Origin of the sequence: Luteimonas changyuni, assembly GCF_039548395.1 — a bacterium.
Taxonomy (GTDB): Bacteria; Pseudomonadota; Gammaproteobacteria; order Xanthomonadales; family Xanthomonadaceae; genus Luteimonas.
In genome coordinates, this window is sequence record NZ_JBCLUZ010000012.1 from 1 (window position 1) to 57,671 (window position 57,671).

46 protein-coding genes, 2 tRNA genes and 1 pseudogene (1 of these 49 running past the window's edge) are annotated in these 57,671 nt (G+C 69.5%); 30 read left to right on the forward strand and 19 right to left on the reverse strand.

Annotated elements, in window-relative coordinates:
• Positions 1-548: 548 nt before the first annotated feature.
• The 5 genes from WCD84_RS06670 to WCD84_RS06690 form a co-directional block, all read right to left on the reverse strand.
• Positions 549-2,081: a catalase gene (locus tag WCD84_RS06670; RefSeq protein WP_343254893.1), complete on the reverse strand. Its 1,533-nt coding sequence runs from the start codon at positions 2,079-2,081 to the stop codon at positions 549-551.
• 108 nt (positions 2,082-2,189) lie between these two features.
• Positions 2,190-2,819 carry a DUF937 domain-containing protein gene (locus WCD84_RS06675; protein WP_343254892.1) on the reverse strand — a complete coding sequence of 210 codons (630 nt, stop codon included), beginning with the start codon at positions 2,817-2,819 and terminating at the stop codon, positions 2,190-2,192.
• A gap of 72 nt (positions 2,820-2,891) precedes the next feature.
• Complete coding sequence (locus tag WCD84_RS06680) at positions 2,892-3,623, reverse strand: MOSC domain-containing protein (RefSeq protein WP_343280844.1); 732 nt, start codon at positions 3,621-3,623, stop codon at positions 2,892-2,894.
• A complete protein-coding gene (gene mutS / locus WCD84_RS06685; protein ID WP_343254890.1) occupies positions 3,620-6,220 on the reverse strand; it encodes a DNA mismatch repair protein MutS in 2,601 nt (866 codons plus the stop codon). The genes WCD84_RS06680 and mutS overlap by 4 nt, the downstream gene beginning before the upstream one ends.
• 66 nt (positions 6,221-6,286) lie before the next feature.
• On the reverse strand, positions 6,287-7,606 hold the full coding sequence (locus WCD84_RS06690) for a GGDEF domain-containing protein (protein ID WP_343280845.1): 1,320 nt from the start codon (positions 7,604-7,606) through the stop codon (positions 6,287-6,289).
• Positions 7,607-7,971: 365 nt separating this feature from the next.
• Between WCD84_RS06690 and WCD84_RS06695 the strand changes: the two genes are divergently transcribed.
• The gene (locus WCD84_RS06695; protein ID WP_343280846.1) at positions 7,972-10,563 is read left to right on the forward strand and encodes a TonB-dependent receptor; all 2,592 of its coding nucleotides are present in this window, start codon (positions 7,972-7,974) and stop codon (positions 10,561-10,563) included.
• 152 nt (positions 10,564-10,715) lie between these two features.
• Positions 10,716-11,210 carry a CinA family protein gene (locus WCD84_RS06700; protein WP_343254887.1) on the forward strand — a complete coding sequence of 165 codons (495 nt, stop codon included), beginning with the start codon at positions 10,716-10,718 and terminating at the stop codon, positions 11,208-11,210.
• A 20-nt stretch (positions 11,211-11,230) separates the two neighbouring features.
• Here the strand turns inward: WCD84_RS06700 and WCD84_RS06705 are convergent, their stop codons facing one another.
• Genes WCD84_RS06705 through WCD84_RS06715 form a run of 3 tightly spaced genes read right to left on the reverse strand, consistent with a single transcriptional unit; the run spans position 11,231 to position 14,273 of the window.
• A complete protein-coding gene (locus WCD84_RS06705; protein ID WP_343254886.1) occupies positions 11,231-11,929 on the reverse strand; it encodes a hypothetical protein in 699 nt (232 codons plus the stop codon).
• 2 nt (positions 11,930-11,931) lie between these two features.
• The gene (locus WCD84_RS06710; protein ID WP_343280847.1) at positions 11,932-13,017 is read right to left on the reverse strand and encodes a hypothetical protein; all 1,086 of its coding nucleotides are present in this window, start codon (positions 13,015-13,017) and stop codon (positions 11,932-11,934) included.
• Positions 13,014-14,273, reverse strand: coding sequence for a GNAT family N-acetyltransferase (locus tag WCD84_RS06715; RefSeq protein ID WP_343280848.1), 1,260 nt, complete (start codon positions 14,271-14,273; stop codon positions 13,014-13,016). Before WCD84_RS06715 ends, WCD84_RS06710 begins: the two co-directional genes overlap by 4 nt.
• Positions 14,274-14,360: 87 nt before the next feature.
• Between WCD84_RS06715 and WCD84_RS06720 the strand changes: the two genes are divergently transcribed.
• The 14 genes and pseudogenes from WCD84_RS06720 to WCD84_RS06785 all read left to right on the forward strand — a co-directional run bounded on the left by WCD84_RS06720 (position 14,361) and on the right by WCD84_RS06785 (position 28,656).
• Positions 14,361-16,043 (forward strand): ABC1 kinase family protein, encoded by a 1,683-nt coding sequence (locus WCD84_RS06720; RefSeq protein ID WP_343280849.1) that lies wholly within the window; start codon positions 14,361-14,363, stop codon positions 16,041-16,043.
• A gap of 33 nt (positions 16,044-16,076) precedes the next feature.
• Complete coding sequence (gene lexA, locus WCD84_RS06725) at positions 16,077-16,823, forward strand: transcriptional repressor LexA (protein WP_343280850.1); 747 nt, start codon at positions 16,077-16,079, stop codon at positions 16,821-16,823.
• A gap of 153 nt (positions 16,824-16,976) precedes the next feature.
• The gene (recA, locus tag WCD84_RS06730; protein ID WP_343254882.1) at positions 16,977-18,077 is read left to right on the forward strand and encodes a recombinase RecA; all 1,101 of its coding nucleotides are present in this window, start codon (positions 16,977-16,979) and stop codon (positions 18,075-18,077) included.
• A 2-nt stretch (positions 18,078-18,079) separates the two neighbouring features.
• Entirely contained in the window at positions 18,080-18,646 is a 567-nt protein-coding gene (locus WCD84_RS06735) for a regulatory protein RecX (RefSeq protein ID WP_343254881.1), read from the forward strand.
• A 149-nt stretch (positions 18,647-18,795) separates the two neighbouring features.
• Positions 18,796-21,501 (forward strand): alanine--tRNA ligase, encoded by a 2,706-nt coding sequence (gene alaS / locus WCD84_RS06740; RefSeq protein WP_343280851.1) that lies wholly within the window; start codon positions 18,796-18,798, stop codon positions 21,499-21,501.
• A gap of 146 nt (positions 21,502-21,647) precedes the next feature.
• Positions 21,648-21,872: a carbon storage regulator CsrA gene (gene csrA / locus WCD84_RS06745; RefSeq protein ID WP_343254879.1), complete on the forward strand. Its 225-nt coding sequence runs from the start codon at positions 21,648-21,650 to the stop codon at positions 21,870-21,872.
• A gap of 76 nt (positions 21,873-21,948) precedes the next feature.
• Positions 21,949-22,041: transfer RNA gene (locus WCD84_RS06750), tRNA-Ser, on the forward strand.
• Positions 22,042-22,105: 64 nt separating this feature from the next.
• Positions 22,106-22,182: transfer RNA gene (locus tag WCD84_RS06755), tRNA-Arg, on the forward strand.
• Positions 22,183-22,680: 498 nt separating this feature from the next.
• Positions 22,681-22,935: an antitoxin gene (locus WCD84_RS06760; RefSeq protein WP_343254878.1), complete on the forward strand. Its 255-nt coding sequence runs from the start codon at positions 22,681-22,683 to the stop codon at positions 22,933-22,935.
• Positions 22,932-23,235: pseudogene (locus WCD84_RS06765) on the forward strand (type II toxin-antitoxin system RelE/ParE family toxin). The gene WCD84_RS06760 and the pseudogene WCD84_RS06765 overlap by 4 nt, the downstream one beginning before the upstream one ends.
• Before the next feature lie 242 nt (positions 23,236-23,477).
• Positions 23,478-25,124 carry a right-handed parallel beta-helix repeat-containing protein gene (locus WCD84_RS06770; RefSeq protein ID WP_343280852.1) on the forward strand — a complete coding sequence of 549 codons (1,647 nt, stop codon included), beginning with the start codon at positions 23,478-23,480 and terminating at the stop codon, positions 25,122-25,124.
• A 226-nt stretch (positions 25,125-25,350) separates the two neighbouring features.
• The gene (locus WCD84_RS06775; protein ID WP_343280853.1) at positions 25,351-26,745 is read left to right on the forward strand and encodes a TIGR03013 family XrtA/PEP-CTERM system glycosyltransferase; all 1,395 of its coding nucleotides are present in this window, start codon (positions 25,351-25,353) and stop codon (positions 26,743-26,745) included.
• A gap of 61 nt (positions 26,746-26,806) precedes the next feature.
• Positions 26,807-27,070, forward strand: a complete 264-nt coding sequence (locus tag WCD84_RS06780) for an acyl carrier protein (RefSeq protein ID WP_343254875.1) — start codon at positions 26,807-26,809, stop codon at positions 27,068-27,070.
• Entirely contained in the window at positions 27,067-28,656 is a 1,590-nt protein-coding gene (locus WCD84_RS06785) for a class I adenylate-forming enzyme family protein (protein WP_343280854.1), read from the forward strand. Before WCD84_RS06780 ends, WCD84_RS06785 begins: the two co-directional genes overlap by 4 nt.
• 36 nt (positions 28,657-28,692) lie before the next feature.
• Here WCD84_RS06785 and WCD84_RS06790 read toward each other — a convergent pair whose 3' ends face one another.
• From WCD84_RS06790 to WCD84_RS06820, 7 genes are read right to left on the reverse strand one after another with little or no spacing between them, the layout of a single operon-like run.
• Positions 28,693-29,793 carry a hypothetical protein gene (locus WCD84_RS06790; protein WP_343254873.1) on the reverse strand — a complete coding sequence of 367 codons (1,101 nt, stop codon included), beginning with the start codon at positions 29,791-29,793 and terminating at the stop codon, positions 28,693-28,695.
• 9 nt (positions 29,794-29,802) lie between these two features.
• Entirely contained in the window at positions 29,803-30,747 is a 945-nt protein-coding gene (locus tag WCD84_RS06795) for a hypothetical protein (protein WP_343254872.1), read from the reverse strand.
• Entirely contained in the window at positions 30,744-32,474 is a 1,731-nt protein-coding gene (locus WCD84_RS06800; protein WP_343280855.1) for an HAD-IIIC family phosphatase, read from the reverse strand. The genes WCD84_RS06795 and WCD84_RS06800 overlap by 4 nt, the downstream gene beginning before the upstream one ends.
• A complete protein-coding gene (locus WCD84_RS06805; protein WP_343254869.1) occupies positions 32,471-32,770 on the reverse strand; it encodes a hypothetical protein in 300 nt (99 codons plus the stop codon). Before WCD84_RS06805 ends, WCD84_RS06800 begins: the two co-directional genes overlap by 4 nt.
• Positions 32,767-34,734, reverse strand: coding sequence for an asparagine synthase (glutamine-hydrolyzing) (asnB, locus tag WCD84_RS06810; protein WP_343280856.1), 1,968 nt, complete (start codon positions 34,732-34,734; stop codon positions 32,767-32,769). The genes WCD84_RS06805 and asnB overlap by 4 nt, the downstream gene beginning before the upstream one ends.
• A 2-nt stretch (positions 34,735-34,736) precedes the next feature.
• Positions 34,737-35,555 (reverse strand): J domain-containing protein, encoded by an 819-nt coding sequence (locus tag WCD84_RS06815; RefSeq protein ID WP_343280857.1) that lies wholly within the window; start codon positions 35,553-35,555, stop codon positions 34,737-34,739.
• Positions 35,552-36,553, reverse strand: coding sequence for a polysaccharide deacetylase family protein (locus WCD84_RS06820; RefSeq protein ID WP_343280858.1), 1,002 nt, complete (start codon positions 36,551-36,553; stop codon positions 35,552-35,554). The genes WCD84_RS06815 and WCD84_RS06820 overlap by 4 nt, the downstream gene beginning before the upstream one ends.
• Positions 36,554-36,650: 97 nt before the next feature.
• Between WCD84_RS06820 and WCD84_RS06825 the strand changes: the two genes are divergently transcribed.
• From WCD84_RS06825 to WCD84_RS06835, 3 genes are read left to right on the forward strand one after another with little or no spacing between them, the layout of a single operon-like run.
• Positions 36,651-39,482, forward strand: coding sequence for a right-handed parallel beta-helix repeat-containing protein (locus WCD84_RS06825; RefSeq protein WP_343280859.1), 2,832 nt, complete (start codon positions 36,651-36,653; stop codon positions 39,480-39,482).
• Positions 39,483-39,522: 40 nt separating this feature from the next.
• Complete coding sequence (locus tag WCD84_RS06830; RefSeq protein ID WP_343280860.1) at positions 39,523-40,602, forward strand: Gfo/Idh/MocA family protein; 1,080 nt, start codon at positions 39,523-39,525, stop codon at positions 40,600-40,602.
• Complete coding sequence (locus WCD84_RS06835) at positions 40,599-41,609, forward strand: NAD-dependent epimerase/dehydratase family protein (protein WP_343277992.1); 1,011 nt, start codon at positions 40,599-40,601, stop codon at positions 41,607-41,609. The genes WCD84_RS06830 and WCD84_RS06835 overlap by 4 nt, the downstream gene beginning before the upstream one ends.
• On the opposite strand, the gene WCD84_RS06840 is transcribed toward WCD84_RS06835, so the two are convergent.
• Positions 41,606-42,772 (reverse strand): glycosyltransferase, encoded by a 1,167-nt coding sequence (locus WCD84_RS06840; RefSeq protein ID WP_343280861.1) that lies wholly within the window; start codon positions 42,770-42,772, stop codon positions 41,606-41,608. The two genes, WCD84_RS06835 and WCD84_RS06840, sit on opposite strands and share 4 nt — an antisense overlap.
• A gap of 245 nt (positions 42,773-43,017) precedes the next feature.
• Between WCD84_RS06840 and WCD84_RS06845 the strand changes: the two genes are divergently transcribed.
• The 11 genes from WCD84_RS06845 (at position 43,018) to WCD84_RS06895 (ending at position 55,503) form a co-directional block, all read left to right on the forward strand.
• Complete coding sequence (locus tag WCD84_RS06845; protein ID WP_343280862.1) at positions 43,018-44,631, forward strand: lipopolysaccharide biosynthesis protein; 1,614 nt, start codon at positions 43,018-43,020, stop codon at positions 44,629-44,631.
• Positions 44,628-45,752, forward strand: coding sequence for a glycosyltransferase family 2 protein (locus tag WCD84_RS06850; protein WP_343254859.1), 1,125 nt, complete (start codon positions 44,628-44,630; stop codon positions 45,750-45,752). The genes WCD84_RS06845 and WCD84_RS06850 overlap by 4 nt, the downstream gene beginning before the upstream one ends.
• A 7-nt stretch (positions 45,753-45,759) precedes the next feature.
• The gene (locus WCD84_RS06855) at positions 45,760-47,142 is read left to right on the forward strand and encodes an O-antigen ligase family protein (RefSeq protein WP_343280863.1); all 1,383 of its coding nucleotides are present in this window, start codon (positions 45,760-45,762) and stop codon (positions 47,140-47,142) included.
• A gap of 2 nt (positions 47,143-47,144) precedes the next feature.
• A complete protein-coding gene (locus WCD84_RS06860) occupies positions 47,145-48,347 on the forward strand; it encodes a glycosyltransferase (protein ID WP_343280888.1) in 1,203 nt (400 codons plus the stop codon).
• 115 nt (positions 48,348-48,462) lie between these two features.
• Entirely contained in the window at positions 48,463-48,720 is a 258-nt protein-coding gene (locus WCD84_RS06865; protein WP_343254857.1) for an acyl carrier protein, read from the forward strand.
• On the forward strand, positions 48,717-50,237 hold the full coding sequence (locus WCD84_RS06870; RefSeq protein ID WP_343280864.1) for a class I adenylate-forming enzyme family protein: 1,521 nt from the start codon (positions 48,717-48,719) through the stop codon (positions 50,235-50,237). Before WCD84_RS06865 ends, WCD84_RS06870 begins: the two co-directional genes overlap by 4 nt.
• Positions 50,234-51,226: an NAD(+) synthase gene (gene nadE, locus WCD84_RS06875; RefSeq protein WP_343278000.1), complete on the forward strand. Its 993-nt coding sequence runs from the start codon at positions 50,234-50,236 to the stop codon at positions 51,224-51,226. Before WCD84_RS06870 ends, nadE begins: the two co-directional genes overlap by 4 nt.
• The gene (locus WCD84_RS06880; protein ID WP_343280865.1) at positions 51,223-51,825 is read left to right on the forward strand and encodes a hypothetical protein; all 603 of its coding nucleotides are present in this window, start codon (positions 51,223-51,225) and stop codon (positions 51,823-51,825) included. The genes nadE and WCD84_RS06880 overlap by 4 nt, the downstream gene beginning before the upstream one ends.
• A 9-nt stretch (positions 51,826-51,834) precedes the next feature.
• Entirely contained in the window at positions 51,835-53,055 is a 1,221-nt protein-coding gene (locus WCD84_RS06885) for a GNAT family N-acetyltransferase (protein ID WP_343280866.1), read from the forward strand.
• Positions 53,056-53,059: 4 nt separating this feature from the next.
• Positions 53,060-54,277 (forward strand): glycosyltransferase family 4 protein, encoded by a 1,218-nt coding sequence (locus WCD84_RS06890; protein WP_343254852.1) that lies wholly within the window; start codon positions 53,060-53,062, stop codon positions 54,275-54,277.
• Entirely contained in the window at positions 54,274-55,503 is a 1,230-nt protein-coding gene (locus WCD84_RS06895) for a pyridoxal-dependent decarboxylase, exosortase A system-associated (protein ID WP_343254850.1), read from the forward strand. The genes WCD84_RS06890 and WCD84_RS06895 overlap by 4 nt, the downstream gene beginning before the upstream one ends.
• 7 nt (positions 55,504-55,510) lie before the next feature.
• On the opposite strand, the gene WCD84_RS06900 is transcribed toward WCD84_RS06895, so the two are convergent.
• The 3 genes in view from WCD84_RS06900 to WCD84_RS06910 are tightly spaced (at most 22 nt apart) and all read right to left on the reverse strand, a layout consistent with a single transcriptional unit that may run on beyond the window.
• A complete protein-coding gene (locus WCD84_RS06900; protein ID WP_343280867.1) occupies positions 55,511-56,290 on the reverse strand; it encodes an acyltransferase in 780 nt (259 codons plus the stop codon).
• Complete coding sequence (locus tag WCD84_RS06905; protein WP_343280868.1) at positions 56,287-57,612, reverse strand: hypothetical protein; 1,326 nt, start codon at positions 57,610-57,612, stop codon at positions 56,287-56,289. Before WCD84_RS06905 ends, WCD84_RS06900 begins: the two co-directional genes overlap by 4 nt.
• A 22-nt stretch (positions 57,613-57,634) precedes the next feature.
• Positions 57,635-57,671: the 3' portion of a polysaccharide biosynthesis protein gene (locus tag WCD84_RS06910; RefSeq protein ID WP_343280869.1), read on the reverse strand. 728 nt of this gene lie beyond the right edge of the window; only the last 37 of its 765 coding nucleotides appear in the window; its start codon lies off the right edge, out of view — the gene reads right to left on this strand; the stop codon is at positions 57,635-57,637.

Genomic DNA, 57,671 nt, shown 5'->3' on the forward strand with positions numbered 1-57,671 from the left:
CGGGCCCGAACCTTTTGCGCGGTCGGGGACGAAGGCAACGTCGAGTCGACGTCGAAACCGGTTGGATCGTCACCGGATCAAGCGGCACAGCCACGCCAGGGCGACCCCTACGCTCGCGAGCGCGCGCCCGCTCTTGATCTCCGTCCCGAAGCAGGAAAACGCCACGGCCCGTCCCGTGCACAGGGGGTGTGCGGAGAGCCGGCCATGGATGGCCGGCGCCCGGCCGCTGGGAGCAGGACGCGGAGACGGCCGGCGCAGCACACCCCCTGTGCGCGGGACGGGCAGCGCGGGTTACATCGGAGAAATGCACGGGACGGGCAGCGCGGGTTACATCGGAGAAATGCACGGGACGGGCAGCGCGGACCAGAACGGAGCAGCTCCCGCGCAACACCGTGCTCCAACTGTCACGTCAGCACCCCGGAGCCGCGAGAAGAACCACTCCGCCGGGTCGGCCGTACGTCTCTCCCTCACTTGGGAGAAGAACCGAAAAAAAGGCCGCGACTCCATGGGCGTCGCGGCCTTCGCGTTGCAGCATCGGAACCGGACAATCAGCTTTCCGAGCGCGGCTCCTGCTCACCCAGGCTGTTGGGCGAGGTGGTGCCGGCAAACGCGCCGAGCTTGCGCAATGCCGCCTCCACGCCGGCGCCATACGCCGGATCGGCCTTCGTGCAGTTGTCGACGTGGCGCTGCTTGATGAAGTCCGGCGCGTCGCCCATCGCGCGCGCGGTGTTGTCGAACAGCAGCTGCTGCTTGTCCGGCGTCATCAGCCGGAACAGGTCGCCGGGCTGCTTGTAGTAGTTGGCATCGTCGTCGCGGAAGTCCCACCAGTCGGCGTCGCCGGTGATCTGCAGCGGCGGCTCGCGGAACTGCGGCTGTTCCTGCCACTGGTTGAAGCTGTTGGGCTCGTAGTGGAGGCGGCTGCCGTAGTTGCCGTCGACCCGTCCGATGCCGTCGCGATGGTTGCTGTTGACCGGGCAGCGCGCGGCGTTGACCGGGATCTGCTGGTAGTTGGTGCCCAGGCGGTAGCGCTGCGCGTCGGCGTAGTTGAACAGGCGCGACTGCAGCATCTTGTCCGGCGACGCACTGATGCCGGGCACCAGGTTGCTGGGTGCGAACGCGGCCTGTTCGACGTCGGCGAAAAAGTTTTCCGGATTGCGGTTGAGCTCGAACTCGCCGACCTCGATCAGCGGGTAGTCGCCCTTGGGCCAGACCTTGGTCAGGTCGAAGGGGTGGTAGGGCACCTTCTCCGCTTCGGCTTCCGGCATGACCTGGATGTACAGCTTCCACTTCGGGAATTCGCCGCGCTCGATCGCGTCGTAAAGGTCGCGCTGGTGGCTCTCGCGATCATTGCCGATGATGTCCGCGGCCTCGGCATCGCTCAGGTTCCTGATGCCCTGCTGCGTGCGGAAGTGGAATTTCACCCAGAAGCGTTCGCCGGCTTCGTTCCAGAAGCTGTAGGTATGCGAGCCGAAGCCGTGCATGTGGCGGTAGCTGGCCGGAATGCCGCGGTCGCTCATGACGATCGTGACCTGGTGCAGCGCCTCGGGCAGCAGCGTCCACCAGTCCCAGTTGTTGGTCGCCGAACGCAGGTTGGTGCGCGGGTCGCGCTTCACCACCTTGTTGAGGTCGGGGAACTTGCGCGGGTCGCGGATGAAGAACACGGGGGTGTTGTTGCCCACCATGTCCCAGTTGCCTTCCTCGGTGTAGAACTTCAGCGCGAAGCCGCGGATGTCGCGCTCGGCGTCCGCCGCGCCACGCTCGCCGGCGACGGTGGTGAAGCGGGCGAACATCCCGGTCGTCTTGCCGACGGCCTCGAAGATTTTCGCGCGGGTGTACTTCGTGATGTCATTGGTGACGGTGAAGGTGCCGAAGGCGCCGGAGCCCTTGGCGTGCATGCGCCGCTCGGGGATCACCTCGCGCACGAAGTTGCCGAGCTTCTCGTGCAGCCAGACGTCCTGCGACAGCAGCGGGCCGCGCGGGCCGGCGGTGAGGCTGTTCTGGTTGTCCGGAACCGGGGCGCCGAAATCGGTGGTGAGATGGGTGACGGGGCATTTCTTCCCGTCGTCGGAGGGCTTGTTCATGCGCTGGCTCCCAGTGCCGTGGTGGTCGGCCTTGACTCTAAGGCCGCGTGATTGAAAGATGAAATCGATTTGAGGCCTTCGATTGATAGCGCCTGGCTATCGCCGGCTTTACTTCTTCCCGAACAGACCGCCGCCAAGCTTCATCAGGTCGCCGATGCCGAGCTGCCCGTCGCCGTCCTGGTCGAGCACGGCGCCCAGCAGGCCGCCCGCGCCGGACTGCTCGCGGATCGACCGCTGCTCCTGTCCGAGGATGCTGCCCAGTGCGTCTGCGCCGTCGCCGCTGGCACCGGCCTGGCGCTGCTGGAACATCTGTTTGGCGAGGTAGGCCATCACGATCGGCGCCAGGATCTTCATCAGCTGCCCGGCCTGGCCCTGGCCCAGCCCGGTGGCCTGCGCGACGCCGGCTTCGGCGCGCGGCTGGTTGCCGCCGAAGATGTGGCCGAGGATCGCGCCGCCCTGGCCGGCGCCCGCATTGGCGCCACCGGCGCTGCCACCGCCAAGCACCGCGCCCATCACCCCGGCCAGGTCGAGGCCCGCATGGTCTTTCTGCAGCGCGCCGTACAGCGCCTGCGCGCCCTGTGGCTGGCTGGCGTTCTTGCCAAGTGCGCCCATCAGGAGCGGCAGCGCCGCGCGGATCGCGTCGGACGCCTGCGCCGGTGCGACGCCCAGCTGCTGCGCGACCTGCTGCGCGGGTGCGCCCTGGAGCTGGGCAAGGAGATCGTCGGTCAGGTTGGCCATGTTGGTGTCCTCGGTGTCGGGCTCCCGATGCTACGTCGTTTCGATGGCGCAACGGTGCGCCACGCGAACGCGTCAGGGCTCGCGGCTGCGTGGTGCCTGATCAGGGTCGGGTCCATCGATGCGCGGGCCCCAGTGCTCGACGGTGTGCAGCTGCAGGCGACGCTCGACCAGCCTGCGCCAGGAAGGCACCAGCGGCAGCGCCAGCGTCGGCTCAAGCGCCGAAGGATCGAGCACCCGGTCGAACAGCAGGCGGTTGAGGCGCTGCAGCGACCAGTCCGGCCACGGACGCTCAAGCAGGCGCAGGGTGTCGCCAGCCTCCGCCACGCCGGGCTGCGGCACGCGGTAGTACCAGCCCGTGCGGCCGCTTTCCTGCACGCGGCGTGCCATGTCCGGTACGCCGAACCGGTCGTTGAGCTTCCAGCACGGCTGGCGCCCCTGGCTGACCTCGAGCACCGCGCTGCCGAACGCGAAGCGGTCGCCGATGCAGACCATGCTTTCGTCCAGCCCCTGGCTGCTGACGTTCTCGCCGAATGCCCCCGGCGTGGCGAGCACCGGAAGCGCTCCGAGCTCCGTGCGCCACGTCGCGTAGTGCTCGAAGGGATAGTGGTGCACCGCTTTGTCGACGCCGCCGTGCACGCGCAGGTCGCCCTGCTCGTCGCATTCCAGGCCGGTGGCGGTGATCCGTACCTGGCCGCTGCGCGGATGCTTGGCGATGCCGCTTCGACTGCCCGGCCGGGTGTAGGGCACGGCGATGCCCGTGAGCAGGGCATCCACGCGCACGCGGAGATCGGGGGGCGCGCTCATGACAGCGCCTTCAGCCGGTACAGCGCTTCCAGCGCCTGCTTTGGCGTGAGGTCGTCGGGGTCGATGCCGGCCAGCGCTTCCAGCGCCGCCGACGACGGCGCGAACAGCCCGAACTGCTGCGGCGCGTCGAGCGCTTCCGCCGACAGCGGCGGCGATGCGGGCTGGCCATGCTGCTCGAGTTCGGCAAGCCGCGCGCGCGCCTGGCGCAGGACCGGTTTCGGCAGTCCGGCCAGGGCTGCGACCTGGAGGCCGAAGCTCCGGTTGGCCGGACCATCCTTGACTGCGTGCATGAACACCAGCTTGTCGCCGTGCTCGACCGCGTCCAGGTGCACGTTGGCGATGCCGCTGCCCGGCGTGGCCAGCGCGGTGAGCTCGAAGTAATGGGTTGCAAACAGCGTGTAGCAGCGGTTGTGCGCGGCCAGATGGCGCGCGCAGGCCTCGGCCAGCGCCAGGCCGTCGTAGGTGGACGTGCCGCGCCCGATCTCGTCCATCAGCACCAGGGAATGCTCGGTCGCATGGTGCAGGATGTGGCTGGTCTCGCTCATCTCGACCATGAAGGTCGACTGGCCGCGGGCGAGGTCGTCGCCGGCGCCGATGCGGGTGAGGATGCGGTCGATCGGGCCGATGCGCGCGCGCGCCGCGGGCACGAAGCTGCCGATGCAGGCCAGCAGCACGATCAGCGCGTTCTGGCGCATGTAGGTGCTCTTGCCGCCCATGTTCGGGCCGGTGATGACCAGCATCCGGCGCGCGCTGGCATCCGGATTGCCGTCAAGCATCAGGTCGTTGGGTTCGAAGGGTTCGTCGCGCACCGCTTCCACCACCGGATGGCGGCCGCGTTCGATCTCTAGGCAGGCATCTTCAACCAGCTCCGGCCGCGACCAGTCCAGCGCCAGCGCGCGCTCGGCCAGGCCGGCGAGCACGTCGAGTTCGGCCAGCGCCGCGGCGCAGCGCTTGAGCGACTCCAGGTGCAGGTTGAGTTCGTCGAGGATCTGTTCGTAGAGCAGGCGCTCGCGGGCCAGCGCGCGTTCGCGCGCCGACAGCACCTTGTCTTCGAAACCCTTCAGCTCCTCGGTGATGTAGCGCTCGGCGTTGGTCAGCGTTTGCCGCCGGGTGTAATGGGTTGGCGCTTTCGCCACGTGCGCCTTGCCGATCTCGAGGTAATAGCCGTGCACGCGGTTGTAGCCGACCTTGAGCGTGGCGATGCCGCTGGCCGCGCGCTCGCGCGCCTCGAGGTCGATGAGGAACTGGTCGGCATGGGTCGACAGCCGGCGCAGTTCGGCAAGCTCGGCGTCGTGGCCGTCGGCGAACACGCCGCCGTCGCGGGCGAGGACCGGCGGCTGCTCGACCAGGGCCTCCGCCAGCAGCGCCGCCTGGGCCGCGTGCTCACCCAGGCCGGCCACCAGCGCCTGCAGCCGCGGGGAATCCACCGCGGCGAGCGCCGCGCGCAGTGCCGGCAGCAGGCCCAGCGCATCGCGCAGGGTGGACAGGTCGCGCGGGCGCGCGGATCGCAGCGCGATGCGCGAGAGGATGCGTTCGACGTCGCCGAGCGCGCGGAAGCGCTCGCGCAGGTCGCGCTCGACGCCGTCGGTGATCAGCGCGCCGACTGCGTGCTGGCGCTGGCCGACGATCGTGCGGTCGCGCAGCGGGCGATGCAGCCAGCGCCGCAGCAGGCGCCCGCCCATCGGCGTCACCGTGCTGTCGAGCACGCCGAGCAGGGTGTGCTTCTGCTCGCCGTCCACCCGCGTGTCGAGCTCGAGATGGCGGCGAGTGGCCGCGTTCATGGCAATCGCGCCGTCGCTGGATTCCAGCGCGATCGCGGTCAGGTGCGGCAGGCGCTGCTTCTGCGTCTCCTCGACATAGCCCAGCAGGGCACCGGCCGCGGCGATGGCCTGCGGACGGTCCTCGATGCCGAACGCGCCGAGGTCGTGCAGCCCGAAGAACTGCAGCAGCTGGCGCCGCCCGCCATCGGCGTCGAACAGCCAGGGCGCGCGCCGGCGCAGGCCGCCGCGGCCGGTGGCGAATGCGGGCCAGCCCTCCTCGTCGGGCAGCAGCAGCTCGGCGGGATCAAGGCGCGCGAGCTCGGCCTCCAGCGCGTCTTCGCCGACCACCTCGTTGGCGAGGAAGCGCCCGCCGGCAAGGTCCGCCCAGGCCAGGCCGTAGCTGAAGCCCCTGGACGACGTGCCGCCGCGGCTGACAGCGAGCAGCAGCGTATCGCGGCGTTCGGACAGCAGCGCCTCGTCGGTGACCGTGCCCGGCGTGACGATGCGCACCACCTTGCGTTCGACCAGGCCCTTGCTGGTCGCCGGGTCGCCGACCTGCTCGCAGATCGCCACCGATTCGCCCAGCGCCACCAGGCGCGCGAGATAGCCCTCGGCGGAGTGGTGCGGCACGCCGGCCATCGGGATCGGCTGACCGCCCGACGCGCCGCGCTGGGTCAGGGTGATGTCGAGCAGCTTCGCCGCCTTGCGGGCGTCGTCGTGGAACAGCTCGTAGAAGTCGCCCATGCGGAAGAACAGGAGCACGTCGGGGTGCTCCGCCTTGGCGGCGAAGTACTGCTTCATCAACGGCGTGTGTTCGGGCTTTCTGTCCAGCGTCATTCGTCCGGCGGCAGGGCGCGCGAGGGATGCGCCCGGCCCCGGATTGTAGCCGGGCGGGGCCGGCGCTCAGCCGCGGAGCGCGCGTGCGCCGGGTGTCTCCGGAAGTTCGCCCTCGGCCACCACCACGCGGTCGCGGCCGCCACGCTTGGCCTGGTACATCGCCGCGTCGGCGCGGGACAGCACGCGCTCGTAGTCCGGGTGGCCGTCCTGCATGGCGACGCCGATGCTGGCGCTGAGCTGCAGGCCGTTGCCGTCGGCAAGGATCACCGGCGACGTGGCGATCGCGTGGCGCAGGCCTTCGGCGATCGCCGTCGCGTCCTCGCCGGAGACCGAGCCCAGGACCACCACGAACTCTTCGCCGCCGTAGCGGAACAGGTAGTCGCTGCCGCGCGTGTTTTCGACCAGCAGGGCCGCGACGTGCTTGAGTGCGCGGTCGCCGGCCTCGTGGCCATGGCTGTTGTTGATCGACTTGAAGTGGTCCAGGTCGAGCATGAGCACCGCGAACTGGCGCCCGGTATTGGCCTGCAGCGCGATCTCGCGTCGCAGGATGGTGGGCAGGAAGCGGCGGTTGAGCAGGCGCGTGAGCGCGTCACGGCCGGACTCGAGGTCGCCGATGCCGTCGAACAGCATCGACACCAGGCTGCGGATGGCATCGGCGTCGGCGCGAAGTTCGTCCAGCAGTTCGCGCCGCTCGGACGGCGTGCCGGCTTCGGGCAGGCGCGCGCGCAGCGTGCCGTCGATACGCGCGGCGATGAGGTTGACCTCGCGGGTCTCGGCGGTGTCGCCGAAGCTGGCCATGCCCTTGTGCAGGAACCAGAGCCCGAATTCGGAGCGAGAGACCTGCAGCGCCGCCGCCGGGCCGGGGTGGTCCGAGGTCAGCGAGTAGATCAGCGCGTTCTCCCAGGTCAGCAGCAGCGCGCGGTGGCGTTCGCGCTCGGTGCCGATGTTCTGGATCAGCGAGAACAGCCGGAAGGCGCCGTCCACCTGGCCCGCGGCTTCGCGCGCGCGGCTGTAGGCGCGGGTCATCGATTCCAGCGCGATGTCGACCAGGCCGTCGGCGCAGATGATGGCGTCCAGTGCGACGTCCCCATCCCGCGCGTGCCGGCGGATGCCCGCGTGCAGGTCGTCCTTCAGCATGCGGGCGCCGCGACCGACCAGGTCGACCGGGATCCCGATGCGAGCGTGGACGTGGCCGATGTGTTCCTGGGTGGTCTGCAGCGCCTCGACGTCGTCCGCGCGCGCGGCAAGCAGCTGCACGAGCCAGCGCTGCAGCGACGGTTTCAGGCGCTCGCGCACCTGGTCGAGGTCGAGATACCGGGCCGCCCTCGGGTCGTCCAGCATGTTGCCGTAGAAATGGTCCGCCAGCGCCGGGCCGCCCTCCGCCACGACCTGTGCAAGCAGGGTACGGATGTCATCCGAAACCCGCCTCCAGTCGCCGTCGCCAGTCCGCCAGCAGGCGCGGGTCGGGAGATGGCTGGGGGTCGGGTCGGGCGCTGGCCGGGGAGGTATCTGCAGTCATGCGCGCATTGTCGCGCGCGGCGGTGCTGGCCGGCATGAATGGACCGTGCCGCGGCCGGCCGCGGCGCACATACGCATGCGTCCGGAATTGTGCTAGCGTCGCCACAAGGTTGCGAAAACCGCAGCACCGGGCCAGTCCCCCACGCCGGCCCCGTGCGTTCCGCCATGCATTTCATGGCGGCGGCCGCGCCGACACCGATGACCGAAACAACATCCATCGTAGGGGGACACCCATGGTCTCAGGCCATCTGCAACGCCACGCGCTCACCACCGCGCTCATCGCCATCCTTGCAAGTCCCGCACTGGTGTCCACGGCGCATGCCCAGGATGCCGCGCCAGCGGCTGAAGAACGACCCACAACGCTTTCAGGCATCACGGTCACCGCGCAGAAGCGGGAAGAGGCGCTGCAGGACGTGCCGATCGTGATCAACGTACTGCCCGAGCAGCTGCTCCTGGATACCGGCGTGCGCGACATCAAGGACATGCAGGTCCTGGTGCCCGGCCTCACCGTCACCAGCACCCAGTCGGCGGCGCAGACCACCGCGCGCATCCGCGGCATCGGCACGGTTGGCGACAACCCCGGCCTGGAGTCGTCGGTCGGCGTGGTCATCGACGGCGTGTACCGCGCCCGCAACAGCGTCTCCTTCGGCGACCTGGGCGAGCTTGAGCGGATCGAAGTGCTGAAGGGCCCGCAGGGCACGGTATTCGGCAAGAACACCTCGGCGGGCGTGATCAACGTGATCACCCGTCGCCCCAACTATTCGCAGAGCGTCGAAGCCGAGGTCACGGCGGGCAACTACGGCCTGTTCGGCGTCTCCGGCTCCTACAACGACGCGTTGGGCGAAAACGCCGCGTTCCGCATCTATGCCACCAAGCGCAAGCGCGATGGCGTGGATGACGTGTTCACCGCCAACGGCCCGCGCCAGGAAACCGATGACGGCGACCAGAACTACCATGCGGTGCGCGCCCAGCTGCTGTTCGAGCCGACCGACACCCTGAACATCAACTTCGTGGCCGACTATGCCAGCCGCGAAGAGAACTGCTGCGTCACCATGACGACCCATCGCGGGCCGACCGCGGCCATCATCGACGGACTGACGCCGGGTGGCGAGGGCGTGATCCCGGTGCCCGACCTCGACCGCCGCCTCGGCTATGCCAACCGCACCACCGAGCAGGACCTCAAGGACAAGGGCATCTCGGCCGAGGTCAACTGGACGACGCCATGGGCCAACGAAGCCGTGCTGACCTCGATCACGGCGCTCCGCAACTGGGACGCGATCACCAGCATCGACTTCGACTACACCGCCGCCGACATCATGTACCGGCCGCCGGAGGAGGATTACTCGCTGGTCGCGTTCGAGAACTTCAGCCAGGAGTTCCGCCTGACGGGTTCGACCGACCGCGTCGACTGGATGGTGGGCCTGTTCTATTCCGACGAGGACCTGGCGCGCAACGACTCGTACTTCATGGGTGCCGCCTACGAGCCCTACCTGTCCACGCTGGTGGGCAGCCAGGTGCTGGCCGGGCTGGCCGGTGCGATCGGGCAGCTGCCGCCGCAGTTGGGACTGAGCGTGAACCAGGCCAATCCCCACACCTTCCTGTCGGAAGTCACGGGCCTGCCGTTCGGGACCAACTACAGGGGCATCGGCGCGCACGACACCTATGCGCAAAACGCCAAGAGCGCCGCGATCTTCACCAACAACACCTTCCACGCCACCGACGCGCTGGATATCACCCTGGGCCTGCGCTACACGCGTGAGAAGAAGACGCTCGATTCGCACTTCACCAACCCCAACGGCAGCGCGGCCTGCGGCCTGGCCCTGTCCAATCCGGCGGGTGCGGTGGGCGGGGCGATGATCGGGCGCGTGAACGGCTTCGCGAACCTGCCGCCCGCGCTGCAGCAGCAGCTGCTCGACCAGATGCTGCCGCAGCTGGGCCCGGCGATCCAGCAGGTCGCCGGCTTCATGTGCCTGCCCTGGGCCAACGTCCTGCACAACGGCCGGGAGACGCGCCAGGAGAGCACCGAGAAGGAATGGTCCGGCACGCTGAAGGTCGCCTATGACTTCTCCGACGACCTGATGGGCTACGCCTCGGCCGCGCGCGGCTACAAGGCGGGCGGCTTCAACCTCGACCGCGTGCAGGTCGGCATCACCCCGCAGGACGACACCTACTTCCCCGGCGAGTTCGTCAACAGCTTCGAGCTGGGCATGAAGTCGACCTGGGCGGAGGGCAACCTGCTGTTCAACGCCGCGCTGTTCCACCAGAAGTACGAGGACTTCCAGCTCAACAGCTTCCTCGGCACCGCGTTCGTGGTCCGCGCGATCCCGGAGGTGACCTCGACCGGCGTCGACATGGACCTGCTGTGGCAGCCGGGCATCGACGGCCTGATGCTGCAGGGCGGGCTGACGTATGCGAAGACCGAGTACGGCGACGACCTGCTGCCCGACGCCGACCTGGTGCTGCTTCCCGGCAACCAGATGAGCTTCGCGCCGGAATGGTCGGGCAATGCCTCGCTGACCTACGAGTGGGATTTCGGTGCCGACTTCCTTGGCCGCTTCAACATCGGCGCCAAGTACATGTCGGACTACAACACCGGCTCCGACCTCGATCCGCAGAAGCAGCAGGATGCCTACACCCTGGTCAACGCGCGCATCGGCTTCGGCAGCAAGAACCGCCGCTGGATGGTCGAGCTGTGGGGCCAGAACCTGACCGACGAGACCTACAAGCAGGTGGGCATCGACGCGCCGATCCAGGCCGGCTCGTGGAACACCTTCCTGGGTGCGCCGCGGACCTACGGCGTGACCGTGCGGTTCAACTACTTCTGAGGCCGCGGCCCCCGGCCGCACGTGGATCCGGCGGCCCGCTTCGGCGGGCCGCCGCCGTTTCCGACGCCTGCAGTCGGCGCACGCCGGCGGCGCCCGGGCGACAAGCCCCCCGCGACACCCGATACTGCGTGCTTTCGGCACGGAACAACACGATGGATGTCCCCGGCGACGCAGAACTGGCCCGGCTGGCTGGAGACACCGGCACGCGGCTGCAGGCCAACCGCGACATGCTGGTGACGGCGGAAAGCTGCACGGGCGGCTGGATCGCCAAGACCGTCACCGACGTGGCCGGCTCCTCGGCCTGGTTCGACTGCGGGCTGGCTGCGTACAGCTACGAGGCCAAGCAGGCGCTGCTGGGCGTGCGCCCGCAGACCCTGGAAGAGCACGGCGCGGTCAGTCGCGAGACCGTGATCGAGATGGTCTCCGGCGCGCTGGTCACTTCCGGGGCCACCGTGGCGGTGGCGGTGACCGGCATCGCCGGCCCCGGCGGCGGCACCGAGGACAAGCCCGTGGGCACCGTTTGGATCGGCTGGAAGCGCCGCGGCGGCTATCCGCAGGCGGAGGCCTTCGCCTTTGCCGGTGATCGCGATGCAGTGCGCCGGCAGACCGTGGCCGAAGCCCTGCGCGGGCTGGAGCGGCTGCTGTGAGTCGCCTGCGATGACGCTCCCTAGGGGCTTTCCGCGCTGCCAACGTAGACACACATGGTTTCGCTGCGGTAGTGCGCCCGCAGGAAGCACGCCGTATCGAACACCTCCGCGTGCTGCGGATTCGAGTACGCGATGACGATGCGTCGCGGTGCGGACCTGCAGGCAGCTTCGAGCCTGGCCAGGACTTTGCGAATCACCACGTCATCAAACGGATTGTAGAAATAGCAGAACAGGTTGCCCGGCGGCGGGCGGTAGGCGGCCGCATCCACGCACAGCAGCTCGATGTCTGCGGCGTGCGGCTGGCGCTCGGCAAACGCGGCGATATTCAACCGCGCCTGCACACACAGCGATTCGAACAGTTCGACGCCGACCACGTGGCGAAAGCCCATGTCGGCGGCGAGTGCAAGCGCACGCCCCTTGCCGGCGCCATAGTCGATGAACGTGTATTCCGACGGGTCGAATGGTTGTGCGGCACGCATCAGCCGGTTGAACCTTGCGAACGGCAGCGGGGCATAGAAGACGGCGTTTTCCAGATGCTGCGGACGGGGCTCGGCCCCGACGGATTCGGTCGCTTCGATCCGCCCCATGGTGGCGATGCCGAGCTTGCGATCCAGCCTGGTCTCGCGCTGTGTCCGCAACCAGATTGGGATCTTGGCGAAGACGCCGAAGACGCCATCGATGCGGACCTGGCGGACCAGCTTTCGGGTGAATACGATCATCGTCAGCCGTCCTGATCGATCCATGTCATGTGCAGGTTCGGCACGCCGGGTGGAACGGGGTCACCGTCGAGCCGCAGGCCGATGATCGGCTGGTCGCTGCGGGCGACGAATCCCTCGGCACGCCAGCCGGCCATCGCGCCGGAGGTGGCCGCAAGCAGCAGGTGGATCGCAGGTCGACGCTGCGCGCGCGCGGCGGCAACCAGCGCCCGGACCAGTGGCCGCGAGAGGCCAGTCATCGCGTCCACCGACCAGTAGTCCAGCACCTGCAGCGGGTCGCCCGGCGTGTCCTCGGCGTCACAGGCAAACCAGGCCAGCAGCTGGCCGTCGCCATCGGACACGAGCAGGTAGCGCGCCCGCCCGGCAGGTGGCAGGTCGAAGCGCCAGCGCACCGCTGCGTGGTCGCGGACGCTGGTCAACGCGTCAGCGCCTGCGGCTGAATGCCACAGTCCATCCATCGCCGGGACGCTCGACCCGGACCAGCGCCAGTGCAGTCCCGGCACAAAACCATCGGCCACCCGGTCGCGAAGTACGCCGGCCATGTCCACGATGGCGCCGAGTGGGTAGGCGACCACGGCCGGCAACCTGCGTCGCAGGTAGTCGCCATGGCGGAGCACCTTCGCATGCCGCACCAGCTTGCCCAGTACGCTGAAGCCGGCACGCCGACTGACCCCGACCGCGCCGGGTCTCGGCAGTCCGTACAGCAGGTCGAACCGCCCCCGGGCGGCGTCGACCAGCGCCTGCTGCAACGCCAGCGCCGGCCCCAGTGAGCGATGCGGCGCCGTGACCGCGAAATGGGCAACCACGGCGGCACGGACAGACTGTCCGCGCCAGCGCATCGGCCGCGGACCGGCGCCGATCACTCCGACCAGCTCGCCGCCCGGCTGATGGCGCAGCAGTTGGATGATCGGCGGACCATGCGGGCTGTCGCGATAGAAGTGGTCGTACTTTTCCGGCTGCATCGCAAGCGGGCCGAAGTGGTCGCCCCAGATGGCAAGGATCGCGTCGCGATCGCGATCGACGTCGCCGGGATGGGTGGTGTAGTGGGACGACAGGACCGGTGCCGGGCTGGCCGCTTCGACCGTGCTCATGGGCTCCCCACCAGCCGGCGCTTCAGCATCCGGTGCACCCGCTCGCCCTGGTTCAGCATCAGGCGATTGACCAGGGTGTTGTGCAGGATGGCGTAATCGCCCAGCACGCATTGGCCGGGCCAGAGGTTCGGGAACATGGTGTTGTCGGCGACCGTGCAGGAATCGACGGCTTCCAGCTGCGGATGCGTTTCGCGGATGCTGCGCATCTGGAACAGTTCGATCAGGACGCCAGGCGAGTGCCGGGCATGGGCCTCCTCGTAGGCGATCTTGAAGGTGAAGGCCTGGGAACCACTGACGAAATTGCACTTCATCGCGATCGGCCTCCCGTCCAGCTCCAGCGCCAGCATGTGCAGTTGGCCGCGGGCATGTGCGGCCTGGCAGGCTGCGAAAAGGAATGCCTGCCGCGACTCGTCGGCGCCCAGGGCGGTCCCTGCACGGCCCTTCCAGCCGGAGGCCTCCACCTGCAGGAAATTCGCCAGCCACGTCGCGAGATCGTCGCCTTCCGACAGCGTCCGGTAGCTCAGCGCGCCTTCCTCTCCCAGCCGGCGCTCCTTGCGGCGCAGCGTGCTGCGCTGCTTCGCGGACATGTGCTCCGGGTCGTCCGGTACGTCCAGGCGATGCATCGCGCGCGTCCAGCGCGTGCGTCGGGACAGCAGCTGCGGCCGCCGTGCGATGGCCGTGTCCAGCGCGGCTGCCACGTCACCGTCCGCGCGGATGTCGACCAGCTCGATGACGCCTGCCGCCGCGCCCTTGCTGGCGAACCAGTCGAGGATGGCGTCGACAGCCTCCTGTAGATGCCTGCGGTGCAGCAATGGCGCGGCCAGGAAGGCGCATTCGTGAATCCAGGAGCGTAGCGTCCGCTGCGGCAGGCGCTTGAAATGGGGGCGGAACGTCAGTGGCAACAAGCCGATCAGCTCATTGGTGGCGTTGCGCACCGCCAGCAGTTGCAAGGTCTCGGTGGACAGGAATTCCAGTGCCGGCCGCAAGCACCAGCTTTCGTAGAAGGGGTTGGGTTCGGTTGCGTTGGCCGCCAGCCGGTCGATGTCCAGGGCGAATGCATCATCGATGCGCGTGACCTCGGTCAGCTGGACCCCTGCAGTGCGAATTGCGTTCATGGATGCGCCGGCTCTCCACTGGACGAAGATGTTCCGCCCCTCCCACGCCGGGATAACGCAGGAAGGGCCGGTTGCTGGACATCTCCCGCCGCCCGGCCGCCTGTGCCGCCGGTATAGTTGCCCGATGATTTCCGATTGCACCGACCTCCACCCATGCCGGGTGCGCCACGTGCGTGGCCGAGCCCCCACGCGGGCTGCGGCGGCTGCTGTGAGTCGCCTGCGATGACCATGCTCGACGCCCTCGCCAGCGTCCGCGATCTGGGGCGCCTGCAGGAGATCGCCAGCGTCTTCGTGCGCCACGGCTTCGGCGACCTGGTGCGCCGAAGCGGCATGGCGGGCGTACTCGAGCGCGCCGGGCGGCTGCTGCACTGGGAGCACGCCGAAGCGCGCAGGGAAATGAAGCCGCCGCAGCGCTTGCGCTGTGCGCTGCAGGAGCTGGGGCCGACCTTCGTCAAGCTGGGCCAGGTGCTGGCCACGCGCGTGGACCTGCTGCCGCCGGAGTGGATCGCGGAGCTGGGACTGCTGCAGAACGCGGTCCCGGCGCTGCCCTGGGAGGCGGTGCGGCCACAGCTGGTGGAGGACCTGGGCGTCGAGCCCGAGGTGGCCTTCGCGCGGGTGGAGACGATACCGGTTGCCGCGGCATCGCTTGCACAGGCGCACCGCGCCTGGCTGCACGACGGCACGGCGGTGATCCTGAAGGTGCGTCGCCCGGGCATCGTCGAGGTGGTCGATGCCGACATGCGGCTGATGGCGCGGCTGGCCGAGGTGGTGGAGTCACAATTGCCCGACCTGCGCCGCTATCGGCTGGTCGAGGTCGTGCGCCAGTTCCGCACCTCGCTGCGCCGCGAGCTCGACTTCGCCGCCGAGTGCCGCAGCGCCGAGCGGATCGCGGCCAACTTCGCCGACGACGACAGCGTGCTGGTGCCGCGGGTGCACTGGCAGTGGACGTCCGAGCGGCTCAACGTCCAGGACTTCGTCGACGGCATTCCCGCAGGCGACCTTCCGGCGGTCGATGCCGCCGGCCTGGATCGCGCCGCGCTGGCGCGGGCGGGCACCGGCATCGTGCTCAAGATGGTGCTCGAGGACGGCCTGTTCCACGCCGACCCGCATCCCGGCAATCTTTTTTTCCTGCGCGACGGACGCATCGCGCTGATCGATTTCGGCATGGTCGGCCACTTGGGCGAGCGTCGGCGCTTCGAGATCGCGCGCCTGCTGCACGGCATGGTGGTGCAGGATGCCGAGGCCGTCGCCGATATCCTGCTGGACTGGAGCGTCGGCGGGGAGGTCGACGAGGAGCGCCTGGAGGCGGATACCGCGGTGGTGGTGGACCGCTACCAGGGCGTGGCCCTGAAAGACCTGCGCATGGGCACGATGCTGTCCGACGCCGCCGGCCTGCTGCGCAGCCATGGCCTGATGCTGCCGCCGGATCTCGCGCTGGTGATCAAGGCCTTCCTGACGCTTGAAGGGTTCGGTCGCCAGCTGGACCCGGAGTTCGATATGGCGACCGAGGCGCGGCCGTGGCTGGAGCGGGTGATGCGGCGCCGGTTCGCGCCTTCGGCCCTGGCCCGTCGCGGGCGTCGTGGCCTGGCCGGAATGCTCGAGTTCGGCGCCGAGCTGCCGCGCGACCTGCGCCGGCTGATCCGCGCGGCGCGCGGCGGGCGGCTGGGCGCGCGCATCGAGATTCCCACGCTGCAGGCCCTCGGCGACCAGGTCGACCGCGCGGCCAGCCGCCTGACCATGGGCGTGATCACCGCGGCGCTGATCATCGGCTCCTCGATCGTGATGAACAGCGTCGGCGGCGGCGCCCGCAACCAGTGGCTGATGGCGCTGGGCGTGGCCGGCTTCGTGGGCGCGGCTGCCTTGGGGGTGTGGATCGTGTATTCGATCTGGAAGGGCGCGCACAGGCGTTGATTCCTGCGCTTGTTAGTAGTATTACTACTAACCATGGATCTCACCGACACCCAGCAGGCCATCCTCGCCCTGATCGCCGAGCGCATCGCGGAGGAGGGCATGCCGCCCTCGCAGGCCGAGATCGCCCGCGCTTTCGGCTTCAGCAGCGTGCGCGCCGCCCAATATCATCTGGAGGCCTTGGAGGTTGCAGGGGCCATCGAGCGGGTGCCCGGCCGGGCGCGCGGCATTCGCGTATTGCGGGCACCGGAGCTCCCGCAGGGGTCGCTCGGATTCCCGGGTGCCGCCGATGAAGACGTCGCGGCCATGGCCGCTCCCACAGGCCGCTCTCCGACGGCGGGAGCAGCTTTTGTGGGAGCAGCTACAGCTGCGAGTGCCACTGCAAATACCCCGGCCGACGTCCTTGAACTTCCCGTCCTCGGCCAGGTCGCCGCCGGCGTCCCCATCGGCGCCGACATCGGCAGCGACCAGATGGTCCTGATGGACCGCGCCTTCTTCTCCCCGGCGCCCGATTACCTGCTGCGCGTGCGCGGTGATTCGATGCGCGACGAGGGCATCTTCGACGGCGACCTCATCGGCGTGCACCGCACCGCCGACGCGCGCTCGGGACAGATCGTCATCGCCCGCATCGACGACGAGATCACCGTCAAGCTGCTGAAGATGGGCAAGGACCGCATCCGCCTGCTGCCGCGCAACCCGGACTACGCGCCGATCGAGGTCGCACCGGGCCAGGACTTCGCCATCGAGGGCCTGTATTGCGGCCTCGTCAGGCCGAACCGGTGAGGGGGAATTCCCCCACTGCCGCGCGCGGCTTCCGCCGCTGCCGGTGAGCCGCGGCTGGCACTAGTTTCAAAACACGGCGCGATGTCGCAGCCCCTGCGACCACTCGCGACCACACTGGTCACATTCCCGAATACCTGATCCGAGGACACCACGATGGACGAGAACAAGAAGCGCGCGCTTTCCGCGGCCCTGGGCCAGATCGAGAAGCAGTACGGCAAGGGATCGGTGATCCGCATGGGCGACCGCGTCGCCGAAGTGGTCCCGGTCATTCCCACCGGTTCGCTGCAGCTCGACATCGCGCTCGGCATCGGCGGCCTGCCGCGCGGCCGCGTGATCGAGATCTACGGCCCCGAGTCCTCGGGCAAGACCACGCTTACCCTGCAGACCATCGCCGAATGCCAGAAGCTTGGTGGCGTGGCGGCCTTCATCGACGCCGAGCACGCGCTCGACCCGACCTACGCGCAGAAGCTCGGCGTCAACGTCGACGACCTGCTGGTGTCGCAGCCCGATACCGGCGAGCAGGCGCTCGAGATCGCCGACATGCTGGTGCGCTCCAACGCGGTCGACATGGTGGTGATCGACTCGGTCGCCGCGCTGACCCCGCGCGCCGAGATCGAGGGCGAAATGGGCGACCAGCTGCCGGGCCTGCAGGCGCGCCTGATGAGCCAGGCGCTGCGCAAGCTGACCGGCAACATCAAGCGCAGCAACTGCATGGTGTTCTTCATCAACCAGCTGCGCCACAAGATCGGCATCATGATGCCGGGCCAGAGTCCCGAGACCACCACCGGCGGCAACGCGCTGAAGTTCTACGCCTCGGTGCGCCTGGACATCCGGCGCATCGGCGCGATCAAGAAGGGCGACGAGATCATCGGCAACCAGACCCGCATCAAGGTGGTCAAGAACAAGATGGCGCCGCCGTTCAAGCAGGTCATCACCGAAATCCTCTACGGCGAAGGCATCAGCCGCGAGGGTGAGCTGATCGACATGGGCGTGGAGGCGAAGCTGGTCGAGAAGGCGGGTGCCTGGTACAGCTGCGGCGAAGAGCGCATCGGCCAGGGCAAGGAGAACGCCCGCCTGTACCTCAAGGAGAATCCGGAGGTCGCGAAGAGGATCGAATCCGAGCTGCGCGCCCGGCTGATGCCCCAGGCCGTCCTGGCCGCCGCCGCCGAGTCCGCCACCGGGGCCGACAACGTGGCTGCCAAGGCCGGCAAGGGCGTCAAAGAGGCGAAGGACGCCAAGGACGCCAAGGCCTGAGCATGGCGGGCGCGGACGAGGGCGGGGCTGATGGCGGTGCGTGTGAACGCACCGCCGGAGCGGGCGCCGCCGGAGAGCGCGCCACGGAGCGGGGGCGGCGTCGTCGCCCCGAGCTGACCCCCGCGCAGCGCGCGCTCGCGCTGCTGGTTCGCCGCGAGCACTCGCGCAAGGAACTCGTCCGCAAGCTCGAGGCCCGGGGCGTCGAGGGGCCGGAAGCGGAGGCCGCTGTCGAACGCATGGCCGAGGCCGGGTGGCAGGACGACGGCCGTTTCGCGGCCGGGTTGGCGCGCATGCGCGCGGAGGCGGGCTACGGCCCGCTGCGGATCCGCGCAGAGCTCGGTACCCATGGGCTGGGCAACGAGGCCATCGAGGCGGCATTCGAGGCGCTGGCGGAGTCTGGCGCCGACGACTGGCGGGCCAGCGCCCGCAGGCTGGTGCGTCGCCGTCATGGCCCAGCGGTCACCGATGATGCTGTCCTGAGGCGCAAGGCCGCGGATCTGCTGTTCCGTCGCGGCTTCGACCACGAGACGGTGCGTGCCGCAACCGCCTTCGGTGACGCGGATGACTGAGCGGCTGCTGGCGGCAGGTGGTTCTGCGCGCATGCCACGGCCTGCTAACCTAGGCTGATCCGAGCGCAAGCGCCCGGCGCCCCTGTCCGGCTTGCGGCCAGCGAGGTCGCCGGGAAGGCGCCGCCCCGCAAAAAAAGCCCGTACGCCAGATGCCTGACCACACCCCCCTCGCGCGCCCCACCACGGCCGACATCCGCCGTGACTTCCTTGCCTTCTTCAGCGATCGCGGCCACACCGTCGTGCCCTCGGCATCGCTGGTGCCCGGCAACGATCCCACCCTGCTGTTCACCAATTCGGGCATGGTCCAGTTCAAGGACGTGTTCCTCGGCGCGGAGAAGCCAGGCTACGTGCGCGCGACCGACGTCCAGCGCTGCCTGCGCGCCGGCGGCAAGCACAACGACCTCGACCAGGTCGGCTATACCGCGCGCCACCACACCTTCTTCGAGATGCTCGGCAACTGGTCGTTCGGCGACTACTTCAAGAAGGACGCCATCGCCTGGGCCTGGGAGCTGCTGACGCAGGTCTGGAAGATCCCGGCCGAGCGCCTGCTGGTCACCGTCTACCACACCGACGACGAGGCCTACGCCATCTGGCACGACGTGGTCGGCGTGCCCGCCGAGCGCATCGTCCGCATCGGCGACAACAAGGGCGCGCCCTTCGCCTCGGACAACTTCTGGCAGATGGCCGACACCGGCCCCTGCGGCCCCTGCACCGAGATCTTCTACGACCACGGTGCGCATATCGCCGGTGGTCCGCCCGGGTCGCCGGACGAGGACGGGGACCGCTTCATCGAGATCTGGAACCTGGTGTTCATGCAGTTCGATCGCCAGCCGGACGGCACGCTGCTGCCGCTGCCCGCGCCCTGCGTCGACACCGGCATGGGCCTTGAGCGCCTGGCCGCGGTGCTGCAGGGCGTGCACGGCAACTACGAGATCGACCTTTTCCAGGCGCTGATCGGCGAGGCCGCCGCGCTGACCGGTACCGATGACCTGGGCAACAAGTCGCTGCGGGTGATCGCCGACCACATCCGCGCCTGCAGCTTCCTGATCGTCGACGGCGTGCTGCCGTCCAACGAGGGCCGCGGCTACGTGCTGCGCCGGATCATCCGCCGCGCCCTGCGCCACGGCTGGATGCTCGGCGTGCGCAAGCCCTTCTTCCACAGGCTGGTGGCCACCCTCGACGCCTTGATGGGCGAGGCCTACCCCGACCTGCGCACCCGGCGTGCGCTGGTCGAGCGCGCGCTGCTGGCCGAAGAAGAGCGCTTTGCCGAGACCCTGGATTCCGGGATGCGCATCTTCGACGAAGTCGCCGCGCGCAGCGCCGGCCCGACTTCCAACGGCCCGGCTTCCAACGGCATGATCCCGGGCGCCGACGCCTTCCGCCTGTACGACACCTACGGCTTCCCCCTCGACCTCACCGCCGACATGGCGCGCGAGCGCGGCATGGAGGTCGATGTCGCCGGTTTCCAGGCGGCCATGGAGCAGCAGCGCGAGACCGCGCGCGCGGCGGGCAAGTTCGGCGGCGGCACCACGCTGCCGGCCGACCTGGTGGCGAAGATGGCGCCGACCGGCTTCCTCGGCCACGACCGCCTGCAGGCCGATGGACTCACGGTCGTGGCGCTGCTGCGCGACGGCCGCCCGGTACAGCGCGTCGAGGCGGGCGAGGAGGCGATCGTGTTCCTCGACCGCACCCCGTTCTACGCCGAGTCGGGTGGCCAGGTAGGCGACACCGGCGAGCTCGCCGTGGCCGCGACCACCACCGCACCCGTTGGTGCCTCCTTCCTCGTAGACGACACCCGCAAATTCGCAGGCCAGTACCACGGCCATATCGGCCGCGTGCGCAGCGGCGCGCTGGCGGTGGGCGACCGCGTGACGGCCGGCGTCGACGCCGGTCGCCGTGGCGCCACCGTGCTCAACCACAGCGCGACCCACCTGCTGCACGGCGCCCTCCGCGAGCGGCTCGGCACCCACGTCGCGCAGAAGGGCTCGCTGGTCGCGCCGGACCGCCTGCGCTTCGACTTCTCGCACTTCGAACCGATCACCGCGGACGAACTGCGCGGCATCGAGCTCCGGGTCAACGACGAGGTGCGCGCCGACCACGGCGTGAGCATCCGCGAGATGGCCATGCAGGAAGCGATCGACGCCGGGGCCATCGCGCTGTTCGGTGAAAAGTACGGCGAGCGCGTGCGGGTGGTGCAGATGGGCGACTCGGTCGAACTCTGCGGCGGTACCCACGTTGGCCGCACCGGCGAGATCGGCCTGTTCAAGCTGGTGTCCGAAGGCGGTGTCTCCGCCGGCGTGCGTCGCGTCGAGGCGCTGACCGGCCGCGCCGCGCTCGATCATGTGGCAGCGGAGGAAGCGCGCCTGTCCGAAGCCGCGCGCCTGCTCGGCGGCACCACCGCCGAGGTTGGCGACAAGCTGCGCGCGCTGCTTGACCGGCAGAAGAAGCTGGAGCGCGAACTCGAGGCGATGAAGGCGCGCGCGGCCAGCAGCGCCACGGCCGACCTGTCCGCCGGCGCGGTCGATATCGGCGGAATCAAGGTGCTGGCGGCGCGGATCGAGGGCCTTGACGCCCGCGCGCTGCGCGACGCCCTGGACCGGTTCAAGCAGCAGCTTGGCGATGCGGTGGTGCTGCTTGCCGGCGCCAGCGACGGCCGTGCCGCGCTGGTGGCCGGCGTCAGCGGCTCGGCGCTGGGCCGGATCAAGGCCGGCGAGCTGCTGTCGCACGTGGCCGCGCAGGTCGGTGGCAAGGGCGGTGGGCGGGCGGACATGGCCCAGGGCGGGGGCGAGGATGGACCTGCCCTGGAAGCCGCGCTCGCCGCGGTCCCGGCCTGGGTGGCGGAACGCGTGGCCTGAACCGGACCAGGATTCGTTACTTTGTGCATGCACGCAGCGGACTGGCGCCTAGTTATCATGGCGGGATCGCGTGAACACTCAGGAAGGCCGCAGCTGCGAGCCTTTCAACAAAGACCGGGCGGAGACCCGGCCCATGGAGCTCCCACATGTTGATTTTGACCAGGCGGGTCGGCGAGACGCTCATGATCGGTGACTCCGTCACCGTGACCGTGCTCGGCGTCAAGGGTAACCAGGTGCGCGTCGGCATCACCGCGCCCAAGGATGTTTCGGTCCACCGCGAGGAAATCTACCAGCGCATCCAGCGCAACGAGCCCGTGGCAGCGGCCGGTGGCGACGACGCGGCCGACGAGGGCGACACGGAATCGAATTGAAGTTTGCCGGCTGAGGGCCGAGCCGGTATTCTTACGCACCCCGTCGGCCGGAAGGCCTGCAGGGGAAGCAATATCCGGAGAGTTGCCCGAGTGGCTGAAGGGGCTCCCCTGCTAAGGGAGTATAGGGTTTATAGCTCTATCGAGGGTTCGAATCCCTCACTCTCCGCCAGATCCATGGCGGAAGGCGATTGACGAAAGTTGGCTGTCTCTGCATAATTCCGCTTCTGCACAACGCGCCCGTAGCTCAGCTGGATAGAGCACCAGGCTACGAACTTGGGGGTCGGAGGTTCGAATCCTTCCGGGCGCACCATAGAGAAAGCACAAGGGTCAACGGCTTAGCGCTCGTTGGCCCTTTTGCGTTTTGGGCGCTGCACAGCTTCCGTGCCCATCCTGCGCCCACGCCGTGCCCAGCCACTCCCGAATGCGTGCCCAATCCGCATGGAGCGTGTCATTGCGCTTGGTGGTCTCGCTACTCGCGACACGAAAAGAGTAACGGCTCAGCGTCCGCTTCTTGGCGGGAGCGGACTTCGGGATGTTGGGTGATCTCCGTGGCTTGCTGGTCATCGGATTGATCCAAGAGATCAACTCCATCGGTCTACGCATCTAGCGCAGGTCCAACTGGATGTCCTTGAGGTGTTCGGCAACGTCGCCGACCGAGCAAACGAAGCAGGCGCAGAGCTTGTCCAGGATCTAGGTGCTGGTGTGGTAGCCCCGGTTGTTCCCGATCTTGCACAGCGTGACCCGATGGACCCCGGTCGCATCCACATTTGCGGTAATGTGGGTTTGTAACGAAGCGGAGGTAGCCGAAATGAGTCGTCTGACCATCGACATCACCGATCAGCAACATCAAAGCCTGAAGGCGACCGCCGCCTTGGAGGGCAAGACGATCAGGCAGTACGCGCTGGAGCGTCTGTTCCCGGGCGATGCTGACGGTGAGCAGGCCATGCGGGAACTGAAAACCCTCTTGAACGCCCGTATCAAGGAGGGCCTGGCGGGAAGGGTGTCCAACAGGCAAGTTGGAGAAATCCTCGATGACGAGTTCGCCGAGGACCGACCCGCTTGAGGGGCTACGTGCTGACGGAGGCCGCAGAAGCTGATCTGCGGGGAATCATCCGTTATACGCGCAAGCACTGGGGCGATGTCCAGGTCCGCGACTACGTCGCAGACCTGGAGCAGGGCATCGGCTGTCTGGTGAAGGGCGAGGGCGCGTTCAAGGAGCTGGACGCTCCATCCGGGATTACGCATGGCGAGGTGCGGGCACCACTATGTATTTTGCCTACCGCGTAAGGATGCGCCAGCCCTGATCGTGGCCATGCTGCACGAGCGGATGGACCTGATGGCACGGGTGGGTGACAGGCTGTGAGTCAGCGCCGGAGCAAGTGTGACCAAGCGCACGCTACGGTACCCGGCGCACCGGTACGATCCGATCCGCACCTGCCCGTGCTCGGGCACCGGTGCAACACACAGTCCGCGACGTCGAGCAGGGGCGCTGTCGCCATTTCCGGAGTTTCCCCGATGCGATTATGTCTTCATCAGGATGTGCGATTACCTGCCTGCCCGACCGCAGGCTCCGAAACACGGCCTTCGCGCAGGCCTCCTCGTTACATGCGTGCCCTGGCTGCCGCAGCCACCTTATTCCTCCTTGCCGCCTCGCTCCCGGGCCTTGCCGCCGAGTGGTTCGTATCCACGGCCGGAAATGACAGCACCGGAACCGGCACGCTCCAGAAGCCGTTCCGCACCATCAGGCACGCTGCTGCAGGCAGTGTCTCGTCCGCGGGCGACACGATCACCATCCGGGGCCCTTCCGGCAACCTGACCTACAGCGAGTGCGAAGTGCGCCTGCGCCATCGGCTCGTGCTCCGCTCCCACCCGGGCGAACGCGCGCACATCCAGTGTGGCAACACCTCCGACGTCGTGGTACGCATCGATGTCAACGCCTCGGGCAGCCGGGTGGCGGGCCTCGAGATCAGCGGCGGCTACTACGGCGTGATGCTGATGACCAACTGGGAGCAGGGCGGACCGTCGAGCGCGCACGGCGCGCGCAACGTGGTCCTGGAGGATCTCCTGATCCACGACACCGGCCGCGACGGCATCAAGGTCACCCCGAAGTCGGACCACGCGACCATTCGCCGGGTCGAGATCCACACCACCGGCGTCGGCTATCCGCCGGGCACGCCGGATGATTCCAAGAACGCCGACGGCATCGACAACGTCAATGGTTCGGGCATGGTTGTGGAGGACAGCTACATCCACGACACCGCGACCACCGGCCTGTACTTCAAGGGCGGCGCGGCGGACGTGGTGATCCAGCGCAACCGGATCGAGGACACCGGTGACGCCGGCATCCTGGTCGGTTTCGACACCAGCCCCGAATTCTTCGACCTGCAGCTCAATCCGGGCTACTACGAGGCGATCCGCGGCACCGTGCGCAACAACTACGTGCGCAACACCGGCTATGCCGGCATCGGCCTGTACGCGTCCACGGACTCGCTGGTGGCCAACAACACGATCGTCAACGCGGCGCGGAAGGGCCATGCGCCGCTGTACTTCGGCGTGACCTTCCAGGACTGGGACCCGGCCGCGGGACGTCCCGCCAATCGCAATCCCATGCTGCGCAACAACCTGGTGGTGCAGGATGGCGGCCGCTGCGTGGAGATCCGCTATTCCAGCGAGCTTGGCGGCCTGTCCGGGCTCAGCGGCTCGCCTGGCAGCGATTACAACGGCTTCCAGGCCAGCTGCCGGTTCCGCGACGCGCGCCCCGGCAGCAATCTGGGGGACGGCTCGCTGGCGCAATGGCGGTCGACCACCGGTTCGGATGCCAACAGCATGTTGGCCACGTTTGCCGTGGATGCCAGCGGACACCTGCCTGCCGGCAGCCCGGCGATCGATCGCGGCGTGGCCCTGTCGCAGGTGCTCGACGACATCGACGGCCAGATCCGCCCGGTGCGCTACGACATCGGCGCCGACGAATACAACGGGTCCAATCCGGGGCCCACGCCACGCAACGGATCCGCGCCGCTGGTGCCGCCTGCCGTCGGACCGGCGGCCGCCGGCGATCGTGCAGGCATCGCAAGCGTACCTGCCCTGGCGGGCGAACACACCGGGAAGAGCGTCGCGCCGGTGCCGGCAGGCGTCGTGCACGCCACGGCGCCGCGCCAGGTCCGCATCACCGCACCCGCCGTGGTCGCGTGGCAGCGATTCATGGCCTGGCTGGACGTGGCGCGCGACAGGTTGACGCTCCAGATGGAGTGACACGCTGCCGCAAGGCAATGCCCGAGGGCCCCGACTGGAACGTCGGGGCCTTTTCTCCGGGGTAGACCGCCCCTCCGGTCAGTGGCCGTCTTTGCCCGCATTCCGAGTTTTCCCATGCAGGAGATCCGGATGGGCCGGGTCTGGCACAGGGCCGAATGGGGGGAGCAATGCACAGACACGCTGCCGTGGGCGGGGCAAACACCATGCCCGCCGCCCGGGGGGTTCCGTGATCGGCGTCTTTGGCAGCCGTGCCAACCGCGTGGCCCGGTGGCTTTGGATCGGTGAGTCGGGGCTCGTGGTGCTGGCGGTGGTGGCTGCGATCTGGCTGCGCTTTCCCGACGACCCTGCGGGTCGCGACCTGCTGTTCCAGCGTGGTCCGGTCCCAGCGCTTCTGGTGGCTGCCTTCGTGACCCTGTCGATGGCGGCGTTCGGCCTCTACCAGTCGCATATCCGGCTCAACCGCAGCGAACTTCTCCTGCGCCTGCTGCTTGCGTTCTGCTTCGGTGGCGTCGCGCTGCTGGTGCTGTACTACCTGGTGCCACCGATGTATATCGGCCGGGGCCTGCTGGCGATCACGCTGGCGCTTGGATTTGCCGGCGTCTACGGGCTGCGCATCCTCGTGCAATGGCTCATGCGCGGCGAAGCGTACAAGCGCCGCGTGCTTGTCTACGGGGCCGGACGCAACGCCGACCTGATCAACTGCCGCATGCGGCGCCGGGCGGACCGGCAGAGCTTTGCCGTAGTCGGCTTCCTGCCGGTCCCCGGCCAGCAGGTGGTCGTGTCCGAGGCCCTGTGCCTGGACGCCGGAGAGTCGCTACCCGTCCTGGTCCAGCGCCTGGGCGTGCACGAGATCGTGGTGGCGCCTGATGAGCGTCGCGGTGGCCTGCCGATGGAGGACATCCTGGCCTGTGCGCAGCGGGGGGTTTCGGTGGTCAACCTGCCGGCGTTCTTCGAGCGCGAGGCGGGCATGATCAAGCTCGAGGTCGTGGACCCATCGTCGCTGGTGTTCTCGGGTGGCTTCGACCACTCCGTCATGCGCCGGCTCAGCAAGCGCGCTTTCGACCTGGCCGCGGCGCTGGTGCTGCTGGTGGTGGGTTGGCCCGCGATGCTCCTGGTTGCGCTGGCGGTACGCCTGGAAGATGGCGGACCGGCGCTGTACCGGCAGGTCCGGGTGGGCGAGGGTGGCCGCAGCTTCGAGCTGGCGAAGTTCCGCAGCATGCGCACCGATGCCGAGAAGGATGGCGTTGCGCAGTGGGCGAGCAGCAACGATGACCGGACCACCCGTGTGGGCCGCTTCATCCGCAAGACCCGCCTGGACGAACTGCCGCAGCTGTTCAACGTGCTGGCCGGCGACATGAGCTTTGTCGGCCCGCGGCCCGAGCGCCCGCAGTTTGTCGACCAGTTCAACGACGAAATCCGCTACTACCGCGTGCGCCACTCGGTGAAGCCGGGCCTGACCGGGTGGGCGCAGCTCCGCTATCCCTATGGCGCATCCGCCGCAGACGCACACGAGAAGCTGAAGTTCGACCTGTTCTACGTCAAGAACCATGGCCTGCTGTTCGATTTCCTGATCCTGCTGCAGACCGTTGAGGTCGTGCTTTTCGGACGCGGTGCGCGGTGAGTCGGCCGCAAGCCGGCGCGGTTTCCGTTCTCCCTGACTCGACCCTTCAATGGATGCCGCAGTGAGCCAGTACGAAGCCCAGGTACGCAGCTTCATCGACGAGAACTTTCCACCCGCCATTCCCGGCGAGGCACCGGCCGCCGACCTCAGCCTGCTTGAATCCGGCGTCATCGACTCGATGGGCGTGCTGCTGCTTGTCACCTGGCTGGAGCAGGACTTCGGCTTCGTGGTGGACGACGACGAGGTGGTGCCGGAGAACCTCGACAGCATCGCCGCCATCGGCGCCTTCGTCGCTCGCAAGCTGGAAGCGGAGCCGGCTGAGTGACCGCACGCTGCGAACGCTGGCTCGCGCGGGCAGCCGCGGCGCATCCGGACAAGGTGGCGATCGTGCGCGGCGCGAACCGCGTGGATTACGCGACCCTGCATGCCGACAGCGAGCGCTTTGCAGCCGGCCTGGTCGGGCAGGCCGGCCTGGAAGACGGCGACCGCTGCGTGGTGTTCCTGGAGAATTGCGTCGAGGCGGCGGTCGCTGTGTTCGGCACGCTGCGCGCGGGCGGCGTGTTTTCAATCATCAACCCGACCACCAAGGCCGACAAGCTGGCCTTCGTGCTTGGCGACTGCGGCGCGTCGGTACTCCTGACCCAGGCCAGTCTGCTTCCGGTCGCGCTGTCGGCCGCGGCGCGCGCCCCGGGCCTGCGCTGCATCGTGGTGGTCGATGGCGACGGCGATGGTGCCGACGGCACCCCCATCGGTTATGGCCGCTTCCTCGCGGCGGCCGATCCCGCCCGGCTGCCGGTCGAGGTCGGCATCGACATCGATCTCGCCATGCTGGTCTACACCTCGGGATCGACCGGCAATCCGAAGGGCGTGATGATGACCCATGCCAACGTGCGCTTCGCGGCGTCGTCGGTCACGACCTACCTGCGCTCCAGCGAGGACGACGTGGTCTTCAGCGTGCTGCCGCTGGCCTTCGACTACGGCCTCTACCAGCTCCTGATGTGCGTGAAGCTCGGCGCCACCCTGGTGCTGGAGAAGTCTTTCGCGTTCCCGCAGAAGGTGCTGCCGCTGCTGGCAAGCGAGGGCGTGACCGTGTTCCCGCTGGTGCCGACGATGGCCGCGCTGCTGCTGCAGCTGCGCAACTTCGACCCCGCCTGGGCGCGCAGCGTGCGCTGCCTCACCAATACCGCCGCGGCGCTGCCGCCCGCTCACATCCGCCGGCTGCAGCAGCTGTTCCCGGCCGCGCGGGTGTACTCGATGTACGGCATGACCGAATCCAAGCGCTGCACCTGGCTTCCGCCCGAAGAGCTGGAGCGCCGGCCCGACAGCGTCGGCATCGCCATCCCGGGCACCCGCGCCTGGGTGGTCGACGACGCCGGCCAGCCGCTGCCGCCGGGCACCGTCGGCGAACTGGTGGTGCGTGGCGGGCACGTGATGCAGGGCTACTGGAACAACGCCGAGGCGACCGCCCGCGCCCTGCGGCCGGGGCGCTATCCCTGGGAGCGGATCCTGTACACCGGCGACCTGTTCCGGATGGATGCGGAGGGCTTCCTGTACTTCGTCGGGCGGAAGGACGACATCCTCAAGTCGCGCGGCGAAAAGGTCAGCCCCAAGGAAGTCGAGAACGTGCTGTACGCCATGCACGGCGTGCGCGAGGCGGCGCTGGTGGGCGTGCCCGATCCGGTGCTGGGCCATGCCCTCAAGGCGCTGCTGGTGGTCGATGGCCCCGGCTTGGACGCGCGCGCGGTCATCGCGCACTGCCGCGCCCACCTGGAAGAATTCATGGTGCCGCGCACGGTGGAGTTCCGCGAGTCGCTGCCCAAGACCGGCACCGGCAAGATCCGGCGCAGCGAGCTGCAGGCGGAGGCCGATGCCGCGGTGCAAACCGGGCTGCCGCACGCGCTCCCGTCCTGAGCGCTGCCCGCGGGACGGGCAGCCCACCGGATGGCATCAAAGATGGATGGGGCCGTCGCCATCGCCGCGCGTCATGTGGATCCGGTCCAAGCAGGCATCCCAGGGCGCCAGTGCGGCATGCAGGCCCTTGGACACGGCCAGGGCATAGTTCGACGGCCCGCGCAGGAAGCCGTGGCGACGCAGCGCGGCGCCCCAGGCGGCATGCTGCTGGTTGCTCACCACAAGGTCCACGCCGCGCGCCCTGAGATGGTCGCGGGCGGCCAGCGCCACCGCTGCCTCCTGGCCGGGAAGTGCAAGGCAGTCGACCAGCGTGCCCAGCCGCATGTCGCCGAACTGCTTGTGGCCTTGCAGGCGGCTGTCGAAGACCAGCGCCCAGCCGACCACGCGCCCCGCCACGGACACTTTGAGCCGGATCGGCTTTGCCGCCCCCGGCGGATACAGCGCATTGAGTTCGCGCGCATCGCGCAGTGCGAGCAGGGCGTACTGGCCAAGCGCTTCGCGCCAGATGGCGTCGGTCCAGTCACCGAAGCGCTCGACGACCTCGACCGACGGCCGCGGGCTCCGCCGCCACCGCCCCTGCACCACGGCCAGCGCCGCGCCCGCCACGCCGGTCACGGCGATGGCGTCGAGGACCATGCGCCGTGGCGCACTGCCGCGCAGCACCCTGATGTTGCGCAGGAACGGCGCCGCCCGCACCACGTGGAAGTAGAACGGCACCAGGCCCACCGTCCAGCCCATGCTTCGCAGCACGGTGGGCAGCGGCGTGTGGGTGCCGCCCATGCCCAGCGCGTACATCGTCCGGTTGCGCCGCGACGCGCTGGCCAGGACTTCCACGCCCACGCGCGCGTGCGCCGGGTCGATGCTGCCTTCGGACAGCGGCAGCTGCAGGTTCCTGATGTCGTCCCTGGCCTTGCCCTGGAGTGCGAACGGCTGCTGCTTGACCAGGTAGCCGCCGCGCACCTCGCCCTCGGCAAGCGCCACGTAGCCCTCGAGGAAGGTGCTGCGTCCGGGGTCCTTCGGCAGCCACGGGATGCGGCTCGAGGCAGGGAAGCGGAACGGCGAGCCGCCGTCGGCCAGCCGCTGGTTGAAGCGGGCCACGGCCGCCTCGTGGTGGGGCAGGTAGGCTTCGATCGCCATCGCCAGGCCTCAGGAGGTGCCGTGGCTGAACTTGTGCCGCAGCCATCGGCGTTCCAGCCGGCCGCGCTCGGCCGCGCTAAGCGCATGTACGCCGCCGCGGGACGCGGCGACGTGGTCGAGCAGCGTCGAGACCGGGACAAACCAGCCGCCACGCCGGGAAAGCCGCGTCATCAATTCGACGAAGCGGGGATCAAGCGCGCCGTCGGTGCAGAACCCCTTGCCGAAATGGGTGTACATCACGCAGGCGCCGCCTTCGTCCTCGAGCTTCTCCTGGGCCTCCTCGTCAAGGGTGGCGTTGAAGATGCCGCAGTTCGCGCCCTCGGACGAGGCGAACCACGACTTGACCCAGGGCCGGTCGGGGTCGTGGTAGGGCATCCACGGGCACGAGGCCATGGTGTTGGCGCCGGGGAAGGTGAAGTTGCGCACGTAGTCGACCTGCTCAAGGCACAGGTCGCCCCAGAACGAAGGATGGCCTTCAACGTGGCCACCGAAGCCGCGCTGCCGGAACCGCGTCAGGGCGTCGTAGACCAGGCGCTGCGCGCCGCTGACCCGGGCGCTGCCCCAGTACATGCCCTCGCCGCAGTCGGTGTGCGTGGCGAGCACCCGCGGACGCTGCCCGAAGAGGGCCTTGAAGCGCTCCAGGCCGCGGGCGATCCCGTCGCGCAGGGAGGTGTGGTAGGTGACGTTGTGCAGGCCGATCTCGAAGCCTTCCGCCTGCAGCTGCAGGACCCAGTCCAGGTAGGCGGGCTCGGCGCAGGTGGCTCCTCCCACCACGCTGGGTGGCCGACTGGGGGCCAGCGGCCACACCGACTTGGTGGTCATGATGCCGAGGTCGCGCAGCAGTGCGTAGACCGCGGGGGCGTTGTCCAGCGTGCTGCGGTCGGTGTCGTCGAAGATGGTGAAGGCGAAGCGCTTGCCGTCGGGCCAGGCCGGTGTCGCGGGAACGCGCGTCATGCGTCCATCTCTTCGGCCCTTCCGGGCTCCAGCAGGGTGATCGATTCCGGGAGCGGGCAGGGCCGGCCGGTGTCGAAGGTGAAGCGCGGCGCCTCGCGCGCGTCCGGCACGGAGCGCATGAAGACCTCCAGGCACGGCTGGTTGCGATCGCTGGCGACGAAGTCCGCGACCACGCGCCGGGCACCCAGGCGCTGCGCCTGCGCCAGCACCCACGCCAGCATCGCCTCTTCCACCTGGCGCCCCATGACCCGGCAGCTCAGGACGAAATCCGCGACCATCGCGTCCGCGCCGTCGATCGCCAGGCTCGCGATGCCGGTCAGGCCGGAGTCGCCGAAGCGGTCGGAGACGCGGAAGGTCCAGGCGTGGTGGCCGGGCATGGCGGCCCATGCCGCGAACTCCGCCGCGGCCATGCGCCGGGTGCGCAGGTTCATCTGGTTGGTCTTGTTGAGCAGCTGTGCGGTGCGCTGCAGGTTGGCCGCCGACAGCGGCTCGACCGTGACCGTGGTGCCGAGCCCGCGCAGCCACGAGGCGATGTCGCCCACGCGTGCACGCGCATTCCGGCGCACGCGCTCGCGTGCATAGGCCTCGGCGCGATCCGCGTCCTCGGCGGTGAAGTGCAGGGTGTCGAAGCAGTCCATGCCGCGCAGCGCGTGCGCGTACAGCATGGGATCCCGCGGCCAGTCCGGCACCAGCACGTCCGGCAGCGCGGAGCGCACGCGCTCGCGTTCCACCGGGTTGTCATCGATGAACACCACCGAGTCCAAGCCCAGGCGCAGCTCCGCGGCAAGGTCGGCGATGTTGGCCGCCTTGTCCGACCAGTTGATCCGCCAGCCGGCGAAATCGCCGCGGCGCAGGCGCATTTCCGGGTGCTGGTCGATCGCCTCCAGGGCCACGGCTTCGGTGTTCTTGCTCGCGATCGCGAGCACCACACCGCGCTTCTTCAGCAGGCCGAGCTCGTCCTGGAAGGCCGTGAACGCTTCGCCGGCATGGTGGTGGCCGCCGAGCACCAGCGCCTCATAGCCGACATCGCCGACCACGCCGCCCCAGAGGGTGTCGTCGAGATCGACCACCACCAGCTTCCGCGAGCGCCCCTGCAGCGCGCGGAGCGCGGCGCGGATGTCCGCCGCCGCGGCCGTGAAGACCTCCGCGCCATACGGCACCTTGCCCATGAACCACATTTTCGGCGAATGGGCGCGCTCGCCGCCGGCGAGCAGCCAGCGCTGGGCGTCGAGCACCAGCACGTTGTCGCAGCCCTGCAGCTGTTCGGAAAGCCGGACGTTCATCCGCGCAAGTGCGATCTGGATCCCGTGCCCATCGCGGTAGTCCAGCGGCCCGCGGCCGCGCCCGGATGCGGGTGCGACCCACGCCGGCGCCAGCAGCATCCGGCAGCGTCCTGCCGCCGCGACCAGCAGCGCCGCGTAGGCGTCGACATCGGCGAGCAGCTCATCGGTCTGGCAGCGCTCGCCGGCAAGCAGCCGGGCGAACGCCGGCGAGACCGCCGCCGCCCGTGCCCAGGCCACGGTGCAGTCGGGGCGGGGCTGCCACGCGCCGTGCGCCGGGTCGGCGAGGACCTGCGCGACCTGGCCGTAGTCGGCGGCGTCGACGACGAGCGGCAGCTCGCCGCCATCGGCCGCCAGGTGGTTGGCCAGCACCCGGGTATTGAAATCCGAGAGCAGCAGGCAGCGCAGCGTGCGCGCGTCGCCGGCGACCGGAGGCTGGTCGGTCATCGTGCGTCGACTCCTTCAGCCAGGGCGTCCGCCAGCGCGCCGAGGGAACGAAAGGGGTTCTGCTCCAGCGGCAGGCCGATCATGTCGGCAAGCGGCAGCTCGAACCCGAAGGCATCCATCAGGCGGTCCTCGATATCGACCACCAGTCCCATGAGCGTCAGTGATTCGACCCTGGAACCGGTTCCGACCAGGGCGAACGCCGGCGATTTTTCCAGCTTGCGCGCTGGCGGCAGCTGGGCATTCATCGCATCGATGGCCTGGTCCAGGATGGCGGCGACGGCGTCTCGGGTAGTCATGTGGTTTCCAGCTCGGGCAGTGGGGTTGCAGGTGCGGCCGCGGACGCGTTGCTGTGCAGCAGGCGCGTGGACAGGATCCCGACGAAGGCCTGGTTGTCGGCGAATCCGGTTGCTTTGCCGTTCCGGGCCTTGGCGTACAGGCGCGCCACCGCGGCGGCGTCGAACATGCCGTCGGCGCGGAGGGCGTCGGGGTCGAAGGCTTCGGCCACGTAGTCCAGCGGCCGGCCGTCGACGAAGAAGCTCTGGCTGTCGGGTGCGCGATAGGGCTGCTTGGTGCGCCGGAGGATGTCTTCGGGAAGCAGGCCGGCCAGGGCCTTGCGCAGCACGTGTTTCTCCGAGAGCCCGTGGATCTTCCACTGCGGTGGAAGCCGGTTGGCGAACTCCACCAGGGTGTGGTCGAGAAACGGATAGCGGCCCTCGATGGATGCGGCCATCGCCGCGCGGTCGCCCTGGCTTGCCAGCAGGTAGCCTGCCAGCAGGGTCTTGGCCTCGACGTACTGGTCGCGCGCCAGCGGTGCCCAGCGCATGATCGACGCGGGCAGGCGCGACTCGACCAGGGCCATCGGATCGAAGCCGGCCACCGAGGCGCGCAGCTCGGGGGACAGGAACGCCAGTGCGCGCGCGGACGTGGACCAGCGCGGCAGGTGGGCGAACACCGGGCGCCCGATGTGCTCCATGCCCTGGCCGAAGAACGCGGCGGCGAACGCCGGGTTGGACGACGGCGAATTGGCCAGGTAGCCGTACAGCCGCCCCAGCAGTCGCGGACGCGCGGCCGATCCCGGCTGCCGCGCCCAGAAGCGGCGCACCTTGGCTTCCTTGAACAGGTCGTAGCCGCCGAAAACCTCGTCGGCGCCCTCGCCGGTCAGCACGACCCGATAGCCCTGGCGGCGCACTTCATCGGCGAGGAGCATCAGCGGAACGCCCGCGGTGCGAAGCACCGGCGTCTCGGCGTGGGCGACGAAGCGCTGGAAGCCCGCGCCAATCTCGTGGGCGCCAATGCGCAGCGTGGTGTGGTCGGTGCCCAGGTGGCGGACCATGGCCTGCTGGTGCTCGCTCTCGTCGAATTCGCGCTGGGCGAATGCGACCGAAAACGTGCGTACCGGCGTCCGGGTGGCGGTACGCACCAGGGCCACGATGCCCGAGGAGTCCAGGCCGCCGCTCAGGTAGGCGCCCACCGGCACGTCGGCGCGCAGCTGCAGGCGCACGGCATCCACCAGGCGCTCGCGCAGTTCGCCCGCGGCCTGGTCAATGTCGCGCCACGGCCGGGCCGCCTCGCCGGTCTCGGGGAAGTCCCAGTCCCAGTAGCGGTGCAGGCGTTCGCGGCCGTCGGCCTCGATGGCGAGGATGTGCCCCGGTGGCAACGTGGAAACGCCCTGCCAGGCGGTGTCGGGATCCAGCGGCGCCCACAGCGTCAGCGCCTGCGCCAGGCCGACCGGATCCAGCCGCGCATGCCCCGGCAGGGCCGCGAACAGGGCCTTCACCTCCGATGCGAACCACAGCGTGCCGCGGGCGCGGGTGTAGTACAGCGGACGGATGCCGAGGCGGTCGCGGGCCAGGACCAGCCGCCGCCTGCGTGCGTCCCAGAGGGCGATCGCGAACTGGCCGTTGAGGTGTTCGACGAACGCATCGCCGTAGCGCTGGTAGAGGTGCACGATCACTTCGGTGTCCGAGCGCGTGCGGAAGACGTGGCCCTGCGCCTCCAGCTGGGCGCGCAGCTCCACGAAGTTGAAGATCTCGCCGTTGAAGACGGTCCACGCGCTGCCATCGGGACTGGCCATGGGCTGGTCGCCGGTGGCCAGGTCGATGATCGACAGCCGTGCGTGCGCCAGGCCGACGCCGTCGTCGACGTGGAAGCCGTAGCCGTCGGGTCCGCGATGGGAGAGGGTGGCGATCATCGTGCCCAGAACCGCCCGTGCGCCGTCGCGCGGCACCGGGCTTCCGAGGTAACCGGCCAGTCCGCACATGATCAGGACTCCCCGTGGATGCGGTGCCGGGCGCTGTTGCCGCCTGGAATGCAGGTCGCGCCCGCCTCGCGCCGCGCCATGTCGTCCGGCGCCGGCCTGGGCGAGCCGACGCGAAGTGGCCGCAGCGGCGAGCTGTACCAGTCGGCCAGGCGGTCGCATTCGAAATGCATCCACGACGGCCCGTAGATCCAGTGCGCGTCGTCGGCGTCGCGTGCGACGGGCTCGCCCATCAGCGTGACCACGGTGCGGCGATCCATGCCGAGCTGTGCATGGACCAGCGCCGACGCCACGGTGTCGTGGGACGCGCCGGGGACGATGGCGGCCGCCGACGGCGGGTCCGAGACCGGCAGCCAGCGCCAGATCGCAGCGACCACCAGCAGCACCGGCAGCAACAGCACGCGCATGCGTGGCACGCGCCGTTCAGCCCCTTCTGGAGCCGGCGAGGGCGAGGGCGATTTGACCACGCGCGACCCGGCAGCCGCCTGTGCCTGCGCTTGTGCCTGCGGCTGCGGCCGCGGCCGTGGCTGTGGGTGTGGATCAAGCGTGGAAGCGGTGTTTGCGCTGCCGGCCGGAACCGGTGCGCCGGGAAGCCGGCCCTGCCCGCGGTGGAATTCGAGCACGGCGGCATAGCCCAGGTTGAGCGCGATGAGAACGTCCGGATTGCGGGGCCGGACCGCCGGGCGATCGGGATGCAGTTCGGCCACGCGCCGGCGATACGCCTGCTTGAATGCGACGAGGCCGCAGTCGGGCGCCACGCCAAGCTCTGCGTAGGTCTTCGCGAAGTCGACGCCACCGGCCATGGTGCGCACCTGCCGGCTCACGCCACGGCCTGGCGGCAGAACAGCTGCGGGACCTGCACCATGGCCCGGAACAGATCGCGGCCGATGCCTTCCTCCACGGCGGTCCGCTGCAGGTCGAGCTGCGCCGATCCCGCATTCGCGATCCCGCCGTAGAACGAGAACGCCTGCTGCACGCCGGCTTCGCGCAGGAGGCGCCGGGTGTCGTCATTGAACGCGGTAGGGCTGCCGACCGGGTAGGCGAAGTGCGTCATCGCGATCCCGAGTTCCTCGCGCAGGCGGGTCGCGCAGCCCGCGATCTCGGCGTGCTGAGCGGCCGCGGACAATGTGGACAGGATCGGATGGTTCACGGTGTGGCCGCCGATGGTCATGCCGGCATCGGCCATCGTGCGGACCATGTCCCAGTCCATCCATTGGTCCTCCACCGTCTCCGGTGGCTCGATGCCGGTTTCGGCGGCCAGGCGGGCATGGAATGGAGCGAGCTGCTCGAATGGCAGCTGCTTGTAGACGCCCAGCACGCGATGGATGCAGGCCTCGCGGTCGCGCTCCAGCGTGACCGGCTGGTCGAGCCAGGGCGCGAGGTCCAGCGAGGCACGGCGGGCTTCGCGCACCTGCATGGCGATCGCGTCCCACCACGGGAGCAGTTTGCGGTCAATGAATCCGGTGGCGATGAAGAACGCCGCGGGCACGCGGTGGCGCAGCAGCACCGGGAAGGCGATGTCGTGGTTGTCGAGGTAGCCGTCGTCGAAGGTGATCGCAACGTGGCGCCCGCGGGGACGCCGCAGGGCATCGGCGATGTCGTCGAGCGCGATGACGTCGCAGTTGGCCTTCAGGAAGGCGACCTGGGCATCGAAGCCCTCGGCGGTGGCGCTCCACAGGGCGCGGTCGTAGCGCGAGCGGCTGCTGTCGCCAACGCGGTGGTAGTTCAGCACCAGCACCCCGTCGCGCGGGAGCGCTGCGGCTGCCATGCGGCGCAGGCCCGGTGTCGCCAGCACCTTCGCCACCATGTCCCTCTTCATCATCCGGCCATCCCCGACCGCGGCCTGTCGCCGCCGATATTCCCGTTGTCCATACCAACGCGAAACCACGGCGCAACCAGCCATCCACACGGGAAACCCGATGCACCAGCACCACGCGCCGTCCCATGAAACCCCCGTCGCCGGCGCAGCCGGCCGCCATCGCGGCCCGTTCGCGTGCATGGTCCTGGCGCTGCTGGTGGCCGTCGCGCCGCCCCTGGGCGCGCGTGAATGGTTCGTTTCAACCGAAGGCAGCGACAGCAACGATGGCAGCCGCGAGCGGCCGTTCCGGACCATCGGCCACGTGCTGTCTCCGGCGAACTACCTGGTCGGACACGGCGACACCGTGACCCTGCGCGCGCCTCCGGGCAACCGCACCTACAACGAGTGCGACGTGCGCCTGCGCGTGCGCCTGGTGCTGCGCTCGCATCTAGGCGAGCGCGCGCACATCCACTGCGACATCGCGACGCCAGAAACCGTGGTCGTACAGGTGGATCCCACAGCCTCGGGCAGCCGCATCAGCACGCTCGAGCTCAGCGGCGGCCGGGTCTACGGCGTGATGATGCAGACCAACTGGTACCAGGGCGGCCCCGCGAGCGAACACGGGGCCTCCAACGTCGTGCTTGAGGACCTGCTGATCCGCGACACCGGGCGCGACGGCATCAAGATCACGCCCAAGTCGGACAACGTGACGATCCGCCGCGTCGAGATCCGCAACACCGGGGCCGCCTATCCGCCGGGCACGCCGGTCGACGCGATGAACGCCGACGGCATCGACAACGTCAACGGCTCGGGCATGGTGGTGGAAGACAGCCACATCCACGACATCGCCACCACCGGCCTGTACTTCAAGGGCGGCGCCGCCGACGTGCTGGTCCAGCGCAACCGGATCGAGAACACCGGCGTCGCGGGCATCCTGGTCGGCTTCGACACCAGCCCGGAGTACCTGGATCCCGAGGTGAACCCAGGCTGGTACGAGTCCGTGCGTGGCGTGGTCCGCAACAACCTGGTGCGCAACACCGGCTATTCGGGGATCGGGCTCTACGCGGCGAAGGATGCGCTGGTGGCCAACAACACCATCGTCGATGCCGGGCGCAGGGGCCATGCAGGGCTGTACTTCGGCATCGCCTTCCAGGACCGGGAGCCGCACGCCGGGCGCCCGCCCAGCGTCAATCCACGGCTGGTCAACAACCTGGTGGTGGGCAGCGGGCGCTGCGTCGAGATCCGCCATTCAAGCGAAATGGGTGGCCTGTCCGCGCTCGACGGAGCCCCGGGCATGGACTACAACGCCTATCGCAATGGCTGCAGTTTCCTGGATGCGCGGCCGGGGACCGGCGACCCGCGCCTGACCCTGCCGCTGCCGTTCGTGCGCTGGAAGGACCAGTCGGGCAGCGATGCCCACGGCCTTTCGGGCGAGTTCCGCGTCGACGAAGACGGCCGGCTGCTTGCGACGGCAGCCGTCGCCGGGCCCGGTATGCCGGTGGAGGGCCTGGAGGACGACATCACCGGCTCGCTTCGCATCGGTGCGATGACCATCGGCGCGTTCGGCGCCGAGGTGCAGGCCGTGCCCGCAGCCGCGCCGGGCCTTGCCCCGGCCGGTGACGGCACGCCGGCAAACGACCCCGCACCATCGGGCGAAGATGCCCGGACGCCTGATGGCCAGGCCGGGGAAGAAGCCTCCGCTGCGGCTGCACGCGGCCCGTGGGGCTCGTCGCTGGCCTGGCTGGCGCTTGCCGCAGCGCTGGCGCTGCTGTTTGCCGGTGCGGTGACCGCATACCTGCTCCACCGTCGCAACGTCGCCGGTTGGCTGTTTTCCTGGCTGCGCCAGGACTGGCGCGCACCGGTGCCGGAGGGAACCACGCGGCACCTGCTGTTCTGCTTTGTCGATCACTACGAGCCGGGCTGGGGGCAGCCGGGTCATGAGCGCGAGTGCGAGCGCGTGGCGCGTTGGCAGCGCGACCTGCCGCGGCTGTGCGAGGGCCACCGCGACGCCGACGGCCGGCCGCCGGTGCATTCGTTCTTCTTTCCCGGCGACGAGTACCGCCCGGAGCACATCGATTCGCTGGTCGAGCTGTGCCGCATGGGCCTGGGCGAGATCGAGATCCACCTGCATCACCACGACGACACCGAGGCGACCCTGCGCGCCAAGCTTGCGGACTTCGCGGACACCCTGGCGTCGCGCCACGACGCGCTGCCACGCGACCCGGTGACCGGGCAGCCGCGCTGGGCGTTCATCCATGGCGACTGGGCACTCGACAACAGCCACCCGAGCGGAAATCACTGCGGGGTGGACAACGAGCTGACGGTGCTGCGCGAAGAGGGCTGCTACGCGGACTTCACCTTCCCCGCCGCTCCCGATCCCTGCCAGCCGCGCACGATCAACCGCATCTACCGCGCCACCGACGATCCGCTGAAGCCGAAGTCGCACGACACCGGCGAGCGCGTGCGCGTGGGCGGCAAGAGCGACGGCGACCTGATGATCATCCAGGGGCCGTTGGGCCTGCGCTGGAAGAGCCGCAAGTTCGGGCTGCTGCCGCGGATCGAGAACAGCGACATCCGCGCCGTGGCACCGCCCAGCCGCGACCGCATCGATGCCTGGGTCCAGACCGGCATCCACGTGGAGGGGCGGCCGGAGTGGACCTTCGTGAAGATCCACACGCACGGCGCCGAGGACTGCGACATGGACACCCTGCTGGGTGCGCCCATGGACCAGGCCTACGACTACCTCGAGTCGCGATACAACGACGGCCAGAAATGGAAGCTGCATTACGTGAGCGCACGCGAGATGTACAACATCGTGCGCGCGGCCGAGGACGGCCTGGCGGGCGACCCGAACCGCTGCCGCGACTACGAAGTGCCGCGGCCGGGCTACCGCGCGGCCGGCAAGGCGGTCAGTGGCGGTGCGATGGCCGAGCCACGCGCGGTGGCCCTGTGACCGGCCCCGGGAAGGCCAGGGCCATGACGGAGGGGGTCTGATGCGGGTCGGGATCATCGGCTGCGGCAAGATCGCCGACGGCCATGCCGAACAGCTGCGCGCGCTGGACGGCGTCGAGCTCGTCGCCGCCTGCGACCGCGAGCCGCTGATGGTCGGGCAGTTCACCGACCGCTGGCCGGGCGTGGCGGGCTACACGGACGTCGCGGCCATGCTCGCCGCGGAGAGGCTGGATGTCGTGCACGTAGCCACGCCACCCGACTCGCACGTCGCCCTCGCCTGCATGGCGCTGGATGCCGGCTGCCATGTGTTTGTCGAGAAGCCGTTCGCGCTCGACGCCCGCGGGGCGGCAACGATCCTCGACTGCGCCGCGCGTAACGGCCGCAAGGCGTGCGTGAACTACCTCTACAATTTCGAGTCGCCGGCGCTTGCCCTCCACGGCCTCCTGGACCAGGACCGGCTTGGCGACGTGGTGCACATCGACACCAGCTACGGCTACAACCTCTCCGGCGACTACGGCATCGCGGTCATGTCCGATCCCGCGCACTGGGTGCATCGCCTGCCCGGCAAGCTGTTCCACAACGTCATCGACCATGTGCTGGCGAAGGTGGTGCCGTTCTTGCAGGGCCCGGTCGAGGTCCATGCGAGGGCGTGGCGGATGCGCCCCGACAGCGGCAGCGCGCTGGTCGATGCCATGCCCGACGAGCTGCGCTTCCTGCTTTCCGGCAGCAACGGCGTGACGGTGTCGGGCATGGTCAGCTCGCACGCACGCCCGGTGTCGCATGCGATGACCGTGCGCGGCACGCGCGACACCGTCGAGCTCGATTACGGCGCGCGGACGCTGGTGCGCAGCCAGCGCCAGGAGCAGCCCAGCGCGATCGGGCGACTGTTCCCGGCCTGGGTGCAGTCGGCGCGTTTCGCGCGCAGCGGCCTTGGCAACCTCGCGGCGTTCGCACGCCACGATTTCCATTACTTCGAATGCATGCGGGTGCTGCTGCAGCGCTTCCACGAGTCGATCCGCGGCGTTGCGCCGGATCCGGTCCCGGCCGCGGAAATCCTGCAGGTGGCGACGCTGATCGACGCCATCGTGGATGCGGTGGGCCAGACGGAGGCGGGGCGATGAGGGTCCTGGTCACGGGCGCGGGCGGCTTCCTGGGGCGACACGTCGCGGCCAGCCTGCTGGAGCAGGGCGTGGACCAGCTGCGCCTGCACTTCCGCGGACGGCCGCCAGCGGGGCTGGTCGAGCAGCTGGCCGAACGCTTTCCCTCGGCGTCGATCGAGACCGTGGGCGCCAACCTGCTGTACCGCCACGACCTTGACCCGGCCACCGCCGGCGTGGATTGCGTGGTCCACGCCGCAGCCGGAATGCGCGGGTCGGCCGCCGACATGTTCGCCAACACCGTGGTCGGCACGCGCAACCTGCTCGATGCCAGCGTGGCCTCCGGCGTGCGCCGGCTGGTACTGGTGAGCTCGTTCTCGGTCTATCGCACCGAGGGACTGGCGACGGGCGCGGTCCACGACGAGTCGGTGCCGATCGAGGACGTCGGTATCTCCAAGGGTGCCTATGCGCACGCCAAGACGCGGCAGGAGCAGCTGGTCGATTCATACCGGCGAGCAGGCGGGTTGGAGACGGTGACCCTGCGTCCCGGCGTCATCTACGGGCCGGGTGCTGCCGGACCATCGTCGCGCGTCGGCATTTCGGCGATGGGCCTGTTCTTCAGCCTCGGCAGGCGCGCCGAACTGCCCCTGACCTACGTCGAGAACTGCGCCGACGCGATCGCGCTCGCGGCGCTGCGGGCACCGGACGGCGCCGCATACAGCGTGGTGGATGACGACCTGCCCGACTGCGCGGACTACCTGCGCGGTTACCGTGCGCGGATGCGGGGGATACGCATGCTGCCGGTTCCGTACTGGGCCCTGCTGCTGGGGTCGCGCGGCCTGGTGGCGTACAACCGCCGTTCGAAGGGCCAGTTGCCCGCGGTGTTCACGCCCTACATCGTGCGCTCGATGTACCGGCGCTTCCGCCATTCCAATGCCGCGCTCAAGGCGCTTGGATGGACGCCGAAGGTCGCCACGGCGGAAGGCATGCGCAGGACGTTCGACGCTCTGGGCGACGGCGCGGAGCGCTAGGCGGCACCGATCGCCTCCGCGTACAGCTCGTCGTAGCTTGCGCGCATGGCGTCGATCGAGGCGCTGTGGACCACCCAGGCACGCGCGGCCGAGCCCAGCGAAGCGCGCAGCTGCCGGTCCGCGAGCAGCTGCACCAGCGCTGCGCGCAGCGCCGCGCCGTCGTCGCTCGGGAACAACAGCCCGGTGCGGCCATGGCGCACGATTTCCGGGTTGCCGCCGACATCGCTGGCCAGTACCGGCAGCGCCGCCGCGCAGGCTTCCAGCAGCGCGATCGAAAGGCCCTCGGTGCGCGAGGGCAGGGCGAACACGTCCAGCGCCGGCAGCAGACGCCCGACGTCGTCGCGGGCGCCGGTGAACCGCACATGCGCTTCGATGCCGAGCACCCGTGCCCGGTCTTCGAGCGACGCGCGCATGGGTCCGTCGCCGATCAGCAATACGCGTACATCGGGAAACATGGCCGCCAGCGCCGGCACCTGGTCGAGGAGCAGGCGGTGGTTCTTGAGCTCTACCAGCCGGCCGACGCAGCCGATCACCAGCGCGTCGGCGGGCACTCCCAGCGCATCGCGCGCATCAGCGCGGTCGATGGCGCCTGGCGACTGCGGAACCGGTACGCCATTGCGCACCGCGACCACCCGGGCCGGTGGTGCGAGACCTTGCTCGACAAGGTGCTGCGCCACCTGGTCGCCGACCCCGGCCACGCGCGCGGTCCGCGTCAGCGAGAACCCGTACAGCGCTCGCAGCCGCGGCCTGGACAGCCGGCCACCCATGTTGTGGCAGGTGTTGACCAGCGTGGCGCGCGCCCGCCCGGGCAGCGCGAGGGCCAGCGCTGCGTGGTAGTTGGGCACGAAGTTGTGGCTGTGGACGATGCCGGTCTGCCTGTCTTTGATCGTGCGCAGAAGTCGCGCCAGCGGCGCGAGGTCGAAGCCCTTGCGCTTGCCGCCCTCGATCACCTGGATCCCGGCGCCGGTGAGTTCGGGCCCCAGGCCGGTGGCGTCCGTGAGGCTGAAGACCGCCACCGAGTGGCCATGGTCTCGCTGCGCGACCGCCAGATCGGCGACCACGCGCTCCAGGCCGCCGCATTCGAGCGAGTCGACCACGTGCAGGATGGAGAGCCGGCCATCGCCCGCCAGGCGCGGCGCGGTGGCCCTTGGTGCTGCGCTCACCGGCCAGACCGGACCGCGGTCTTGCGGGTGACGTAGCGCCTGCGGTTGCGGCCGCGGGAGGCGAAGTCGTCAACGATTTCCTGCCGGCTGCAGGCGTCGTAATACATGGTTCCTGACCGCATGACTGCTGGGGCGCGCTTTTTCGGAGTGTCCTGGACATCGAACGCGGAGGCCGGCCTGGAGAGGCCAATGGGAGCGCGAATGGAAGCGCGCAAGACGGGACCGGGTGGCCGGATCGGGTTCGCATGCACGTTCTCAATGACAGCCACCTTCGCCCAGCGATCAACACTTTGGCACGCCAGCAGTCGAATCAGCTTTTCAGCGGTGTGTCCGCGTTCCGCGGCGCGATGATGGTCACGGGGTCGACCTACGTCACCTACGCGCTGGGCATGCTCACCAGCATCGTCATCGCGCGCACGCTTGGCCCGGACGATTTCGGACGCTATGCCTACGTGGTCTGGCTGGCGGGCCTGCTTGTGCTGGTGGTCAACAACGGCATCACCACGACCGCGATCCGCTTCGTGTCCGAAAGTCTCGGACGGGGCTCGGCGGAGGCCGCAGGCAGCGTGCACGGGTGGTTGTTGAAGCGCCAGCTTGCGAGCGCGGCGCTGGTGGCCATCGCTTTCCTCGTGTTCCTGCCGCAGTTCAAGCCCACCGGCTGGGAACACGAAGGTCTGGGCCTGTTCGCGGTCGCCACGCTTGCCGCCGGCATGTGCAAGGCCTGGTTCATTTTCGATGTCTCCATCGCCAAGGGCCACGGCCACTACGGCATCGAGGCCGGGGCCACGGTAGCGATGAGCCTGCTCAACATCAGCGCAGTGCTGCTGCTGCTGTGGATGGGGGCGGGGCTGGAGGCATATGTCGTGCTGTTCGCAATCGTGGGTGCAGGCCATGCCATCGCCGGACGGACCCTGCGGCGCCGTGCCAACCTGCTGCCCAACTACACCCGGCTCGAGCCCGCACTGCAGCCGCGCGTGCGCAGCCACCTGTGGTGGACCGTGCTGCTGGTGCTTGCCTGGGCGCTGAGCAACAAGTCGATCGAGACCTTTTTGCTCAACCGCACCGTGGGTGCAGCTGCCGTGGGTTATTTCGCGATCGCGGCGGCGCTGACCCGGGGCGGCATCGACATGCTGTCCTCCGGCCTGGGCACGGTGCTGATGCCGATGATGTCGCACGCCTACGGTTCGGGTGGCAGCGAGCGCGTGGGACCCATCGTCGCCGGTGCCGTGCGCTACTACGCTGCGCTGGGCCTGCTGCTTGCCGGCGCCGGCGCGCTGGCCGCGCCCGCACTGGTCGTGCTGCTGTACGGCAATGCCTATGGCGAGGTGGTACTGCCGCTGCAGGTGATGGTGGTGGTCGGAGGGCTTACGCTCGCAGAGGGGGCCTTCGGCGCGTTGCTGTCGACCACGGACAACCAGAAGCTGCGCGTTGGCTTTGTCGTGCTGTCGCTGGCGTTGACGGCATCACTGGCGATCTACCTCGTGCCGCGCCACGGCCTGGCCGGGGCGGTGCTGGCGCATGCGGTGTCCCGGATACTGGTGTTCTCGGTCACCTCGGTCGGCATCACCTACCTGTTGGCCTTGCGCATGCCGTGGCGCGAACTGCTCCGGCTGATGGCCGCGGCGGCCACGGCGTTCGTGCCGGCGCTGGTACTGGTGCGCGTGTTGCCGGCGTCCTGGGGCGGGCTGGTGGCGGCCGCGGCATACGTGCTGGTCTATGTCGCTGCCAGCGTGGCCTATCGCGCATGGCGGCGCGACGATGCCCGGGTCCTCGCCGGCCTGGGCGAGCGTTACCCGCGCCTGGCGGCATGGGGCGGCAGCTGGGCAATGCGCCTTGCCGGCGGAAGGGCCGCGCCGTGACTCTGGTGTTCTGGAGCTGCCTGCTGGTGGTGGCGTTTACCTACGCCGGCTATCCGCTGTGCATGTTGCTGCTTGCGCGGATCGCGCCGCGTCCGGTCGCGGCCCGCGCGGACGCGGCGCTGCCGACGGTCAGCGTGGTGGTGCCGGTGCATGACGCTGAGGCCAGCGTGGCAGCCAAACTGCGCAACCTGCTGGCGCTGGACTATCCAGACAGGCGCATCGAGGTGCTGGTCGCCTGCGACGGCTGCAGCGATGGCACGGCGGACGCCGCGCGCGGGGTCGGGGATCCGCGCGTGCGCGTGCTGGAGTTCCCACAGCGGCGCGGCAAGGCGAGCTGCCTGAACGATGCCGTGGCGTCGGCGGTCGGCGACGTGCTGTTGATGGTGGACGTCCGCCAGCGGATCGAGCGCGGCGCGCTGCGGGCGCTGGTGGCGCACCTTGCCGATCCCGCGGTGGGGGTCGTGGGCGGACAGCTCCGCTTCGAGGATCCAGACACCGGCTTCGCAGCCAGCGTCGATGCCTATTGGCGCTACGAATCGGCGATCCGCCAGGCGGAGGCGGCAAGTGGTTCCGTGGTCGGCGTAAGCGGTGCCTTGTACGCGATGCGCCGCACGCTGTTTCGCCCGTTGCCGGCCGAGACAGTGCTTGACGACGTGCTGGTCCCCATGCAGGTGGCCGCGCAGGGCGCGCGCGTGACCTGGCAGCCGGCAGCAGTGGCCTGGGATCGCGCCTCGGATTCCGTGTCTGGCGAACGCGTGCGCAAGGTGCGCACCCTGGCCGGAAACCTGCAGCTGGTGCAGCTCGCGCCCTGGCTGCTGCATCCCGGGCGGAACCCGCTCTGGTTCCGCTTCGTCGGACACAAGTTGTTGCGCCTGGCGGCCCCGTGGGCGCTGCTGGCGATGGGCTTGGCAGCGCTGGTTCTGGCGCGCGGACATGCCTTCTACCTCGCCTGCGCGATCGCGGCTGTGGCGGGGGTCGCGCTGGTTGCGCTGGTTCCGCGCGTGCCGACGCTCGCGGCGGTGCCTCCGGTGCGCATGCTGGTCGCGTTCGTGCACATGAACCTGTTCGCGGCCCAGGCCGTGTTCGCCTTCGCACGCGGCCGCAGGCTGCACCTCTGGTGATCGTCTGATGCTCGCCTTTTTGTGCATTTCCCTTTACCTGCTGCTGGTGCTGCTGCGCCCGCAGGAGTATCCACAGATGGTGGATGCGGGCATCCCGCTGCTGCCGATCGCCCTGGTCAGTGCCCTGCTGGCGTGGCTGGGCTCGCGGGAAAAGCGCTTCGACGAGCCGCAGTACCTGATCCTGCCGGTGTTCGTGCTGATGACATCGCTGTCAATCGCACTCAACGGATGGGTCGGCGGCGCGGTCGAGCACTTCACCTTGTTCGCCCCGAGCCTGGTCGCCTTCGTGGTCCTGGCCAATACCACCACCGCGCCCGGGCGCATGACCTGGGTGATGGTGGTGTTCACCGCCAGCGCCGCGCTGATGGCCGTGCACGGCGTTGACCAGAAGTCGACCGGCGTCGGCTGGACCGGCATGCCGCTGGTGGACGACGGACGCATCCAGTACCTCGGGATATTCAGCGATCCCAACGATCTTGCGATGCTGTTCGTGATCTGCCTGCCGATGGCCGTGTACCTGGCCAGTCGCGGCGGCCTGTTCGGCCTGCGCCGGATGCTGTGGCTGGGCGTGGCCGGGCTGCTGCTCTACGGCATCTACCTCACCAACTCCCGCGGCGGCATGTTGGCCGTGGCGGCGATGCTGGGCGTCTTCCTGTGGGTGCGGCGTGGTCCGGCAAGCGCGCTGGTGGTTGCGGTGGCGGGCCTGGTGGCAATGCGCCTGCTGCCTTCCCGACTGAACGAGCTCGACGTCACGGAGCGGTCGGCATCAGGGCGGGTGGAAGCCTGGTACGAAGGCATCCAGATGTTCATCGGCAGCCCGCTGTACGGCGTCGGTACCGGCAACTTCACCAACTACCACCACCTCACCGCGCACAACTCACTGGTCCTGGTGCTCGCCGAGAACGGGGTCATCGGCTTCGGGCTGTGGTTCGCCTTCATCGGCTACTGCTTCTGGATGATGGTGCGCATCCTGCGCGAGGCACCGCAGGGGAGCTATCCGGGGCAGCAGTGGGCGTGGGACGACGCTGCGACAGGAGGCGGTGGTGAAGGTGAGGGTGAAGGTGAAGGTGAAGCCGCCGCACCCGCGTTCGATGCCGCCTGGGACATGGCCCTGGTCGAGCAGTGGCGCCGCGACCGCGCGGTTGCGACGGCGCTGCTGGTCTCGCTGGTGGGCTTCGCAGCCACGGCATTCTTCCTCAGCCGGAGCTATATCATCCTGCTCTACCTGCTGGCGGCGCTGGTGGTTGCGCACTTCACTGCGGTGCGGGAGCGCTTCCCGGCCGTGCCGGCCTTCCGCCTCAGCGGCGACATGTTCCGATGGGTGCTGCTGGCGGGCGTCGCTGCGTTGGGCTTCTATGTGCTGCTCAGGATCCTGCTGGTGATGTCGTGACCATGCCGCGGATCGCGCTGGTTACGCCGAATCTCCCGGTACCGCACGACCTTGCGCGAGGGCGTTACATCCATGAGACCGCGCGCGCGCTTTCGCGGCTCGCCGATGTGCGCGTGTACTTCCCGCAGGTCCGCCATCCACGCCTGCCCGGACTGGCGCCCAGGACGTTCCTCGGCGGCATCGTCGGCCCCGGCTATGCGCTGGAGGGGATCGAACTCGAGTCCTATACCTATCCGGGGTTCCCCGGCCTTTCTCGCGCAAGCAACGGTCTGGTCGGCGGCCGTGCGCTGGCCCCGCGGCTGCGCGGCTTCGCCCCGGACATCGTGCTCGCATACTGGGTCTATCCCGACGGCCACGCCGCCCTGCATGCGGCCCGGGCGCTCGGCGTACCGTGCATCGTCGGCGGGCGCGGCTCCGACATCCACATGCGATCGGGCGTGTCGGCCTGGCTGACCCGGAAGACGCTCCATGGCGCCGACGCGGTGCTGACCGTGAGCCAGGCCATGCGTCGAGCGGTGATCGACGACTTCGGCGTGGATGCGGGCACGGTCCGCACGATCGTCAACGGTGTCGACACCGCGGTTTTCCAACCGCGCGATCGGCAAGCGGTGCGGGGGCGGCTCGGCATCGACCCGCGGGCGAAGCTCGTGACCTACGTTGGCCGCTTGATCGAGTCCAAGGGCATGCAGGAGCTGCTCGAAGCGTTCTCCGCGGTCCACGCTCGTGATCCGGAAGCCATGCTTGCCCTGGTGGGCGACGGCGTCATGCGCGAACGGCTTGCGGGAATGGTGGCGGCGAGCGGCCTGTCCGCACGCGTACGCATGACCGGGGGCGTGGGGCCCGAACAGGTCGCGGAGTGGATCGCGGCGTCCGACGTGCTCACATTGCCAAGCTGGTCGGAGGGCTATCCGAACGTGCTGGTGGAAGCCTTGGCCTGCGGTTGCCCGGTAGTCGCCACCGACGTTGGCGGCTCCGGAGAGATCGTCGCCGCCGGGTCGGGGATCCTGGTGCCGGTGCGCGACCCTGTGCGGCTTGCAGAGGCGCTGGATGAAGCGTTGGCCCGCACCTGGGATCACGCGGCGATCGCGCGCGCGATGGCGCGAAGCTGGGACGACGTCGCGCGCGAAACGCTGTCCGCCTGCACGGACGTGCTCGCGGCCCGCACCGCCATGCGCCCGCCCGCCCGGTCCGCGGGCGTGTGCTGAGCTTCGCCGTCCGGAACATGGAGGAATTTCCGTTTCTCCAGTCGACACGGGGAGATCCGGCGCGCACGGGCGTGCCGCACGGAGCCCGTCACCCAGCAGAGGCGCGCGAGACGCAATGGATTACAAGGCGACCATCAAGCCGTTCATCCTGAGCAATTTCCTGTTCACCGACGACAGCGGTGCCGTTGCCGACGACACCTCGCTGATCCGGGGCGGCATCGTCGACTCCACGGGGATCCTGGAGTTGATCGAGTTCCTCGAGTCGGCCTATGACATCCGGGTGAGCCCGGAGGAAATGGTGCCGGCCAATTTCGACAGCATCGACAGCATCAGCATCTTCCTCGGCCGCAAGACGGCGGGCGGCGTGCAGTGACCACGCTTGCCGACCGCCTGCTGGCCACGTCGGCACGCAGGCCGTCGGCAGCCGCGATCGGCGACGGTGAGTGCCGGGCGGACTATGCCGCGCTGGCGGCATCGGCGCTGCGCTTCGCCGGGGTGCTGCGGGCCCGCGGCGTCGTTCCCGGGGATCGCGTAGCGCTGGTGCTGCCCAACCGCTACGAGGCCGTGGTGGCCTGCTATGGCGCCTGGCTTGCCGGCGCCGTGGTGGTGCCGCTCAACGCACAGGCCAGCAGGCGCGAGCTGGCGGCATGGCTTGCGCACTGCGAGCCGGCGCTGGTGCTGGCGGTATCGGGCGATGCGGAAGCGGAGGCGGCGTTCGAGGTCACGGTGGCCCCGGATCGCCGGATGCTGCTGGGGCCGCGCAGCGACGCGGGCTGGCCCGAAGCGGCGGCGCCTTCGCCGGCGGAGCCGCCGGCAGGGCCCGGCGTCGGCAGCGATCTCGCAGTGATCATGTACACCTCGGGTACCACCGGTGCGCCCAAGGGCGTGACCCTTTCCCACGCCAACGTCGCGGCCAACGTCGGCGCCGTGGTCGCGGACCTCGGCCTGGTCGCGGACGACTGCACGGTGAGCGTCCTCCCGTTCTATTACTCGTACGGCGCCTCGGTGCTGCACACGCATCTTGCCGCCGGCGCGCACGTGGTGCTTGAGCCCAACCTGGTGTTCCCGCACCTGGTGGTCGGCACGCTGGAGAGGGAAGGCGCCACCGGCTTCTCGGGCGTGCCCTCGACCTTCGCCCTGCTGCTGGAGCGCGGCGCGCTGGAAGGCTGCGCGCTGCCGCGGCTGCGCTACCTGACCCAGGCCGGCGGGGCGATGACGGTGGCCCTGGCCCGGGGCCTGCGCCAACGCCTGCCCGGCGTGCGCCTGCATATCATGTACGGCCAGACCGAGGCCACCGCGCGCCTGGCCTCGGTGCCACCGGCGCGCCTGGACGACAAGCCCGGTTCGGCCGGACGCCCGATCCGCGACGTGCGCCTGCAGGTTCGCGACGAGGCCGGCAACGTGTTGCCTGCAGGGGTCGAAGGGGAAGTCTGGGCGGCCGGTCCCGGGATCATGCGCGGCTACTGGCGCGACCCGGCCGCGAGCGCGCTGGTGCTGCGCGAGGGATGGCTGCGCACCGGCGACATCGGCCGCATGGATGCCGAGGGCTATCTGTTCCTGGCCGGTCGCCGCAGCGACATGATCAAGACCGGCGCGCATCGCGTGCATCCGCTGGACGTCGAGGAAGCATTGCTCGAACACCCCGGCATCGCCGAAGTCGCGGTGGTGGGCGTTCCGGACGACGTCCTCGGCCAGGTCGTCAGTGCCTGGGTGGTCAGGCGCGACCCGGACCTGTGCGAGAACGCCATCCGCGCCCACTGCCGCGGCCGGCTGGCCCCTTACAAGATCCCGCGCCGCGTCGACTTCGTGTCGGCGCTGCCGCGCACCGCATCCGGCAAGGTCAGGCGCGCCAGCCTGGCCCGGCCGGAAAACCTGGAGGCGACACCGTGAGCGAACTGGACTATGGCGTCCTGGACATCGACCTGGAGGCAGAGGCCGACCGGATTGCTGCGTGGCTGCGCGAAAGCACGGCCAGACGCCTGCATCGGCGTGGCCTGGTGGTCGCGATATCCGGGGGCATCGACTCCTCGTGCTGTGCGGCGCTGGCGGTGCGCGCACTGGGGCCGGAGCGGGTGGTCGGGCTGATCCTTCCCGAGCGCGACTCCTCGGACGACAGCGCGGGGCGCGCCGGGGTGCTGGCCTCACACCTGGGGATCCGCGTCGAGACCGTCGACATCGCGCCGGCACTGGAAGCCATCGGCTGCTATCGCGAGCGCGACGCCGCGGTGCGACGCGCGCTGCCGGGCTACGGCGAGGGCTGGCGCTTCAAGATCGTCATCGACGGCGGCACGCAGGGGCGGATCAACGTGTTCCGCCTGGTCGCGGAAGATCCCGCCGGCAGCCGGCACGACTGCGTGCTTGGGCTCTCGGAATACCTGCAGATCGTCGCGGCCACCAACTACAAGCAGCGCATCCGCAAGACCATCGAGTACTACCACGCCGACCGCCTCAACTACGCGGTGGTGGGCACGCCGAACCGTCTGGAATACGACCAGGGTTTCTTCGTCAAGAATGGCGACGGCTCGGCCGACATCAAGCCGATCGCACACCTTTACAAGACCCAGGTCTATGCCATGGCGCGACACCTCGGGCTGCCCGAACGCGTCTGCGCGGCCGTCCCGACCACCGACACCTACAGCCTTGCGCAGGGCCAGGACGAGTTCTATTTCGCACTGCCCTACCGCGAGATGGACCTGGCGCTCTGGGCGCTTGAACACGACCGCCCCGCGGAAGAGCTCGGGCGCGCCCTGGGCATCGGCGCCCTAGAGGCAGCCGCGGTCTATGCGGATATAGAGAACAAGCGGCGCACCACGCGCTACCTGCACGAGCGCCCGCTGGTCCTGCGCGAGCCGCGGGCGCTGGAGGAGGTGGCGGCTTGAACCTGGAGTCGACGGCCGTGGTTCCCGCCTACAGGATCTGCGACGGCCAGCATGGGGTCGGCGACCCCCGCGGGGCCGCGATCGCCGCTTGGCGAGGCAGTCTTGGCGATGATGATGCCCTGCTGGGCGCGCGTTACGACGCCATGTGCCTGCATTCGCCCTTCGGACGGCCCGTGTTCCGTTTCGTCGAGCACGTGGACGATGGCATCGTCGGCCTGCTTGCCCTGGCCCCGCGCAGGATGCGCGCCGGTGGGCGCGAACTTCTGGCCGGCGTGCTGTCGCATCTCGCGATCCATCCGCGCCACCGGTCGCTGGGGCCGGCGCTGATGCTGCTCGAGTCCGTCCTTGCAGCCGCCGAACAGCACTTCGATCTCGTCTACGGAATACCCAACGCGAGCCAGGGCGCCAACGCCGCCCTGAGGCGGGCAGGCCTTTGTCCTCTGGCCGGCATGGAGCGGAGTGCCGGCGCAGCGGCGCCATGGCGCGCGTGCGGCTTCCGACCCCGCGGAGAGCAACAGGTGGTCGTGCGCTGGATCGATCCCGGGCTGGCTGCGGATCCACCGCCGCCCCATCTGACCTATATCGACCAGGACGGCTGAACGATGCCGATGAATGAAGCCATCCACGAGGCAACGATGTCGGAGTCCTGGAGCCAGGACTCCAGCCTGCGTGGCGAACTGCTGCCGCTGGACCGGTGCCCGGACCTCGCGGTGGACTGGGTCGCGCTGCAGGACGCGGTCGCCTGCTCGCCGTTCGCAAGCTGGCGCTGGGTGTCCACCTGGCTGGAGCACCTGCCCGCAGGAATCCGGCCGATGGTGTTCCGCGCACGCGATGCAGGCGGTGGCGTGGCCGCGCTGGCGTTGCTTGTGGACGCCCCGGAGCAGGGCCGTGCGCGCTGGCTGGGCCGGCGCTCATGGCATCTCCAGGAGACCGGGGATGCGGAAATCGACGAGATCACGATCGAATACGCAGGCCTGCTCGCCCGGCCCGGGTGCCTGCCGGCCGCCTGGCGTGCGCTGTTCGATGCGCTCGACCTGCTGCCGCGTGACTGGCGCCGGCTGCGCGTCTCGACGTCGGAGCAGGGCGAGGCCATCGCCGCGGCCCTGCCGCAGGACATGCAGGCGACGAGCGTGCGCTCGCGGCCCTGCTACCAGGTCGACCTCCGGGCGGTGCGTGAAGCGCCGGGTGGCTATCTCGAAGTCCTGGGCCGCAAGGCGCGCGGCTCGCTGCGACAGACCCTGCGTGCCTACGACTCGCTGGGGCCGCTGCGCGCCGAAGCGGCGGCGGACACGCGCGTCGCGCTGGACTGGTTCGACGCCTTCGAGCAGCTCCACACGCAGCACTGGCAGTCACGCGGCGCCGGAGGCTGCTTCGCCAGCCCCTTCTTCCGGTGCTTCCACCGTGCGCTGATCGAGCGTTCAAGCGACGAAGGCTTCGCGCGCATGGTCCGCGTGACTGCCGGCGACGCGCTGGTCGGCTATCTCTACAACCTCGGCTGGCAGGACAAGGTCTACTACTACAACGCGGGGATGAACTACGGTCTCCTGCGGCGCCATGACCGGCCGGGCATCGCCTCCCTGTACGCGGTGGTCGAGCAGGCCGCGGCCGCCGGCGAGCTGGTCTTCGACTTCCTTGCCGGCGACCAGGACTACAAGCGCAGGCTGGCGAGCACGGAGCTCATGCTGCATTCGATCGACGTGCGTCGATCGGGCGTGCGGGCAACGGCCGAACGCATCGGCGCCGGAATTGCCCAGCGTGGGACCCTGGGAATTCCCCTCGGCGAGGCGCTGGCGACGATGCCACCCGCGCCATCCACACAGGAGGCCTGAAGCCATGGACACGGTCAATGTGGCGGCAAGCGTGCGCAAGGTGCTGTACCACCATCGCACCCAGGGCAAGGCGGTGGAAGGCGTGCATATCCGCGGGATCACCGATGCGCTGCGCCGCGAAGGCGTGGACGTGGACGTGGTGTCGCTGCCCGGTGCGGATCCCTATGCATCGCCCGGCGCGATGTCGCCGACGCGGCAGGCCCGGCCCTGGATGAAGCTGGTGACCGGGCTGCCCGAACCGGTCTTCGAACTCGCCGAGCTCGCCTACAACCTGGTCGCCGGCTGGCGCGTGCTGGGCTGGCTCCGGCGCAACCCCGATGTCGACTTCATCTACGAGCGCTATTCGCTGTTCATGTACGCCACGATCTGGCTGGCGCGGCGGCGCGGCGTGCCGATCATCCTGGAAGTCAACGACTCGGCCATCGTCGAGCGCGTGCGCCCGCTGTCGCTGCGCCGCCTGGCCATGGCGATCGAGCGCCGCGCCTTCCGCGACGCCGACGGCCTGGTCTTCGTGTCCAGCGTGTTCCGCGACCGCGCGCGTGCGGTACATCCGGACATGGCACCGGCGATCGTCACGCCGAACGCGGCCGACATCGCCAAGTTCTCGTTCACTGCGGAGCAGCGCGCGCAGGCGCGCGGACGCCTGGGGCTCGATGGCAGCGTGGTCTGCGGCTACCTCGGGGCGTTCGTGCCCTGGCACGCCATCGATGCCTTCGTGCACCGCATCGCCGATCGCCTGGCCTCGGCGCCCGGACTCAAGCTGCTGCTGGTCGGCGATGGCGCGACGTACCCGGCGCTGCGCGCCTTCGTGGAGGAGCGCGGGCTGTCGCGGCAGGTGGTGCTGACCGGCCGCGTCGCGCACGACGAAGTGCCCGGGCTGCTGTCGGCAATGGACATGGCGATCCTGCCCAGCGCCGGCGACTACACGTCACCGGTGAAGCTGTTCGAATTCATGGCCTGCGCCGTGCCGCCCGTGGCGCCGGACTTCGAGCCGATCCGCGAGGTGCTTGAAGAGGGCACGACCGGCTGGATGTTCCCGGCCGGTCACCTCGACGCGGCGGTCGACGCCGTCATCGCGCGCAGCCGCGCGCCGGAAGACCTTGCGCGCGTCGGCGGCAATGCCCGCCGGCGCGTGGCCGAACGCCACCAGTGGCGGAACAACATCCTGCAGCTGGTGGATTTCCACCACCGCCTGCAGGCAACACGGGATCCTACGACTTGAACAACGAACGCGCCCGCCCGGGCATGCTTGCCTGGCCGGTCGATGCGGCCGGTGAACTGATGATCGGCGGCCGGCCGCTGTCGCGGGTGGTGGCCGAGGTCGGCCGCACGCCGTGCTATCTCTATGACCGCGCGCGCATCGCCGCGAGGATGCACGGCCTGCGCGAGGTCCTGCCCGACACGGTGCGCGTGCACTACGCGATGAAAGCCAACCCGATGCCGGCGCTGGTGGGCCACATGGTGCGCCTGGCCGACGGGATCGACGTCGCATCGGCCGGCGAACTCCGCGTAGCCCTGGATGCCGGCGCCGATCCGGTGCACGTGTCCTTCGCCGGCCCCGGCAAATCCGCCGCCGAGCTCGGCCAGGCGCAGGCGGCCGGGGTGCTGGTCAACATCGAGTCCTTCCGCGAAATCGACATCCTGGCGCGCGCCGCCGCGGCCACCGGCACGCCTGCGCGCGTGGCGCTGCGCGTCAACCTGCCGTTCGAGCTCAAGGCCTCCGGCATGAAGATGACCGGTGGTGCGCGGCAGTTTGGCATCGATGCCGAAGAGGTCCCCACCGCGCTGCGGGCGATCGCCGCGGCGGGGCTGGCCTTCGAAGGCTTCCACATGTTCGCCGGCTCGCAGAACCTGCGCCACGCCGCCATCGTCGAGGCGCAGTCGCGCAGCTACGAGCTGGCCCTGGAATGGGCCGGCCTGCTGCCGGCGCCGCTGCGCAGCCTGAACCTCGGGGGTGGCTTCGGAATCCCGTATGCCGCCAACGAGTCGGCGCTCGATGTCGGACCGGTGGCAGAAAACCTGGCCGGCCTGGCCGCGCGCCTTTGCGACGACGCGCCCGGCGCGCACCTCGTGATCGAGCTGGGCCGCTACCTGGTGGGCGACGCCGGCCTGTACGTGGCGCGCGTGGTCGATCGCAAGGTCTCGCGCGGCCAGGTGTTCCTCGTGGTCGACGGCGGCATGCACCACCATCTCGCGGCATCGGGCAACTTCGGCCAGGTCATGCGCCGTAACTACCCGGTCGCGGTCAACGGCCGCACCGGCGCCTTCGAGACCGCCAGCGTGGTCGGCCCCCTGTGCACCCCGCTGGACCTGCTCGGGGACCGCATGGAGCTCGGAGTCGCCGAGCCGGGCGATCTGGTGGTGGTGTTCCAGTCCGGCGCCTACGGTCGCAGTGCCAGCCCGCGCGACTTCCTCGGGCATCCCGACGCCGCCGAAGCGCTGGTCTGAGACTGGATCAGGCGGTGGCGGTGGCGGCTTCGGAGGCTGGCGCTGCGGCCGCGGTCGTGGCGGCGGTTGCCGCGCCGCTCCGTTCGACCATGCCGATGCGCCGCGCCGGATTGCCGGCGACAATGCTGTAGGGAGCGACCTTCCCCGAGACCACTGCGTGCGCGGAGACGATCGCGCCTTCGCCGATCTCCGTGCCCGGCATCACCAGTACGCCCGAGCCGATCCAGACGTGGTCATGGACCACCACCGGCTTGACGTCGCCGGGATCCGGGGCGCTGCCCAGGCGACGGCGCTCGGGATCGGTGGGGTGGCCGCCGGAGTCGCGAAAGGTGACCCCGCCGGCGACCTGCACGTGACGGCCGAGGCGGATTTCGCGCCCGATGACGAAGCGCGTGTCGTGGGCGATGTCGGAATGGTCGCCGATTTCCAGGCGCGGCCGGCTGGTGAAGCTCGCGGCGTAGCTGATCGAAATCTTTCCGCTCACACGCACGTGGTCGCCCACCACCAGGTCGCCGGCGCCCTGGACCCATGGCACGTGGACGCCGGTGGTCACGCCGCGGCCGACGCGGCTGCAGTAGGCCTTGAACAGCGGTTCGGCCACCAGGACGCGGCGCAGGAAGAACAGCAGCCCGCGCACGCCGAGGAACAGCCAGAGGTAGGGCAGGACAAGGATCCGCGGCGCCGGCAGCGTCAGTCCGCGGGCAGCAGCACGGCCTCGTCGGGCGGCGACGGCGGCGGGGTGTGGCGACGTCCGCGCCCAGTGGCGCACGGCGGCGAGCGTGCTCACAGCGGCCGGTTCCGGTACGACACCGAGAGATACCAGACGTTCTGCCGCACTTCGTTGTCGAACACCTCGCTGTCGCGCTCGTAGCGGTAATAGCTGAGCGCGGTGCTCCAGTGCGGCGTCCAGCGCTTCTCGAGCGCAAGGCCGCCGCGGCGGGTGTCGTCGCTGGCGCCCAGCGGCCGGTATTCGGTCCGGTCGGCGCCGGCCCAACCGGTGAGGGTGACCGTGGGGCTGATGCGGTAGTCCATTCCGGCCCAGATGCCGCGGGCCTCTTCGTCGGGAGCAAGCGCATCCATGTACCGCAGGCGCTGGATGTAGGGTTCGATGCGCCAGCCAACGCGATCGCCGGCCTGGTCCCAGGCCAGCGCCAGGCGCCGCTCGCGATACGCCGAGGGAATGACCGTGCGCGAGTCGACCAGCACGCTCCCCGGCACCGAGGCTTCGGGCCTGCCGGCAACACCGTCGAACAGCGCCGCGTCGGCGGCATCGGAAAACTGGTTCAGCACCATCAGCGACAGGCGGCTGCGTTCGCTTGGACGCCAGCCGGCCTCGAGGCGCAGCAGCGGGCCGTTGCGGCGGTCGCCGTCCCGGTAGTCAAGCCGCGAGTAGCCGGCATTGATGGTGTAGTCGGCGCTGGCCCGGGTGCGCACGTAGCTGGCGTAGACGTCGGTGCGCTCGTGGTCGCGCGCGGCGAGGTCGCTGTCGTAGTCGATGTCGGTCCACTGCGCGTTGAAGCCCAGGCTGCCGCGTTCGTCCAGGGCCTTGGTCACGCGCAGCGCGGCGCTGGCCCGCTTCGAGTTGAACTCGTCGGTGATCTCCGCGTCGGAGTCGATGTAGCGGGCCTCCACCCGGCCCTGCAGCGTGCGTCCGAGGTTGAACAGGAAGTTCGGTCCCAGCGAAAGCACGTTCACCTGCTGCCGGTTGTCGGGCGAGTCGGCGGCGAAGCGGTCGACGGCCTGGAGCTCGAGTTCGTCCTGGACCGTGAAGCTCAGGCGGTCGGGAATGGCGACCCAGTTGAGGTAGGCCGAAAGCATGCCCTCGACGCCATCGTCGATGCCGCCGTCGAACTCGCGGTAGTCGGCGCGGCCGGCCACCACCGCCTGCAGCGCGGAGCCTTCCTGGGTCACCAGGAAGCCAAGCCCCGCGCGCAGGATCCGCTGGGCGTCGGCATCGACGGCGGACACGCGGACGTTGTCATCGTGTTCGACGCCCGCGTCGACGACGTAGTCGACGCGCGCCGCCCGCGCGGAGGGCGGTGCGGCGAGCGACACCGCCGCCGCAACCGCGGCGGCGGTCAGCGAAACCCGGATGCTGGACGTTCCCATGGCGGTCCTTCCCGATGGCGGGTCAATGGTTGTCGTTGAAGACGATGCCCGCGAGCTTG

What these genes read in the sequence shown, in the direction of transcription:
- WCD84_RS06890 (WP_343254852.1), top strand. Translation starts at nt 53,060, where the DNA reads ATGGACACGGTCAATGTGGCGGCAAGCGTGCGCAAGGTGCTGTACCAC.
- WCD84_RS06770 (WP_343280852.1), top strand. Translation starts at nt 23,478, where the DNA reads ATGCGTGCCCTGGCTGCCGCAGCCACCTTATTCCTCCTTGCCGCCTCG.
- WCD84_RS06820 (WP_343280858.1), bottom strand. Translation starts at nt 36,553, where the DNA reads ATGATGAAGAGGGACATGGTGGCGAAGGTGCTGGCGACACCGGGCCTG.
- WCD84_RS06705 (WP_343254886.1), bottom strand. Translation starts at nt 11,929, where the DNA reads ATGATCGTATTCACCCGAAAGCTGGTCCGCCAGGTCCGCATCGATGGC.
- mutS (WP_343254890.1), bottom strand. Translation starts at nt 6,220, where the DNA reads ATGACGCTGGACAGAAAGCCCGAACACACGCCGTTGATGAAGCAGTAC.
- WCD84_RS06845 (WP_343280862.1), top strand. Translation starts at nt 43,018, where the DNA reads ATGCACGTTCTCAATGACAGCCACCTTCGCCCAGCGATCAACACTTTG.
- WCD84_RS06710 (WP_343280847.1), bottom strand. Translation starts at nt 13,017, where the DNA reads ATGAGCACGGTCGAAGCGGCCAGCCCGGCACCGGTCCTGTCGTCCCAC.
- WCD84_RS06670 (WP_343254893.1), bottom strand. Translation starts at nt 2,081, where the DNA reads ATGAACAAGCCCTCCGACGACGGGAAGAAATGCCCCGTCACCCATCTC.
- recA (WP_343254882.1), top strand. Translation starts at nt 16,977, where the DNA reads ATGGACGAGAACAAGAAGCGCGCGCTTTCCGCGGCCCTGGGCCAGATC.
- WCD84_RS06835 (WP_343277992.1), top strand. Translation starts at nt 40,599, where the DNA reads ATGAGGGTCCTGGTCACGGGCGCGGGCGGCTTCCTGGGGCGACACGTC.
- WCD84_RS06860 (WP_343280888.1), top strand. Translation starts at nt 47,145, where the DNA reads ATGCCGCGGATCGCGCTGGTTACGCCGAATCTCCCGGTACCGCACGAC.
- WCD84_RS06695 (WP_343280846.1), top strand. Translation starts at nt 7,972, where the DNA reads ATGGTCTCAGGCCATCTGCAACGCCACGCGCTCACCACCGCGCTCATC.
- WCD84_RS06865 (WP_343254857.1), top strand. Translation starts at nt 48,463, where the DNA reads ATGGATTACAAGGCGACCATCAAGCCGTTCATCCTGAGCAATTTCCTG.
- lexA (WP_343280850.1), top strand. Translation starts at nt 16,077, where the DNA reads ATGGATCTCACCGACACCCAGCAGGCCATCCTCGCCCTGATCGCCGAG.
- WCD84_RS06795 (WP_343254872.1), bottom strand. Translation starts at nt 30,747, where the DNA reads ATGACGCGCGTTCCCGCGACACCGGCCTGGCCCGACGGCAAGCGCTTC.
- WCD84_RS06830 (WP_343280860.1), top strand. Translation starts at nt 39,523, where the DNA reads ATGCGGGTCGGGATCATCGGCTGCGGCAAGATCGCCGACGGCCATGCC.
- WCD84_RS06855 (WP_343280863.1), top strand. Translation starts at nt 45,760, where the DNA reads ATGCTCGCCTTTTTGTGCATTTCCCTTTACCTGCTGCTGGTGCTGCTG.
- csrA (WP_343254879.1), top strand. Translation starts at nt 21,648, where the DNA reads ATGTTGATTTTGACCAGGCGGGTCGGCGAGACGCTCATGATCGGTGAC.
- WCD84_RS06885 (WP_343280866.1), top strand. Translation starts at nt 51,835, where the DNA reads ATGAATGAAGCCATCCACGAGGCAACGATGTCGGAGTCCTGGAGCCAG.
- WCD84_RS06700 (WP_343254887.1), top strand. Translation starts at nt 10,716, where the DNA reads ATGGATGTCCCCGGCGACGCAGAACTGGCCCGGCTGGCTGGAGACACC.
- alaS (WP_343280851.1), top strand. Translation starts at nt 18,796, where the DNA reads ATGCCTGACCACACCCCCCTCGCGCGCCCCACCACGGCCGACATCCGC.
- WCD84_RS06680 (WP_343280844.1), bottom strand. Translation starts at nt 3,623, where the DNA reads ATGAGCGCGCCCCCCGATCTCCGCGTGCGCGTGGATGCCCTGCTCACG.
- WCD84_RS06735 (WP_343254881.1), top strand. Translation starts at nt 18,080, where the DNA reads ATGGCGGGCGCGGACGAGGGCGGGGCTGATGGCGGTGCGTGTGAACGC.
- WCD84_RS06675 (WP_343254892.1), bottom strand. Translation starts at nt 2,819, where the DNA reads ATGGCCAACCTGACCGACGATCTCCTTGCCCAGCTCCAGGGCGCACCC.
- WCD84_RS06790 (WP_343254873.1), bottom strand. Translation starts at nt 29,793, where the DNA reads ATGGCGATCGAAGCCTACCTGCCCCACCACGAGGCGGCCGTGGCCCGC.
- WCD84_RS06905 (WP_343280868.1), bottom strand. Translation starts at nt 57,612, where the DNA reads ATGGGAACGTCCAGCATCCGGGTTTCGCTGACCGCCGCCGCGGTTGCG.
- asnB (WP_343280856.1), bottom strand. Translation starts at nt 34,734, where the DNA reads ATGTGCGGACTGGCCGGTTACCTCGGAAGCCCGGTGCCGCGCGACGGC.
- WCD84_RS06720 (WP_343280849.1), top strand. Translation starts at nt 14,361, where the DNA reads ATGCTCGACGCCCTCGCCAGCGTCCGCGATCTGGGGCGCCTGCAGGAG.
- WCD84_RS06800 (WP_343280855.1), bottom strand. Translation starts at nt 32,474, where the DNA reads ATGACCGACCAGCCTCCGGTCGCCGGCGACGCGCGCACGCTGCGCTGC.
- WCD84_RS06760 (WP_343254878.1), top strand. Translation starts at nt 22,681, where the DNA reads ATGAGTCGTCTGACCATCGACATCACCGATCAGCAACATCAAAGCCTG.
- WCD84_RS06825 (WP_343280859.1), top strand. Translation starts at nt 36,651, where the DNA reads ATGCACCAGCACCACGCGCCGTCCCATGAAACCCCCGTCGCCGGCGCA.
- WCD84_RS06805 (WP_343254869.1), bottom strand. Translation starts at nt 32,770, where the DNA reads ATGACTACCCGAGACGCCGTCGCCGCCATCCTGGACCAGGCCATCGAT.